This is a genomic window from uncultured Photobacterium sp., from assembly GCF_947039875.1.
Classification (GTDB): Bacteria; Pseudomonadota; Gammaproteobacteria; order Enterobacterales; family Vibrionaceae; genus Photobacterium.
Genome location: NZ_CAMRAN010000028.1, coordinates 1 through 53789, shown reverse-complemented (window position 1 = coordinate 53789; position 53789 = coordinate 1). Strand labels below are relative to the sequence as shown.

General features: G+C 41.0%; 45 protein-coding genes, 1 tRNA gene, 1 pseudogene and 1 riboswitch. Of the genes and pseudogenes, 29 read left to right on the top strand and 18 right to left on the bottom strand.

The genetic code is table 11. The features are described from left to right. The 4 genes from rpoD to Q0V26_RS11300 all read left to right on the top strand — a co-directional run. Positions 1 to 1418: RNA polymerase sigma factor RpoD (gene rpoD, locus Q0V26_RS11315; RefSeq protein WP_297481773.1), on the top strand; the 1418-nt coding region annotated here is incomplete at its 5' end. A gap of 182 nt (positions 1419 to 1600) precedes the next feature. After that, positions 1601 to 1676: transfer RNA gene (locus Q0V26_RS11310), tRNA-Ile, on the top strand. Between the two features lie 499 nt (positions 1677 to 2175). Then, on the top strand, positions 2176 to 3588 hold the full coding sequence (pykF, locus tag Q0V26_RS11305; RefSeq protein WP_297481772.1) for a pyruvate kinase PykF: 1413 nt from the start codon (positions 2176 to 2178) through the stop codon (positions 3586 to 3588). 380 nt (positions 3589 to 3968) lie between these two features. Further along, entirely contained in the window at positions 3969 to 4592 is a 624-nt protein-coding gene (locus Q0V26_RS11300) for an FCD domain-containing protein (protein WP_297481771.1), read from the top strand. Between the two features lie 73 nt (positions 4593 to 4665). Here Q0V26_RS11300 and ilvN read toward each other — a convergent pair whose 3' ends face one another. From ilvN to Q0V26_RS11285, 3 genes are all read right to left on the bottom strand, one after another. Then, positions 4666 to 5163 carry an acetolactate synthase small subunit gene (ilvN, locus tag Q0V26_RS11295; RefSeq protein WP_297481770.1) on the bottom strand — a complete coding sequence of 166 codons (498 nt, stop codon included), beginning with the start codon at positions 5161 to 5163 and terminating at the stop codon, positions 4666 to 4668. Continuing rightward, positions 5163 to 6881 carry an acetolactate synthase 3 large subunit gene (locus tag Q0V26_RS11290; protein ID WP_297481769.1) on the bottom strand — a complete coding sequence of 573 codons (1719 nt, stop codon included), beginning with the start codon at positions 6879 to 6881 and terminating at the stop codon, positions 5163 to 5165. Before Q0V26_RS11290 ends, ilvN begins: the two co-directional genes overlap by 1 nt. 330 nt (positions 6882 to 7211) lie before the next feature. Further along, complete coding sequence (locus Q0V26_RS11285) at positions 7212 to 9035, bottom strand: long-chain fatty acid--CoA ligase (RefSeq protein ID WP_297481768.1); 1824 nt, start codon at positions 9033 to 9035, stop codon at positions 7212 to 7214. Between the two features lie 715 nt (positions 9036 to 9750). On the opposite strand from Q0V26_RS11285, the gene leuA reads away from it, so the two are divergent. The 8 genes from leuA to thiQ all read left to right on the top strand — a co-directional run bounded on the left by leuA (position 9751) and on the right by thiQ (position 19000). Further along, positions 9751 to 11292, top strand: a complete 1542-nt coding sequence (gene leuA / locus Q0V26_RS11280; protein WP_297481767.1) for a 2-isopropylmalate synthase — start codon at positions 9751 to 9753, stop codon at positions 11290 to 11292. Positions 11293 to 11350: 58 nt separating this feature from the next. After that, entirely contained in the window at positions 11351 to 12439 is a 1089-nt protein-coding gene (leuB, locus tag Q0V26_RS11275) for a 3-isopropylmalate dehydrogenase (RefSeq protein ID WP_297481766.1), read from the top strand. Between the two features lie 26 nt (positions 12440 to 12465). Next, complete coding sequence (gene leuC / locus Q0V26_RS11270; RefSeq protein ID WP_297481776.1) at positions 12466 to 13893, top strand: 3-isopropylmalate dehydratase large subunit; 1428 nt, start codon at positions 12466 to 12468, stop codon at positions 13891 to 13893. A 13-nt stretch (positions 13894 to 13906) separates the two neighbouring features. Then, the gene (gene leuD / locus Q0V26_RS11265) at positions 13907 to 14509 is read left to right on the top strand and encodes a 3-isopropylmalate dehydratase small subunit (RefSeq protein ID WP_297481765.1); all 603 of its coding nucleotides are present in this window, start codon (positions 13907 to 13909) and stop codon (positions 14507 to 14509) included. A gap of 121 nt (positions 14510 to 14630) precedes the next feature. Beyond that, on the top strand, positions 14631 to 15413 hold the full coding sequence (locus Q0V26_RS11260; RefSeq protein WP_297481764.1) for a DUF547 domain-containing protein: 783 nt from the start codon (positions 14631 to 14633) through the stop codon (positions 15411 to 15413). A 28-nt stretch (positions 15414 to 15441) separates the two neighbouring features. Continuing rightward, positions 15442 to 15558: riboswitch (TPP riboswitch) on the top strand. A 108-nt stretch (positions 15559 to 15666) separates the two neighbouring features. Then, positions 15667 to 16665 (top strand): thiamine ABC transporter substrate binding subunit, encoded by a 999-nt coding sequence (thiB, locus tag Q0V26_RS11255; RefSeq protein WP_080158595.1) that lies wholly within the window; start codon positions 15667 to 15669, stop codon positions 16663 to 16665. Between the two features lie 12 nt (positions 16666 to 16677). Then, entirely contained in the window at positions 16678 to 18285 is a 1608-nt protein-coding gene (gene thiP / locus Q0V26_RS11250; RefSeq protein ID WP_297481763.1) for a thiamine/thiamine pyrophosphate ABC transporter permease ThiP, read from the top strand. Continuing rightward, positions 18278 to 19000, top strand: a complete 723-nt coding sequence (gene thiQ / locus Q0V26_RS11245) for a thiamine ABC transporter ATP-binding protein (protein WP_297481762.1) — start codon at positions 18278 to 18280, stop codon at positions 18998 to 19000. The genes thiP and thiQ overlap by 8 nt, the downstream gene beginning before the upstream one ends. A 78-nt stretch (positions 19001 to 19078) precedes the next feature. Here the strand turns inward: thiQ and Q0V26_RS11240 are convergent, their stop codons facing one another. Next, on the bottom strand, positions 19079 to 20455 hold the full coding sequence (locus Q0V26_RS11240) for a PhoH family protein (RefSeq protein WP_080158598.1): 1377 nt from the start codon (positions 20453 to 20455) through the stop codon (positions 19079 to 19081). Between the two features lie 341 nt (positions 20456 to 20796). Between Q0V26_RS11240 and rapA the strand changes: the two genes are divergently transcribed. The 3 genes from rapA (at position 20797) to Q0V26_RS11225 (ending at position 25596) form a co-directional block, all read left to right on the top strand. Further along, the gene (rapA, locus tag Q0V26_RS11235) at positions 20797 to 23718 is read left to right on the top strand and encodes an RNA polymerase-associated protein RapA (RefSeq protein ID WP_297481761.1); all 2922 of its coding nucleotides are present in this window, start codon (positions 20797 to 20799) and stop codon (positions 23716 to 23718) included. Positions 23719 to 23877: 159 nt separating this feature from the next. Continuing rightward, the gene (rluA, locus tag Q0V26_RS11230) at positions 23878 to 24576 is read left to right on the top strand and encodes a bifunctional tRNA pseudouridine(32) synthase/23S rRNA pseudouridine(746) synthase RluA (RefSeq protein ID WP_297481760.1); all 699 of its coding nucleotides are present in this window, start codon (positions 23878 to 23880) and stop codon (positions 24574 to 24576) included. Positions 24577 to 24642: 66 nt separating this feature from the next. Continuing rightward, a complete protein-coding gene (locus Q0V26_RS11225) occupies positions 24643 to 25596 on the top strand; it encodes a D-2-hydroxyacid dehydrogenase (protein ID WP_107276411.1) in 954 nt (317 codons plus the stop codon). Positions 25597 to 25683: 87 nt separating this feature from the next. Here the strand turns inward: Q0V26_RS11225 and djlA are convergent, their stop codons facing one another. After that, positions 25684 to 26538, bottom strand: a complete 855-nt coding sequence (gene djlA, locus Q0V26_RS11220; protein WP_297481759.1) for a co-chaperone DjlA — start codon at positions 26536 to 26538, stop codon at positions 25684 to 25686. A gap of 170 nt (positions 26539 to 26708) precedes the next feature. On the opposite strand from djlA, the gene lptD reads away from it, so the two are divergent. The 6 genes from lptD (at position 26709) to Q0V26_RS11190 (ending at position 33671) form a co-directional block, all read left to right on the top strand. Next, positions 26709 to 29108 carry an LPS assembly protein LptD gene (gene lptD, locus Q0V26_RS11215; protein WP_297481758.1) on the top strand — a complete coding sequence of 800 codons (2400 nt, stop codon included), beginning with the start codon at positions 26709 to 26711 and terminating at the stop codon, positions 29106 to 29108. Between the two features lie 47 nt (positions 29109 to 29155). After that, positions 29156 to 30463, top strand: a complete 1308-nt coding sequence (gene surA, locus Q0V26_RS11210) for a peptidylprolyl isomerase SurA (protein ID WP_297481757.1) — start codon at positions 29156 to 29158, stop codon at positions 30461 to 30463. Between the two features lie 10 nt (positions 30464 to 30473). Next, entirely contained in the window at positions 30474 to 31466 is a 993-nt protein-coding gene (pdxA, locus tag Q0V26_RS11205) for a 4-hydroxythreonine-4-phosphate dehydrogenase PdxA (protein ID WP_297481775.1), read from the top strand. Then, positions 31463 to 32284: a 16S rRNA (adenine(1518)-N(6)/adenine(1519)-N(6))-dimethyltransferase RsmA gene (gene rsmA / locus Q0V26_RS11200; protein WP_080158603.1), complete on the top strand. Its 822-nt coding sequence runs from the start codon at positions 31463 to 31465 to the stop codon at positions 32282 to 32284. The genes pdxA and rsmA overlap by 4 nt, the downstream gene beginning before the upstream one ends. 134 nt (positions 32285 to 32418) lie before the next feature. Beyond that, on the top strand, positions 32419 to 32802 hold the full coding sequence (gene apaG / locus Q0V26_RS11195; protein ID WP_080158604.1) for a Co2+/Mg2+ efflux protein ApaG: 384 nt from the start codon (positions 32419 to 32421) through the stop codon (positions 32800 to 32802). A 50-nt stretch (positions 32803 to 32852) separates the two neighbouring features. Next, positions 32853 to 33671, top strand: a complete 819-nt coding sequence (locus tag Q0V26_RS11190) for a symmetrical bis(5'-nucleosyl)-tetraphosphatase (RefSeq protein WP_297481756.1) — start codon at positions 32853 to 32855, stop codon at positions 33669 to 33671. A 65-nt stretch (positions 33672 to 33736) separates the two neighbouring features. Here Q0V26_RS11190 and folA read toward each other — a convergent pair whose 3' ends face one another. From folA to rplU, 7 genes are all read right to left on the bottom strand, one after another. Beyond that, positions 33737 to 34219 (bottom strand): type 3 dihydrofolate reductase, encoded by a 483-nt coding sequence (folA, locus tag Q0V26_RS11185; protein WP_297481755.1) that lies wholly within the window; start codon positions 34217 to 34219, stop codon positions 33737 to 33739. A gap of 51 nt (positions 34220 to 34270) precedes the next feature. Further along, positions 34271 to 34735 carry a threonine/serine exporter family protein gene (locus Q0V26_RS11180; RefSeq protein WP_080174949.1) on the bottom strand — a complete coding sequence of 155 codons (465 nt, stop codon included), beginning with the start codon at positions 34733 to 34735 and terminating at the stop codon, positions 34271 to 34273. Continuing rightward, positions 34732 to 35523 (bottom strand): threonine/serine exporter family protein, encoded by a 792-nt coding sequence (locus tag Q0V26_RS11175; RefSeq protein WP_080158628.1) that lies wholly within the window; start codon positions 35521 to 35523, stop codon positions 34732 to 34734. The genes Q0V26_RS11180 and Q0V26_RS11175 overlap by 4 nt, the downstream gene beginning before the upstream one ends. Positions 35524 to 35663: 140 nt before the next feature. Next, positions 35664 to 36836 carry an Obg family GTPase CgtA gene (cgtA, locus tag Q0V26_RS11170; RefSeq protein WP_297481754.1) on the bottom strand — a complete coding sequence of 391 codons (1173 nt, stop codon included), beginning with the start codon at positions 36834 to 36836 and terminating at the stop codon, positions 35664 to 35666. Positions 36837 to 36922: 86 nt separating this feature from the next. Further along, entirely contained in the window at positions 36923 to 37849 is a 927-nt protein-coding gene (locus Q0V26_RS11165) for a DMT family transporter (protein WP_297481753.1), read from the bottom strand. A 67-nt stretch (positions 37850 to 37916) separates the two neighbouring features. Then, the gene (gene rpmA, locus Q0V26_RS11160; protein WP_036796188.1) at positions 37917 to 38174 is read right to left on the bottom strand and encodes a 50S ribosomal protein L27; all 258 of its coding nucleotides are present in this window, start codon (positions 38172 to 38174) and stop codon (positions 37917 to 37919) included. An 18-nt stretch (positions 38175 to 38192) separates the two neighbouring features. Continuing rightward, positions 38193 to 38504, bottom strand: coding sequence for a 50S ribosomal protein L21 (rplU, locus tag Q0V26_RS11155; RefSeq protein WP_045028003.1), 312 nt, complete (start codon positions 38502 to 38504; stop codon positions 38193 to 38195). A 278-nt stretch (positions 38505 to 38782) separates the two neighbouring features. Here rplU and ispB point away from each other — a divergent pair, with 278 nt between their 5' ends. Together ispB and Q0V26_RS11145 are read left to right on the top strand one after the other, a co-directional pair. Further along, complete coding sequence (ispB, locus tag Q0V26_RS11150; protein ID WP_297481752.1) at positions 38783 to 39754, top strand: octaprenyl diphosphate synthase; 972 nt, start codon at positions 38783 to 38785, stop codon at positions 39752 to 39754. A 140-nt stretch (positions 39755 to 39894) separates the two neighbouring features. Then, positions 39895 to 40086 carry a hypothetical protein gene (locus tag Q0V26_RS11145; protein ID WP_297481751.1) on the top strand — a complete coding sequence of 64 codons (192 nt, stop codon included), beginning with the start codon at positions 39895 to 39897 and terminating at the stop codon, positions 40084 to 40086. A gap of 93 nt (positions 40087 to 40179) precedes the next feature. Here Q0V26_RS11145 and mdh read toward each other — a convergent pair whose 3' ends face one another. Further along, positions 40180 to 41118 carry a malate dehydrogenase gene (mdh, locus tag Q0V26_RS11140; protein ID WP_297481750.1) on the bottom strand — a complete coding sequence of 313 codons (939 nt, stop codon included), beginning with the start codon at positions 41116 to 41118 and terminating at the stop codon, positions 40180 to 40182. Positions 41119 to 41512: 394 nt separating this feature from the next. Between mdh and argR the strand changes: the two genes are divergently transcribed. Beyond that, the gene (argR, locus tag Q0V26_RS11135) at positions 41513 to 41983 is read left to right on the top strand and encodes a transcriptional regulator ArgR (protein WP_080158612.1); all 471 of its coding nucleotides are present in this window, start codon (positions 41513 to 41515) and stop codon (positions 41981 to 41983) included. Between the two features lie 108 nt (positions 41984 to 42091). Here argR and Q0V26_RS11130 read toward each other — a convergent pair whose 3' ends face one another. Then, complete coding sequence (locus tag Q0V26_RS11130; RefSeq protein ID WP_297481774.1) at positions 42092 to 42715, bottom strand: flavin prenyltransferase UbiX; 624 nt, start codon at positions 42713 to 42715, stop codon at positions 42092 to 42094. A gap of 8 nt (positions 42716 to 42723) precedes the next feature. After that, complete coding sequence (gene mpl, locus Q0V26_RS11125) at positions 42724 to 44079, bottom strand: UDP-N-acetylmuramate:L-alanyl-gamma-D-glutamyl-meso-diaminopimelate ligase (protein WP_297481749.1); 1356 nt, start codon at positions 44077 to 44079, stop codon at positions 42724 to 42726. 197 nt (positions 44080 to 44276) lie between these two features. Here mpl and fbp point away from each other — a divergent pair, with 197 nt between their 5' ends. From fbp to Q0V26_RS11110, 3 genes are all read left to right on the top strand, one after another. Beyond that, positions 44277 to 45290 (top strand): class 1 fructose-bisphosphatase, encoded by a 1014-nt coding sequence (fbp, locus tag Q0V26_RS11120; RefSeq protein ID WP_297481748.1) that lies wholly within the window; start codon positions 44277 to 44279, stop codon positions 45288 to 45290. A 161-nt stretch (positions 45291 to 45451) separates the two neighbouring features. Further along, positions 45452 to 45979, top strand: coding sequence for an inorganic diphosphatase (gene ppa / locus Q0V26_RS11115; protein ID WP_297481747.1), 528 nt, complete (start codon positions 45452 to 45454; stop codon positions 45977 to 45979). A gap of 11 nt (positions 45980 to 45990) precedes the next feature. Further along, positions 45991 to 46371 carry a rhodanese-like domain-containing protein gene (locus Q0V26_RS11110; protein WP_297481746.1) on the top strand — a complete coding sequence of 127 codons (381 nt, stop codon included), beginning with the start codon at positions 45991 to 45993 and terminating at the stop codon, positions 46369 to 46371. An 81-nt stretch (positions 46372 to 46452) separates the two neighbouring features. Here Q0V26_RS11110 and Q0V26_RS11105 read toward each other — a convergent pair whose 3' ends face one another. From Q0V26_RS11105 to Q0V26_RS11095, 3 genes are all read right to left on the bottom strand, one after another. Beyond that, a complete protein-coding gene (locus tag Q0V26_RS11105; RefSeq protein WP_297481745.1) occupies positions 46453 to 50217 on the bottom strand; it encodes a translocation/assembly module TamB domain-containing protein in 3765 nt (1254 codons plus the stop codon). Next, positions 50214 to 51938, bottom strand: a complete 1725-nt coding sequence (locus Q0V26_RS11100) for an autotransporter assembly complex family protein (RefSeq protein WP_297481744.1) — start codon at positions 51936 to 51938, stop codon at positions 50214 to 50216. The genes Q0V26_RS11105 and Q0V26_RS11100 overlap by 4 nt, the downstream gene beginning before the upstream one ends. A 452-nt stretch (positions 51939 to 52390) precedes the next feature. Beyond that, a complete protein-coding gene (locus Q0V26_RS11095) occupies positions 52391 to 52600 on the bottom strand; it encodes a DUF1107 family protein (RefSeq protein ID WP_297481743.1) in 210 nt (69 codons plus the stop codon). A 108-nt stretch (positions 52601 to 52708) separates the two neighbouring features. Here Q0V26_RS11095 and Q0V26_RS11090 point away from each other — a divergent pair. Both Q0V26_RS11090 and Q0V26_RS17895 read left to right on the top strand, forming a co-directional pair. After that, a pseudogene (locus tag Q0V26_RS11090) lies at positions 52709 to 52813 on the top strand (YtfJ family protein); the annotation flags it as partial. Positions 52814 to 52927: 114 nt separating this feature from the next. Beyond that, the gene (locus tag Q0V26_RS17895) at positions 52928 to 53371 is read left to right on the top strand and encodes a DUF2806 domain-containing protein (protein ID WP_363316469.1); all 444 of its coding nucleotides are present in this window, start codon (positions 52928 to 52930) and stop codon (positions 53369 to 53371) included. Positions 53372 to 53789 lie beyond the last annotated feature (418 nt).

The following is a 53789-nucleotide window of genomic DNA, read 5'->3' as shown; positions in this document are numbered from 1 at the left end:
AGTTTGACAAAGTTGAAGCCGATGAACTTCGTCTAACTGATATCATTTCAGGCTTTGTTGATCCAAACGAAGAAGCTACTGCAGCACCAACAGCAACACACATTGGCTCAGAGCTAAGCGAAACCGATCTTGAAGATGAAGATAAAGATCTTGAAGACGATGACGACGATGACAACGATAGTGAAGACGAAGAAGAAGACGATGGCAGCATCGACCCAGAATTGGCACGTGAAAAGTTCTTAGAGCTTCGCCAATCCTATGAAAAAATGGCCTTAGCTATTAATACTAATGGTCGTCAACACGCAACAACTGAAGTTGCCGTTGAAGAGTTGTCAGAAATCTTCAAGCAATTCCGTCTAATTCCAAAGCAATTTGATCGTCTAGTTAGCTCACTACGTGACTCAATGGATAAAGTTCGCACTAACGAGCGTCTTATCATGCGTATGTGTGTTGATAACAGCAAAATGCCAAAGAAAACATTCATTAGCTTATTTGCAGGCAATGAATCAAACAGCGATTGGATTGATACCGCACTAAACTCAGGCAAACCATATGCTGAACGTTTAAAGAACTATGAAGAAGATCTTCGTCGTTCAACGTTAAAGCTGCGCATTCTTGAGCAAGAAACGGGTCTATCTATTGAGCGAATCAAAGACATCAGCCGTCGCATGTCAATCGGTGAAGCAAAAGCGCGCCGTGCGAAAAAAGAGATGGTTGAAGCAAACTTACGTCTTGTAATCTCTATCGCTAAAAAATACACCAACCGTGGTCTACAATTCTTGGATCTGATCCAAGAAGGTAACATCGGCCTAATGAAAGCGGTTGATAAATTTGAATACCGTCGTGGTTACAAATTCTCAACGTACGCAACATGGTGGATCCGTCAGGCAATCACTCGCTCAATCGCTGACCAGGCACGTACTATTCGTATTCCTGTGCATATGATTGAAACCATTAATAAATTGAATCGTATCTCACGCCAGATGCTTCAAGAAATGGGTCGTGAGCCATTACCAGAGGAATTGGCTGAACGCATGCAAATGCCGGAAGACAAAATCCGCAAAGTACTGAAAATTGCTAAAGAACCAATCTCAATGGAAACCCCTATCGGTGATGATGAAGATTCACACCTAGGCGATTTTATTGAAGATACAACACTTCAACTTCCAATGGATGCTGCAACTGCAACTAACTTACGCGCGGCAACTAACGACGTACTTGCTGGGCTAACGCCACGTGAAGCAAAAGTACTTCGTATGCGTTTTGGTATCGATATGAATACCGACCACACGCTAGAAGAAGTGGGTAAGCAATTTGATGTTACTCGTGAGCGTATTCGTCAGATTGAAGCGAAAGCATTACGTAAATTACGTCATCCAAGCCGTTCAGACGTACTTCGTAGTTTCCTTGATGAATAAGTAAACTCGATAACATTATCGAAAAAAAAGCGAGCCTCGAGCTCGCTTTTTTATTATCGGTCATAGCAATATTGAATTGTGAATAAGTCCATAAAACACATCTAACTGTTGAAAAAACAAACGATTTTATAGCATTAATCACTAGACAAGTACGATCCCATCCCCTATAATTTTCCGCATATGGCCCCTTAGCTCAGTGGTTAGAGCAGGCGACTCATAATCGCTTGGTCCCCAGTTCAAGTCTGGGAGGGGCCACCAAATTCGAAAAAGCTGAAGTATTTTAACTTCAGCTTTTTTCGTTCTAGCCCCATAAATATTTTCTTCCTCTTCCAATGTAACCACACCACTAAAAAAATCATAAAACACACTGACACTTGATAAATAGCAAAGCTTTATTTTTATTTTCCCACATAATCATCATTTTTATCTCACGCGTGATATTGACAATGAACAGCTATATCTCAGGGTGCCAAATGGTGGAATATCTGCTATAATCCTGCGCTTGAATATTAGGGCTGCAATCAATGTTATAGAGGCATTTATCTACTTGTTTAATAATAACAATATATTTAATGCCACTTAAGATCACCTAGAGATGAGCTTTACAAAAGCGCACTAACGCTTTTTTAAAGTAATATTTAAAGCGTTTTTTATTTATTCATTACTCATTATCGGCACCTAGCAGCATGTTGATGCTCTGATCATGATTAATGTTAATTTTCCCTTGGGTTAAAAGTTCGTCCGGAGAGTATCCTCAATGAAAAAGACCAAGATCGTATGTACGATTGGACCAAAAACTGAATCTGTAGAAATGCTTACTAAACTAGCGAACGCTGGTATGAACGTAATGCGTCTTAACTTCTCACACGGTGACTTCGAAGAGCACGGTCAGCGTATCACTAACCTACGTGAAGTTATGGCTAACACAGGCAAAGAACTAGCAATCTTGCTAGATACTAAAGGTCCTGAGATTCGTACAATCAAACTAGAAGGTGGTAATGACTTCACTCTAGTAGCTGGTCAAGATTTCACTTTCACAACAGATACATCTGTAGTCGGTAATCAAGACCGTGTGGCTGTGACTTACCCTGGTTTTGCTAAAGATCTAGTAAAAGGCAACATTATCCTTGTAGACGACGGTCTAATTGAAATGGAAGTGTTGGAAACAACAGAAACTGAAGTTAAGTGTAAAGTACTTAACAGCGGTGACCTAGGCGAAAACAAAGGTGTTAACCTTCCTGGCGTTTCTGTAAAGCTTCCAGCTCTTGCTGAAAAAGATAAAGCTGATCTTAAATTTGGTTGTGAGCAAGGCGTTGATTTCGTTGCTGCATCTTTCATCCGTAAAGCTGAAGACGTACTAGAAATCCGTGCTCTACTAGAAGCAAACGGCGGCGCTGATATTCAAATCATCTCTAAGATCGAAAACCAAGAAGGTGTTGATAACTTTGACGCTATTCTTGAAGCATCTGACGGTATCATGGTTGCTCGTGGTGACCTTGGTGTTGAGATTCCAGTTGAAGAAGTTATCTTTGCTCAAAAGATGATGATCGAGAAGTGTAACCGCGCTCGTAAAGTCGTTATCACTGCAACACAAATGCTTGATTCAATGATCAAGAATCCACGTCCAACACGCGCAGAAGCGGGTGACGTTGCTAACGCAATCATGGATGGTACTGATGCAGTAATGCTTTCTGGTGAATCAGCTAAGGGTAAATACCCAATCGAAGCTGTGACTATCATGGCGCAAATCTGTGCACGTACAGATAAAGTACTTAAAGCTGAGCTAGGTTCACGTCTAGATAGCCCACGCCTACGTATCACTGAAGCGGTATGTAAAGGCGCAGTTGACACAGCAGAGAAACTAAACGCTCCGCTAATCATCGTTGCAACTGAAGCAGGTAAATCTGCTCGTTCAATCCGTAAGTACTTCCCAACAGCACGTATCCTTGCTGTAACAACAAATACTAAGACAGCTGCTCAACTATGTCTTTCTAAAGGTGTTACACCTGTTATTGTTGATGCAATCGACAGTACTGATGCATTCTACCTACGCGGTAAAGAGTTAGCTCTTGAAACTGGCCTAGGTACTAAAGGCGATATCGTTGTTATGGTTTCTGGCGCACTAGTTGCTTCAGGTACAACCAACACTGCATCTGTTCACGTACTATAATTGTTCGTAAATAGACACTAAAAAAGGGAGCTTCGGCTCCCTTTTTATTTGTTTGCCATTCTCTACATGTGACACGCACCTCCCCCCGCATCAGTCATGACATCATTACTATTTATAAATTAATAGGCATAAAACAGCATTCATATATTTATATTATATAACCAATATCTCATAACAGTAACATTCCAGCCATCAATTCATTTTAATCATTGTTTATCACTCTCTTTAATGTTTAAGCAATAAACAAAGCCAGTTATACTCCTAATCAATGGACACTTATACATTCATAACGGCTAACAAAAGTTGTGTTTGGGTAGTGTCGAATAAATATAACAACAAAGAGGGAAACAGTGTCCAGTCCTACGCAAACGAATAAAATCATGGAGGTCATACGACAAGACATTTTACTTGGTAAATTGACGCCAGGACAAAAACTTGTTGTTGCCGATTTGAAAGAACATTATCAAATCGGTGCATCACCTATTCGTGAAGCCTTAGTCCAATTATCGTGGAAAAAGTATGTTAAATTTGCACCACAAAAAGGTTGCTGGGTAGCGCCTGTCTCTGTGGAAGAACTAACAGATCTTTTTAATGCTCACCAATTAATTTCACATGAATTATTAAAAAAAGCAATTTTACAAGGCGATGAAGCTTGGGAACTCAATATTCTCACCAGTTACCATAAATTAAGCCGCCTCAACCCAACCTCCGATAATGCTGATCTCTCGGAATGGGAGCAACGGCATGGTGATTTTCATATTGCTATTTTATCGGGCAGTAATTCACCAGTATTACTTGATCTTTACCTTGATATTTATGAGCAACTTAAACGTTATCGTCATATTTGGCTAAGTCAATCTCGTGATAGCGAAAATCGTTATCATGATGGTGGAGAACATGAAGCGCTAATGAAAGCAGTCTTAAATCGTGATGTTGAACTGGCACGAACGATCATGAATGACCACTCAAAAAATGCAGTTAGTTCAGTGAGTCCATATCTCTAGTTTTACTGTAACAATTAAACAGCAAAAACCCATGCCACATTTATGTCATGGGTTCTTTGTTCATATTCTAAGATTATGCTTTTAAAGCACGTTCACCACGAGCCAATCCGACAATACCGCTACGGGCCACCTCAATAATCTCTGTTGCTTCACCCACTGCAGCTAAAAACGCATCTAATTTTTCGCCAGTTCCCACCAATTGGATCGTATAAATCTGACTGGTTACATCAACAATTAAACCTCTAAAAATATCAGCGGTACGTTTCACCTCTGCTCGCGCAAAACCACTGGCTTTGACTTTTACCAACATCAATTCCCGTTCAATATGATCTGACGCCGTGACATTACTGACCTTTAAAATATCGATGAGTTTATGCAATTGTTTTTCAATTTGCTCATACGCGGCTTCGTCTTCAACATGAGTGGTAATATTTAACCGTGACAAGGTAGGATCATCCGTTGGAGCAACGGTTAATGACTCGATGTTGTAGCCACGTTGAGAAAATAACCCTACTACCCGCGATAAAGCCCCTGGCTGATTCTCAAGCAAGACTGAAATAATTCTACGCATTATGTACGCTCCGTTTTACTTAACCACATATCACTCATTGCACCACCACGGATCAACATCGGATATACATGCTCAGTTTCATCAACACTAATATCGATAAAGACCAATTTATCTTTCAATGCCAATGCTTGCTCCAATTGCTGATCTAGCTGTTTAGGATCAGAAATACGCACCCCTACATGCCCATAAGCTTCAGCGATAGCGGCAAAATCAGGCACAGAATCCATGTAAGATTGGGAATGACGGCCTTGATAAATCATATCTTGCCATTGTTTCACCATGCCAAGAAAACGGTTATTAAGGTTAATGATTTTTACCGGAATATCGTATTGCAATGCTGTTGAAAGCTCTTGAATATTCATTTGAATACTGCCATCGCCAGTAACACACACCACATCAGCATTCGGTAATGCAAATTTAACCCCCATTGCAGCAGGCAGGCCAAATCCCATGGTGCCAAGACCGCCAGAATTAATCCAACGCCGAGGTTTATCAAACGGATAATACAAAGCAGCAAACATTTGATGCTGACCGACATCAGAAGTGACATAAGCATTACCGTCAGTAAGACGATACAAGGATTCAATCACTTGTTGCGGCTTAATTCGGTCCGTTGTGGTGTCATAACGTAGGCATTGACGTTGACGCCATGTCGATATTTGTTGCCACCATGGCTGTAATGCTGCTTGATTATCAATATCGTCTTGCTCATTAACCAATTTCAGCATACATGTCAGCACAGTATCAGCTGAGCCTACAATAGGGATATCAACCGCCACCGTTTTTGATATCGATGACGGATCAATATCAATGTGCATAATGGTTGCATTAGGGCAGTATTTTTCAAGATTATTGGTGGTGCGATCATCAAACCTCACTCCAATTCCAAAGATAAGATCTGCATTATGCATTGTCATATTGGCTTCATAGGTACCATGCATACCTAGCATCCCCAAACATTGCTCATGCGTTCCCGGAAAAGCACCAAGTCCCATTAATGTATTAACCACAGGAATATGTAAGCTTTCCGCTAATGCTATTAATTGTTCGCTGCAATTAGACATAACCGCGCCACCGCCAACATACAGTACAGGTTGCTTGGCGGCTAATAAGGCTTTGACCCCCCGCTTAATCTGACCTTTATGACCTTGAGTAGTGGGATTGTAAGAACGCAGTGCTATCGATTCTGGATACTGATAGGGATAGTTTTCTGCTGGATTAAGCATATCTTTAGGAATATCAACCACAACAGGTCCAGGGCGACCACTAGCAGCGATATAAAATGCTTTTTTAATAATAGTGGGGATATCTTCCGGTTTTGTTACCAAAAAGCTGTGCTTTACGACGGGGCGTGAGATACCAACCATATCGCACTCTTGAAAGGCATCATTACCAATCAGGTTACTCATTACTTGGCCTGATAATACAACCAGTGGGATTGAATCCATATAGGCAGTAGCAATACCCGTAATCGCATTTGTTGCACCAGGGCCTGATGTAACAAGAACAACACCAACATCACCCGTTGCTCTAGCGTAACCATCCGCCATATGCACAGCGGCTTGCTCATGACGCACAAGCACATGCTCAATATCGCTTTTTTCATGTAAAGCGTCATAAATATCAAGAACCGAACCTCCGGGATAACCGAAGATATGCTTAACGCCTTGATCGATCATTGAACGAACGACCATCTCTGCGCCAGACAACATTTCCATATTTTGTCTCCAGATCGTGAAACATAGTTAGGGCTTATTTTTAGCCTAATAAAAAACATGAATACTCATGCTATGTTTATCATGGTTATAATAATAACCACGAATAACTGTAACAACCTTAACGCTTTTGCAGCATTCATTGCTAGGGCAAAAGACAAGTTTACGGTTTATATCTATCAGATCTAAAATTGTTAATGTTTTATATAGATATTAGTAAACTCAGCACTACCAACGACCACTATTCGATGCGAATTCAGAATATCCATCTTTGCTCAACTAAAAAAAAAGAAGCCTTGAAGGCTTCTTTCTTAAATCTAAACAAAAAATAGATTAGTCGTCTTTTTGTTGCGCTTTTTTATGGCTTTCTTCGTACATATGTTCAATCTCTTTATGGTAACGATCTTGAATCACTTTACGACGTAATTTTTGCGTTGGTGTTAATTCACCTTTATCCATTGAGAATGATTTAGGTAATAAGGTGAATTTTTTCACTTGCTCAAAACGTGCTAGATCTTTCTGTAACTCAATCACACGTTTCTCAATTAATTCAACAATTTGGCTGTGTTTAACCAATTCCATGCGATCTTGATATTTAATATTGAGTTCACGCGCATGTTCTTCTAGTGTTTCAAAACAAGGTACGATCAATGCTGATACGAATTTACGGGTGTCAGCAATAACCGCAATTTGTTCAATTAGATGATCTTTACCAATCGCACCTTCAATCACTTGTGGTGCAATATACTTACCGCCCGATGTTTTCATTAACTCTTTGATACGATCAGTAATAAACAAATTACCTTGCTCATCGATATAACCCGCATCACCCGTTTTAAGAAATCCATCATCAGTAAAGTTGTTCGCTGTCTCTTCTGGCATATTGTAATAGCCACGCATAACCATCGGACCGCGTACTAAAATTTCATTATCTTTACCAATTTTAACTTCAGCACCTGGCATTGGCATACCAATTGAATCAGGGTTATAACAGCGATCATCCCAACAAGATACCGTCGCAGTGGTTTCTGTCATGCCATAGCCTAACTTTACGTTAATCCCCATAGCATGGAAAAAACGACCAATGCCCGCATCTAATTTAGCGCCGCCACATGGCATACACTTAATGTTGCCACCCAATACAGCACGTAATTTAGACAGCACCATTTTATCGGCTAAGTTATGGCTTTTCTGTAATAACCATGAAGGTTCACGACACTCTTGACGAGCCAACGACATCCTTGCACCCATATTTACTGCCCAAGTAAAAATCATCTTTCGATGAAAAGGGGCACGAGCGACTTTTTCATGAACACCTGAATATATTTTTTCATAAACACGAGGCACAGCAGACATGTAATTAGGCTTTACTGTCACTAACGCTTCTTTGAGCTTATTGGTATCTGACAGATAACAATTAATTACGCCACGGTGTAAGACATAAAATGTCCAAGCACGTTCAAAGACATGTGATAACGGTAAGAAACATAATGATGTATCGCCTTCATCTAATGCTAAACGTTCATCATGAGCAATAATTTGTGAAGCAATATTAGCATAATCAAGCATTACCCCTTTAGGTGTACCTGTGGTACCCGAGGTATAGATCAGCGTTAATAAATCATCCATAGCCAAGTTATCTAAACGGGCATCAAGCTCTGACTGATACTCTGAAGAGGCTGTTTTTAAAAAATCAACGTAATGACAAACCAATGGATGTTGAGGTAATTCAACATCATCTGTTAGCGCAACAATACGTTCTAAATTCGGACACTGATCAGCAATAGCAACAGCAGCATTTAACTGAGCTTGTTCGCCAACAAATAATACTTTCACATTAGCATCATTAATAATATATGCCGACTGCTGAGGTGTATTAGTTGGATAAATAGGCACCGTAACACAGCGATTATATAGCGAAGCAAAGTCAGCAATAGTCCAACGTGGCATATTATTGGCAAAAATACCGACTTTATCTTGTACTGCTAAACCTTGATTTAGTAGTGCTAATGCCAATTGTTGAATTTTTTCACCAAAATTATTCCAGCTAATATCTTGCCACTCACCATTAACTTGATGACGTAAAGCAGGACTGTCGCCTAAGCGCGCAATTTGCTGACGAATACGGTGAACAATATGGAAATCATGTTGTGCCATAAGTACTCTATTCTTTTAGCTTACACTTGTAAGCTGATTTGAGATACGCAGTCTACAATTCAGCCTTTAAAAAGCCAACTATAATGCGTATTAAATTATAGCTTCTGACGATCTAGATCACTCTATACCTGCTTACTTATTGTCTTCAATAACTTTTTAAATAAAAAATAAAAGTGTAAGGATCTATAAATAACATGGCCTCATAACATAAAGAATCTATATAGTAGTATGAATATTAAAGATCACCAACAACACCCGAATCACTAACATTCATTTCAAATAACGTGCAATATAGAATTAAATTTATCATCTAAAATAGTATCACTAATACTTGGATAGGTATTCGAAACATCATTCAGTCATCATAAAATAAATATGTACTGCAGAACCACCACGGTTGTTTTTTTAATTCGCTTCCTTCAACCTTTACTTAAAGTACAAAAAAATACAACTTTTGATTGACCTATAGCCCGTCTATTTGATATTCATTTGTTAACAAAATTTATTGAAGTCTTTAATAAAATGAAAACGTGCTTCTACCTCCTCTTAGCTATCCTTCTCATCGTGACATAATCACGCGGGTTGCTATCGAGTGGGAAACACCACTAAAGATTTCAAAACCCGCGCAAGCAAGCGCGGGTTTTTTCATATTTTGACCAGCGCAAGTGAATGCGAAACTCAGCCTTATACAGGCCTATACTTAAAGGATGTCACTATGAAAGATCGGGTCATTATTTTTGATACAACGTTACGTGATGGCGAACAGGCTTTATCTGCCAGTCTAACCGTGAAAGAAAAATTGCAAATAGCTTATGCGCTTGAACGCTTAGGGGTCGATGTGATTGAAGCGGGTTTCCCAGTGTCATCTCCCGGAGACTTTCAATCTGTACAAACCATTGCTAAGCACATTAAAAACAGCCGTATTTGTGCCTTGTCGCGTGCAGTTGAGAAAGACATTGATGTTGCCGCTGAATCATTAAAAGTCGCTGAAGCATTTCGTATTCACACCTTTATTTCAACCTCTACCGTTCATGTACAAGATAAATTGCGTCGTAGCTACGACGATGTCATTGCAATGGGTATTGCAGCAGTAAAACGGGCTCGAAAATATACCGATGATGTCGAGTTTTCCTGTGAAGATGCCGGACGAACCCCGATTGATAATTTATGCCGTATGGTAGAAGCTGCAATTGATGCGGGAGCAACGACCATTAATATTCCCGATACTGTGGGCTACACTCTACCAAGTGAATTTGGTGGCATTATCACCCAACTATTTAATCGAGTACCCAATATAGATAAAGCCATTATTTCCGTTCATTGCCACGATGATCTTGGCATGTCAGTCGCAAACTCCATGGCAGCTATTCAAGCGGGCGCCCGCCAAGTAGAAGGCACCATTAACGGTTTAGGTGAACGCGCGGGTAATTGTGCCCTTGAAGAGATAGCGATGATCATTAAAACCCGTCAATCACTATTAGGGGTGCATACCAGCCTCAAGCATGATGAAATCCATCGCACCAGTAAAATGGTTAGTCAGTTATGTAATATGCCGATTCAAGCCAATAAAGCTATCGTAGGCAGTAATGCTTTTAGTCACTCTTCAGGCATTCATCAAGACGGCATGCTGAAAAATAAAAATACCTACGAAATCATGACCCCAAATTCGATTGGTCTTAAAAACCAAGCATTGAACCTTACCAGTCGTTCTGGTCGTGCCGCGGTTAAGAGTCATATGGATACTCTTGGCTATACCGAGCATGAATATGACCTTGATAAACTGTATACCGATTTTCTTAGCCTAGCCGATAGAAAAGGCCAAGTGTTTGATTATGATCTTGAAGCCTTAATGCATTTTTCTAATCTGCGCGATGAAGATGACTTTTTCAAAATAAACTATTTAAGCGTCCAATCTGGCAGTGTGATGGCAACCACTAGCATAAAACTTCAATGTGGCGATCAGGAAAAGTGTGAAGCCGCAGTTGGTAATGGCCCTGTCGATGCACTGTATCAATGTATCTATCGCCTAACAGGGTACGAAATTGTACTTGATAAGTTTGATCTTACTGCTAAAGGCGAAGGTGAAGATGGTTTAGGGCAGGCGGATATTATTGCCAATTACAAAGGCCGCAAGTACCACGGCACAGGCCTTGCGACAGATATTGTAGAAGCATCAGGTCAAGCGCTGATTCATGTTATCAATAGTATTTATCGTGCCGATCAAATCGCAACTATCAAACAGCAACATAGCCACTAACGTTATTCATTAACAACAAATTCAATCTATTTTTAGTACATTATGGAGAGCACCCACCATGGCAGGTTCATATAATATAGCAGTACTACCCGGTGACGGTATTGGCCCAGAAGTGATGCAACAAGCACACAAAGTCTTAGCGGCAGTCCAACAAAAATTTGATATTACCCTTCATTGTCATCAGTTCGATGTTGGTGGTATTGCGATTGATAATCACGGTTGCCCCCTACCGTCCATCACTCTAAAAGGTTGTGAAGCTGCTGATGCGGTATTGTTTGGCTCTGTCGGTGGCCCTAAATGGGAACACCTCGCTCCCAATGATCAACCGGAGCGTGGCGCACTTTTACCACTTCGTAAGCACTTCGAATTATTTTGTAATTTACGCCCAGCACAAATCCACCGTGGTCTAGAACACTTTTCTCCACTGCGAGCAGATATCTCTGAGCGTGGGTTTGATATTGCCGTTGTACGTGAACTCACTGGTGGCATTTACTTTGGCGAGCCTAAAGGTCGATCAGGTGAAGGCGCACAAGAAAAAGCCTTTGATACTGAAATTTATCATCGCTATGAAATTGAACGCATTGCTAAAATAGCCTTTGAATCTGCGCGCTTACGCCGTAAAAAAGTCTGTTCAATTGATAAAGCCAATGTACTACAAAGCTCAATTTTATGGCGTCAAGTGGTTGAAGAAGTTGCGGTTGATTACCCCGATGTCAGCTTAACTCACATGTACATTGATAACGCCACTATGCAACTTATCAAAGATCCATCACAATTTGATGTGATGTTATGTTCCAATATTTTTGGCGATATTATTTCCGATGAATGCGCCATGATCACCGGTTCAATGGGCATGTTGCCATCTGCAAGTTTAAACCAACAAAAATTTGGTCTATATGAACCAGCTGGCGGTTCAGCACCTGATATCGCAGGTAAAAATATTGCCAACCCCATAGCCCAAATCCTATCCGCAGCCTTAATGTTGCGTTACAGCCTTGGTGAAGAAAATGCGGCTCGTGCAATAGAAAAAGCGGTGGCACAAGCACTAGAAGCGGGGCAACTAACGGCAGATTTAGCCAGTAATAACACCGCCCTTACCACCAGCGAAATGGGTGACAAAATCGCCGCCTATATTCAACATGCATAAGGAACAGCATGATGTCGAATACAATAATGTCACCCTCAAGCCAAGCCAGAACACTTTATCAAAAAGTCTATGATGCTCATGTGGTAGTAGCAGCGGCTGGCGAAAACCCAATCTTATATATTGATCGTCATTTAGTGCATGAAGTGACCTCACCACAGGCATTTGATGGGCTGCGCGAACAAGGTCGCCAAGTTCGCCAAGTAAATAAAACCTTTGCCACCATGGATCATAACGTTTCAACTCAAACCAAAGACATTAACGCCAGTGGTGAAATGGCACGAATCCAAATGGAAACCCTAGCAAAAAACTGTGCTGATTTTGGGGTTACCTTGTATGACTTAAACCATAAATATCAGGGTATTGTCCATGTAATGGGACCAGAGTTAGGTATTACTTTACCCGGAATGACTATTGTTTGTGGCGATTCACATACCGCGACTCACGGTGCATTTGGCGCACTGGCTTTCGGTATTGGCACCTCGGAAGTTGAGCATGTGTTAGCGACCCAAACTCTTAAACAATCTCGCGCTAAAACCATGAAAATTGAAGTTACAGGAAAAGTAGCAGAGGGTATTACCGCGAAAGATATCGTACTAGCGATTATCGGTAAAACTACCGCTGCTGGCGGAACAGGTTATGTGGTTGAATTTTGTGGCGAAGCTATCACGGATCTGTCGATGGAAGGTCGTATGACAGTGTGTAATATGGCGATAGAGTTAGGTGCAAAAGCAGGCTTAATTGCCCCTGACCAAACTACTTTTGATTATATTAAAGGCCGTAAATTTTCACCTCAAGGTGCTGATTTAGACGCCGCTATCACTTATTGGCAAACCCTCACCAGTGATGACAACGCAGAGTTTGATGCAGTTGTCACCTTAAATGCTACCGAGATCAAACCACAAGTGACATGGGGCACGAATCCCGGTCAAGTGATTGCTGTTGATGAGCAGATCCCTGCACCTGAAAGTTTCAGTGATTTAGTTGAGCAAACATCCGCTAAAAAAGCCTTGGCTTACATGGGACTAGAACCTCATAAATCATTATCTGATTATGCTATCGATAAAGTTTTTATCGGTTCTTGTACCAATTCACGTATCGAAGATATGCGCGCCGCAGCTGCTATTGCTAAAGGCCGTAAAGTGGCCGCTAATGTCCAAGCCTTAGTCGTGCCGGGTTCTGAACAAGTAAAAACTCAAGCAGAGCAAGAAGGCCTAGATAAGATCTTTATTGAAGCGGGGTTTGAATGGCGTTTACCTGGGTGCTCAATGTGCCTTGCAATGAACAACGATCGCTTAGGCCCTCAAGAGCGATGCGCATCCACCAGTAACCGTAATTTTGAAGGACGTCAGGGACGAGATGGTCGTACCCACTTAGTCAGCCCAGCCATGGCGGCGGCGGCGGCATGTGCAGGACACTTTGTCGATATTCGTCAACTTGAACCAGTATCGGCATAATAAGGACATAACTATGACAGGCTTTACTCAACATACAGGGTTAGTGGTACCGTTAAATACCGCCAATATTGATACCGATGCCATTATTCCAAAACAGTTTCTTCAAAAAGTAACCCGTACTGGATTTGGACAACATTTATTTCATGATTGGCGTTTTTTAGACGATGGCGGTCAACAACCTAATCCCGATTTTATAATGAATGCCCCTCGTTACCAAGGTGCAACCATTTTACTGGCTCGCGAAAACTTTGGCTGTGGATCATCGCGTGAACATGCACCATGGGCGTTAGCCGATTACGGCATTAAAGTAATGATCGCCCCTAGTTTTGCTGATATTTTTTATGGCAATTCAATCAATAACCAAATGATCCCTGTTCGTCTTACAACGCCACAGATTGATGCGTTATTTGATTATGTAGCAACCACTGAAGGGGCAAAAATCACCGTAGATCTAGCGGCTATGACAGTAACAGCGAACGATAACCAATATTCATTTGAAATTGACGAATTTCGACGTCACTGTCTATTAAACGGATTAGATAACATAGGCTTAACCCTGCAATACCAAGCGAAAATTGCTGAATATGAAGCTAATATTCCTACTTATCTCGCTTAAATTAACTAATCTTAATACTAATGCCTGTTAATCTCAGGCATTAGTATCGCCCTACTCGGCTGTAATAAATCAGATATCATTACGGTCTTCTGTTGATATCTCTTTTTATAACAGGTTCAGTATGCGTATTGTGTTTAGCTTATTGTTGATTTTCGCTTCTTGGTCTCTATGTGCCGCCCCGAAAGCGGATCTATTACCTTATTGGCAAGATCAGGTGGCCAGCAATCAACGCGATATCAATCATCACCCATGGCAACAATTATTAACTAAATACTTAGTTGTTAGCCCACAACAAACACTGTTTCGTTACAGCGCAGTGACTCCCGCCGATAAACAGCAATTACAGAATTATATTAATCAGTTAGCTAAACTTGATCCGCGCCAATATAATCGTAATGTTCAGTTTGCTTATTGGGTTAATCTTTATAATGCACTCACCGTCCAATTGATCCTTGATAATTATCCGATCACATCAATTACTAAACTCGGTGGTTTTTTCAGTTTTGGCCCTTGGGATCAACCCATTGTGACCATCACAAATAAAACCTTAAGTTTAAATGACATTGAACATCGTATATTACGTCCGATTTGGCGCGATCCTCGCATTCATTATGCGGTTAATTGTGCCAGCTTAGGTTGTCCTGACTTACTGCCTCAAGTATTTGATAGTCATCACCTTGATCGACAACTCAACAATGCTGCCAGCCGTTTTATTAATAGTAATAAAGGGGTACGTACCAACTTAAAACAAACAACTTTATCGTCAATTTATGATTGGTATAGCGTTGATTTTGGTAATCAACAGGCCTTATTGCAGCATATAAACCATTATCGAGTGCATAAAAAAATCAATGGCGATAACATTAAATTTGATTACAACTGGCAGTTAAATCAGAAGCTATAACTTAGTACAAGTTACAGGTACAATGCTCGTGTTCTCATTGGGGAGCCATTAGGCTGAGATTGTTGTTATTATCTTGATTGATATAGCAGAACCCATTGAACCTGAACCAGGTAATGCTGGCGTAGGAATTGAGAAACGCATGGGTATTTTACCCCTGTCTAGCTGCTATTACAGCATGCTGCTACTACCTCTCAAGCCTGTGCCGCTCTCTCTTTTTATTTTGTTCGCAGGATGCTGACATCAGGAGCGCATAGTGAAAATCAGTTACACACTTTTACCGCTAATATCGATAGCGTTACTCTCAAATAACGTCTTGGCGGCCGATAATACCCTTAATGTTTATACCTACAGCTCGTTTTCATCCGAGTGGGGGCCTGGACCTATTATCAAAAAAGCCTTTGAAGCCCAATGCGATGGTTGCAAAGTTAACTTTGTCTCTTTAGAAGATGGCGTATCAATTCTTAATCGAGTTCGTTTAGAAGGCAGCCGTAGCCAAGCGGATATTCTATTGGGGCTTGATAACAACCTGATGACTGAAGCTAAACAAACGGGATTACTGGCAAAACAACATGTTGATCTAAGTAAATTAACCTTACCTAAAGGTTGGCATGACGATACCTTTATTCCTTTTGATTATGGCTATTTTGCGTTTGTTTATGACAGCACCAAATTACCCCATCCACCCACCAGTTTAAAAGCGCTGGTTAACGATCAAAACATCAGTATCATCTACCAAGATCCGCGCACCTCAACCCCAGGTCAAGGGCTGATGTTATGGATAAAATCAGTGTACGGCGATAAAGCGACTGCCGCATGGCAACAACTTGCTAAACACACAGTAACGGTAACAAAAGGCTGGTCAGAAGCTTACAGCATGTTCCTTGATGGTGAAGCTGATATGGTATTGTCTTACACCACCTCACCGGCTTATCACATTATGGAAGAGCATAAAAATCAGTATAAAGCGGCCAACTTTAAAGAAGGTCATTACATGCAGGTTGAAGTTGCCGCCAAAATGAAAAATAGCCCACATCCTAAACTAGCAGATCAATTTATGCAGTTCATTGTCAGTGATGGGTTTCAATCTCAAATTGCGACCCACAACTGGATGTATCCTGTTACTAAACAACCACTGCCCGCCGCATTTAATCAATTAAGCGTGCCAGATAAAGCATTAGAATTTAGTGCTGATGAAGTGGCTCACAAGCGTAAAGAATGGATTCGAGAATGGCAGCAAGCGCTGACCCAATAATGGCATACCGTTGTGAATAAACGTGTAACTCAACTTCTGCCCGGACTATTAAGTGTCGGGCTTATTTTATTACTGGTGATCGCCGCGATCACCAGCCTTATACTTCATGCTGGGCAATGGCAACTGAGTAGCTTATGGCATGATCCTTATCTACGTCATGTGACGCGATTTAGTTTTTACCAAGCCTTGCTGTCTACTTTACTCAGTATTGTGCCTGCAATTGCGATTGCTTACGCACTATCACGACGCAATTTTATAGGTAAACAACTGTTATTACGTTTGTTTGCGATGACGCTAGTGATGCCTGTATTAGTGGCGGTGTTTGGCTTATTAGCGATCTACGGCAAAAGCGGTATCATTAGCCATGGGTTAAGCTGGCTCGGATTACCCCGACTAAACATTTATGGTTTAAGTGGCATTTTACTGGCACATGTGTTTCTCAACTTACCATTAGCGGTACGCTTTTTACTCCAAAGTCTAGAATCAATTCCCTATGAACAACATCAATTAGCCGCCCATTTAGATCTTCGTGGCTGGTATAAATTCAAACTTGTCGCTTGGCCTCGGTTACGTCAACAATTGCCCCATGTGGCGGGGCTTATTTTCATGCTGTGTTTTACCAGTTTTGCGGTGATCATGTCACTAGGGGGCGGTCCTAAATCAACCACCATTGAACTGGCAATTTACCAAGCGATTCGCTATGACTTCGATCTTGCTACTGGTGCTATTTTAGCGCTGTGGCAAATGTTACTTTGTGGAGGATTAGTGTTACTTAGCCATCGCTTTGCCAAACCACTAGCAACCTTTAGTGCCTCTGTGGGTAAAAATGTGGTTAATTATCAAGATAATTGGCGTGCAAAATGGTGGGATTGGAGTTGGATCGTGGCTGCAATATTGCTGGTTATCCCACCAATTATTGCAGTTTTTATTGCTGGATTAAACCGTCAACTGCCGCAGTTATTACAACAACCGGCACTGTGGCATGCAGTCGCTAATTCACTTGAAATTGCGGTCATGGCATGTAGCTTAGCGTTTGTTTTTGGCATGATGATCTTACTCGCGAGTCGACAATTACGCTTAAATAAACAACGTTTGAGTGCCGATAGTATTGAAATGATCGGCACCATTATTTTAGTTACTCCAGGGCTAGTATTAAGTACCGGTATTTTCTTATTACTGCGTCAATATACCGATGCCTATGGCGCTGCTTTTTGGGTTGTAGTAGGGGTTAATGCTTTAATGGCACTGCCTTATGTGATCAAAACCCTTAGCCAACCCATGCTGCATATTGCTCAACAATACAATACGTTATGTCATAGTTTAGGCATGCGTGGTTGGTCTCGATTACGACTTGTAGAGTGGCGAGCACTGCGTAAACCGATTGCACAGTCATTGGCTATCAGCTTAGTATTGTCACTGGGTGATCTTGGGGCAATTGCTTTATTTGGTAGCCAAGATTTTCAAACGCTACCACTGTATTTATTCCAATTAATGGGTAGCTATCGCATGGATGGTGCTGCTGTGGCGGCATTATTATTGTTATTACTCAGCTTAGGTTTATTCAGCGCGATTGAATATTGTTTCCAGCCTCGGCGTACCAAAGGCAAACACCATGCTTGATATAAACCAATTATGTTATACCTATCAACCTCAACGCCAACATGAACATCCTATGCTGTTAAGCTTTAACTTTAGCCTTCAACAAGGTGATATTGCGGCGTTAATCGGTCCAAGTGGTGCAGGGAAAAGTACCTTATTGGCGCTTATTGCGGGGTTTTTACAGCCACAACATGGTGATATAACCATCCACCAGCAATCAATTATTACGCTTGACCCTGCTCAACGACCATTATCAATGCTGTTTCAAGAGCATAATTTATTTCCGCATTTAACGGTCTATGAAAACATTGCTCTTGGCGTTGATCCTCGTCTTAAATTGAGTACCCAGCAACGCCAACAGGTACATGATGCAGCAGAAAAAGTGGGATTAACAGCGTATTTACCCCGCCTACCCGAGCAACTATCTGGCGGACAGCGTCAGCGGGTGGCATTAGCGCGCTGTTTAATTCGACAACGGCCTTTATTATTGCTTGATGAACCGTTTTCGGCACTTGATCCTACGTTGCGTAACGACATGCTACAGCTGGTACAGCAACTGACTCAGCAGCAAGCCATCACCGTATTAATGATCACTCATAGCCCTGATGATGCTAAAAAAATCGCCAATAAATGCATCTTTATTGATAACGGAGAAGTGAAAGCATTTGGGGAGACTGATGCGCTATTAAACCACTCCCAACAACCAGACTTACGTCATTACTTAGGCTTAGCGTAATAACGGCCATAAACAAAGCCGAGCTCAGTATGTTATCCCTAGAGCTCGGTTTATATTATTAAAACAACAACGATGAACTTAAAGATTTTCTTCCGCAAATTCAGCTAAACGACTTCGCACCACACCATTAATATAAATATTGGCGCTACCCTCAAAATGTTTAAACCGTTCAACAATGTAAGTTAATCCTGATGTTACTGGTGATAGATAATTGGAATCAATTTGCGCCAAGTTACCCGAGCACACCAACTTAGTCCCCTCACCACAACGGGTAATAATGGTTTTTATCTGTGATGCAGTTAAATTTTGACACTCATCAAGCAGCACAAAGGCATTTTGAATTGAACGTCCACGCATAAAGTTAATCGATTTAAATTGAATATTGGCTTTATCAAAAATATATTTCATTGAACCATCAGTGCAGACATCATGCTTATGTAATGCTTCCATGGTGTCGGTAACCGCCGCTAACCACGGTAACATTTTTTCTTCTTCAGTACCGGGTAAAAAGCCAATAGATTCAGCAATTTCAGGTGTATTACGCGTAACAATTATCTTGTCATACATGCCTTTTTCTATCACCTGCTCTAACGCTGCTGCCATCGCTAAAATGGTTTTACCACAACCAGCAGGACCAGTTAATATCACTAAATCAATACTGGGATCGAGCATAGCGTCCAATGCCATACCTTGATAAATGTTTTTAGGATGAACCCCCCATGCTTGGCGATGCATTAAGCGTTCGTAACTGATGTCTTTAATCGTAACCTCTTCACCATCAATCGCTTTGATTCGCGCGGCAAATTCTTCACTGTCATCCAGTAAATATTGATTCATGTACGGATTATCAAATAACGATCGAGGCAAAATATGTAAGGTTGAACTACCGCGATTTTCAGAATGGCATTCAGCGACATTACTCCAAAAATTACCTTGATAACGGTGAAAACCTTTACTGAGTAAGGCGATATCATCAATCAATTGATCGGAGCGATAATCATCAACATTCAGCACCCCAGCCCCTTTGGCTCGTAAGCGCATATTGATATCTTTCGTCACTAATACTACGCTTCTAGGGGTATGTTTTTGTTGTAGAAAAAGAACACTATTAAGAATACGGTTATCACCTGCTTTATCACTAAAAGCATGCACCGTTTGTTTGACTTCATAATCAGCAAAAATAGCAATAGTGCCGTTATGTGGAATCTGATCATTAAAAGGAATTCCCGCTGAAATTTGCTCAGGGGTCGCATCGTGAAAGATATTTTCTAGCGCGCGAATAGCAACCCGCGCATCACGTGAAACATCACGCTTACTGTCTTTAATACGATCTAATTCTTCCAGAACCGTCATCGGGATCACGACATCGTGTTCCTGGAAAGAAAAGATAGCGAGAGGTTCATGAAGCAGAATATTTGTATCAAGTACAAACAGTTTCCGTTCGGCATTGTCCATAAGCACCTCCTTGGTAAGGCGAACAACAATAAACTTGGCTATCACTCTTTTAGCTTACGTCAAAATTAACGTTTGTGTTAATTACAGCATTTATAACGATCAATAGGCATAACAATTAAAGCATCTATTGATTAAACTAGAATGGCATTAAGACTCACGCTTCTTTTGCACACTTTCACCGTGACCTTAATCACATCATGCAGTAACATAACTCCCCCATTTTTGAGTTATGCGTATGCCATATTATTCATCTATGCATTTAGTTTTATTATAGACGATAAATAGACAACGCGAATTATAATATTTCCTTTATATCAAATAATTAGAAGGTTTCTAGCACTATGCCATTTGCTTTGGGTCAACGTTGGATCAGTGATACAGAAAGTGATTTAGGTTTGGGAACAGTCGTCGCGATTGAGCCTCGCACTGTTAGCTTGATGTTTCCAGCATCAGATGAAAACCGTTTATACGCTCGACATGATGCACCAGTTACCCGTGTAATGTTTAATGTTGGCGATGTGATTGAAAGCCACGAAGGCTGGTCGCTCAAAGTTGAATCGATCGAAGAAGATAAAGGAATTATCACTTATATCGGTACCCGTATAGATACCGAAGAAAGCGATGTCGCGTTACGTGAAATATTTTTAAGCCATCAAATTCGTTTTAATAAACCGCAAGATAAATTATTTGCAGGTCAAATTGATCGTATGGATCGATTTGCATTACGTTACCGCGCGCTAAAAAATCAATATGAACAACTAAAAAGTCCATTGCGTGGTTTATGTGGCATGCGTGCAGGTTTAATTCCGCACCAGCTTTATATCGCTCATGAAGTCGGTCGTCGTTATGCACCACGCGTACTTTTAGCCGATGAAGTAGGTTTAGGTAAAACCATTGAAGCGGGCATGATCATTCACCAACAAGTGCTATCTGGTCGTGCTGAACGTATTCTAATTTTAGTGCCAGAAACACTGCAACATCAATGGTTAGTGGAAATGATGCGCCGCTTTAATCTGCACTTTTCTATTTTTGATGAAGAGCGTTGTGTTGAGTCTTTAGCAGATGCAGCTAACCCATTTGATACCGCACAATACGTACTGTGTTCACTTGATTTTCTACGTAAAAGCCGCCGTCGCTTTGAGCAAGCATTAGATGCTGATTGGGATCTACTCATTGTCGATGAAGCGCACCACCTTGAATGGAGTGAAGAGCGTCCAAGCCGTCAATACCAAGTGGTTGAAGCTATTGCTGAAAAAACACCGGGCGTATTACTGCTAACGGCAACCCCTGAACAATTAGGCCGTGAAAGTCACTTTGCCCGCCTACGCTTATTAGACCCTGATCGTTTTTACGATTACGAAGCCTTCGTCGAAGAAGAACGTCAATATGAGCCGGTTGCTGACGCCGTATCAAAATTACTTGCAGGTGAAAAACTTGATAGCAACGCTAAGCAAACTCTAGTCGACTTACTTGCAGGCCAAAACGTTGAGCCAATGATCACTGCGATTGAAAATGCAACCACAGCAGATGATGCTGAGGCGCTAGAAGCACGCCACGAGTTGATCCGTAACCTAATGGATCGTCACGGTACTGGCCGCGTATTATTCCGTAATACTCGTTCAGCAATCAAAGGTTTCCCTAAGCGTCACCTTAATATGTACCCATTACCAATGCCAAATCAGTACAGCACCGCGATGCGTGTAGCTGGCATGATGGCAGGTAAACTAAGCATTAACGAAAAAGCGATTAAACTGCTTTATCCTGAAGATATCTATCAAGAGTTTGAAGGTGAATCAGCGACATGGTGGAACTTTGACCCTCGCATTAACTGGTTGCTAGATATGCTAAAAGCCAACCGTAATGAGAAAGTATTGGTGATCTGTTCTCGTGCTCAAACCGCATTAACGTTAGAGCAAGCCCTACGTGAGCGTGAGGGTATTCGTGCGACCGTGTTCCACGAAGGTATGTCGATCATTGAACGTGATAAAGCGGCGGCGTATTTTGCGCAAGAAGAGAGTGGTGCTCAGGTATTAATCTGTTCAGAGATTGGTTCAGAAGGTCGTAACTTCCAATTTGCTAATCAATTAGTGATGTTCGATTTACCAAGTAACCCTGACTTGTTAGAGCAACGTATTGGTCGTTTAGATCGTATCGGTCAGCAACGTGAAATTGAAATCCACGTACCGCACCTTGAAGGCACCTCACAAGCCTTATTAGCACGTTGGTTTAACGAGGGCTTAAACGCGTTTGAAGAAACCTGCCCAACGGGTCGTCCTGTTTATGAAGCGGTATGTGAAGATTTAATCACACTACTTGCTAGTGATAAGCAAGACAGTGACGCACTGGAAGCGGTGATCACTCAAAGTGCGGCACTACATAACGAACTTAAAGGTAAACTTGAACAAGGCCGTGACCGCTTACTTGAAATCCACTCCAATGGTGGCGAAGCCGCACAACAGTTAGTGGAACAAATTAGCAGCAAAGATGGCGATACCAACTTGGTCTCTTTTGCACTAGGCTTATTTGATACCATTGGTCTTAACCAAGACGACAAGGGTGAAAACGCAATTGTAGTAACACCGTCAGAGCACATGATGGTTGCAAGCTACCCTGGCTTACCTTACGACGGTTGTACCATCACATTTGATCGTAATACTGCGCTATCACGCGAAGATCTGCACTTTATCAGCTGGGAACACCCAATGATTCAAGGTGGTATTGAATTGCTATTGAGTGAAGGTGTCGGAACAACGGCAGTTTCATTACTGAAAAACAAAGCACTGCCTGTCGGTACTTTGTTATTAGAACTGATTTACGTGGTTGATGCGCAAGCACCAAAACAATCGGGTATTGGTCGTTTCTTACCTAAAACACCTATTCGCATTCTACTTGATAGCAAAGGTAATAATCTGTCTGCCAATGTTGAGTTTGAAAGCTTTAACCGTCAGTTAAGCCCAATTAACCGTCATTTAGGCAGCAAGTTAGTCAACTCAGTACAAAAAGAAATCCATACTCTTATTGCTCATGCTGAACGTGAAATTGACAAAGAGTTAGTTACCGTACGTAGCCAAGCACAAGCCGAGATGGAAGCAACATTACGTGCTGAGCATCAACGTTTACTGGCACTAAAAGCAGTTAACCCTAACATTCGTGATGACGAGTTAGAATTGATTGAATCTCAAATTTTGGATTTAACAGACTACATTGCTAAAGCTCAAATTCAACTGGATTCACTGCGTTTAATTGTTGTTAGCCATAACTAATTTACTGACATTATCGGTATGAAAATTTAACCGTCGCGAGTATGTTTACTGCATCTTATCGGCGGTTTTTTTATAGCTAACATACTATAGACATACCAATTGTAAGGCATTCATATTAGTATGCTGACCAATTTTTCACTCTCAATTTGCGAGCGCATCATGAAACCATTGCCAGTGCTAAACTATAATCCCCCCACGGATCCTTGGCTGGATACTCTTTTTATTGATAGCGATATTATAGCGATCAATAAACCAGCGGGTCTGTTATCAAATCCAGGTCGTCAACCTGAGCATCATGACAGTGTATTTGCGCGCGTATTAGCTCAATATCCTCAATCACAAATTGTACATCGGTTAGATATGGGTACCTCTGGCTTGATTGTATTGGCATTAAATAAAGCTGCTGAACGCCACTTCAAAGCACAATTTCGTGAGCGTGAAACCAAAAAAGTGTATTACGCACGAGTCTGGGGACAAATGGAGCATGATACAGGTACGGTTGATTTGCCACTAATTTGTGATTGGCCTAACCGCCCTCGTCAAAAAGTATGTTTTGATGACGGAAAGCCGTCAGTGACCCACTATGAAGTATTAAATCGCGATGAAAATAGCACTCTAGTTCGCTTATTACCGATTACAGGTCGCTCACATCAGCTACGCGTACATATGCAAGCGCTAGGGCACCCTATTTTAGGTGATAAATTCTATGCCAATGACGAAGCGATTGCGGCATCACCACGACTATTATTGCATGCAGCAGAACTGACCTTTACCCATCCAGGGACTGATGAGCCAATGCACCTGTTTGCGCCGTGTGAATTTTACCCACAAGCACTAACGCAAACAATTTACCCGTAAACGGTAGGCATCTTTTACAATGAATGCTAGCGTACAGCTTGCATTCATTGTTTATTGAGATGACCCATGGAAACTATCGTTTTTCTTGATCATGGCACTATTCCGGCACACATTAGTCTTCCTCGCCCTGATTTTTGTCACCAATGGCATCAATACGACGCAACAACTGCATCACAAGTGGTTGAACGCCTACAACATGCCACGATAGCAATCACCAATAAAGTTGTACTAAATAGTCAGGTACTGGCTCAATTACCTCTCCTCAAATTTATCGCCATTGCTGCAACAGGGACTAACAACGTTGATCTCGATTATTGTCGCACTCACAATATCAAGGTCGCTAACATTCAAGGTTATGCTACTCGCTCAGTGCCAGAACATGTTATAGCGATGATTTTTGCCCTTAAACGCAATCTTGCGGGCTATCAACAAGACATCGCTAACGGTGAATGGCAACGTCAGCAGCAATTTTGTTTTTTCACCCACCCAATTACTGATGTTGCAGGATCAACTTTGGGTATTATTGGTAACGGAGGCTTAGGTCAGGCTGTCGCCACACTGGCACGCGCTATTGGTATTGAGGTGTTATTTGCCGAACATGCAGGGGCAACTCAATGCCGTGATGGCTATCACCCCTTTGAGCAAGTGCTGCGCGAAGCTGATATCATTAGCTTACACTGCCCACTGACACCAACCACCCATAATATGATTGCCGAATCACAATTGGCTCTGATGAAATCAAGCGCAATAATAATTAATACTAGCCGCGGCGGTTTAATTAACGAACAAGCATTAGTTGATGCACTCCTCTCTCACCAAATAGCAGGAGCAGGAATCGATGTTTTTACAACTGAGCCAGCATTGCCGTCAAATCCATTAATTGTTCATAGTCAGTTGTCCAATCTGATTCTAACGCCACATGTAGCATGGGGATCTGATTCCGCCATTCAAACATTGGTTAATCAATTGATAGACAATATTAATAGCTTCCATCAAGGTACCCATAAAAATCAGCTCTAATCTCGATTTTTAGCCACAAAAAAGCGAGCATGGCGCTCGCTTCTTTTTATTGCTAATTGCGGTTCAACTGTCGATGCCGTTAACTGACTATTTAAAGCCTTTTTCTTTACGGATCAGATCATAAGCTGCTTGCAGTTCTTGGGTCTTTTGCTTAGCAATTTCCATCATTTCTGGTGGTAAACCTTTTGCCGCTAATTTATCAGGGTGGTGTTCATTCATTTGTTTACGGTAAGCACGTTTCACTTCTTGTGCTGACGCGTCTTCATTAACACCTAGCACTTTAAAAGCATCCGCTAATTGATCACGAGTCGGCGGCGCTTGAAAACCACCCCCTTGTTGTTGGTATTGCTGATGAAAGCCACCTTGTTGAAAACGAAACGCTGCTTCTTGCATCTGTAAGCGTTGTTCTAACTGAGCTTCAGAGAAACCAAGGTAACGTGCAATAACATGCAAGAGTTGACGTTCTTTTGAGTGTAATTGTCCATCCGCAAACGCCGCTTGAATTTGAAGCTCTAAGAAAAACTGTAATAAGTCAGCACGACCGGCGCTATTACGAACGCGATTAAGGGTTTCTTCCAGAGGGAAGTTATCTTCTTTACCTTCACGAAATGCATTTTGCGCTTGGCGGCGAGATTCACCCTGTAGCCCCATTCGATCCATGATCGTACTAGCAACACGAATTTCATTTTCAGTAACACGGCCTTTGGCCTTCGCCATGTGTCCCATGGTGGCAAAGCAAGCATTAAAGAACTCAGCTTGGCGCTCTGCATTAGTGGCATTTTTACCACCAAAACCGCCAAAACCACCGTTTCTTTGGCGGGCATACGCTTTATCAAATTGATGACCGATAAATAAGCCAATTAGAAGACCTATATATTTAGGGCCAAGCAATATTCCCAGTAGAGCACCGAAAATTTTTCCCCATATACCCGTTCTCTGCATTCTATACTCTCTGGTAGTTCGTTAATTTTTTCACTGTTTACCCAACAGCATGCGCTGAAAAGATGCCGTCGCGTTAAATTTGCATTATGATAGCTGTCATTTGTCGGGAATGCTTGTAAAAAGCGCAACAATTCGCCTTGCACCAAATTGATACAGGAATGTTGAATTAGATGTCACTTACCTCTCACAGTTTACTAGCCACAATGATTAGCTTAGCCCTATATGGCCCAGCAATGGCAGCTGACATTACCCCTACAAGCGGTGATAGTCACAGCCCAAAAAACATTGCAGATCCTGCTAATAATGCAATTAATGGTAACAAAAATCCAATTGCGATGGTACGTGGTGTCTGCATCCCGGAAAAAGATCGCAAACAAGATACCAATAACGAACCGATCCATATCAGTGCAGACCATGCTGAAGCACAACAAAATACAGCCGCTGTATACTCTGGTGATGTAGTAGTAAAACAAGGCACGCGGACGATTGTTGCTGATAAAGCTACCTTGCAACAACCCGCCAACATTGTAACGGCAGACGGCAATGTTTTCTATCAAGATGGTGGCATGGACATTGATGCCAAAAGTTTAACTAGCGATCTTGATACTAAAGATGCTCAAATGAATGATGCGGTCTATAAAATGACCTGTCAGGCAGGCCGCGGTGATGCTAAATTAATTGAGCGTCGCAATGTTGACGGCACTCAGTTTTACAAAATGACCGATGGTACTTATACCACCTGTCCTGATAACGATAAAAGCTGGCGCTTTGCGGCGGGTAGTCTAGATCGTGATGGTGACTCACCATTTGCGGATCTATATAATGCCCGCTTTGAAGTCCTTGATGTGCCTGTATTTTATCTTCCGTGGTTACGTGTTCCTGTCACTGAACAACGTCTTACTGGTTTCCTATATCCGTCAATTAGCTACGGTTCAAAAAACGGTATGGAGCTAGAAACCCCTTTTTACTGGAACATAGCTCCCAATTACGACTTAACCCTTACCCCTAAGTATATGAACCACAGAGGATTACAGTTAACCTCTGAGTTCCGTTATCTGTCTGATTTTGGTCAAGGTAAAGTCATTGGGGAATATTTAGGCCACGATAAAAAATACCGCGATTATGATAAACGTTGGGGTTTCCAATGGACACATAGCGGTATTATCGATAAAAACTGGTTGCTGAATATCGATTACAGCAAAGTCAGTGATGCAAAATATTTTGATGACGTCGACTCAATTATTGGTCAGCGTGAAGATAATAACCTATTGCAAACTGCATCGTTGGCGTACCGTAATGATAATTGGGACACTAACTTAATGGTACGTGACTTCCAACCACTGACTGAAAGTGGCCAAGGCTCGCAATACCGTTTAATGCCTCAACTATCAAGTACCTACTATAAATCTGATCTTCCTTATGGGTTAGATTTTAGTTTGCCAATGAGTATCAGTAAATTTGATACCGATGATAGATCCAAACCAACAGCTGATCGAGTCACAGTAGAACCAACATTAACCTTGCCGTATGCGACCCCTTGGTGGTCTGTTACTACGCAAGCTAAATTAATGTATGCCCATTACAATCAACAATTTGATGTTCAGGCAAACCCCGATCTCAACACGCTCGATAAAACAGCAGACCGCACGGTGCCCGAATTTAGAGTCAACAGTAGCTTGTACTTTGAACGTGACACCTCGATCATGGGTGAGCATTACACTCAAAGTTTAGAGCCACAACTGCAATATTTATATGTGAAAGATGTTGATCAAAGTGGCATCTATAATCCCGTTAATTATAGCGGTGGCGGCTATGACTCAACCCGCTTACAACAAGACTATTACGGCCTATTTAGCGACAGAACTTATAGTGGTCATGATTATATTGCGCCTGCTAACCAATTTACCGTTGGTGCTACCACTCGTTATTATGATGCAAACTTTAAGGAACGTTTTACCCTTTCATTGGGTCAAATTTTCTATATTGATAAACCCGTCGCTGATGGCACTGATGCAAAAAGCTATTCTGCAACCGCATTAGAGACTGAATTCAACCTTGATGATAATTTATTCTTCAAGAGCGCAATGCAATATGATTCAAGTGAAAATGAAGTTCAGCAAGGTAGTACCGCGGTTGAATACCGTAATGGCCGTGTATTTGTGCAACCAAGTTATCGCTATGTTTCTAGTAGTTACTTAACCAAATATGTTGATAATCCAAATGTTGAAGTCAATGGCAAACGCGATGGTATTTCACAATTAGGTTTATCGGCAGGTTTCCCTATTAACGACAATATTGATATTACTGCGGATTATTTCCAAGATATGAACGTCAATAAAATGTTAGAAAGTCGCGTAGGTTTAGTTTACCGCTCAGCATGTTGGATGGTAGGTTTAAGCTATAATCGCTATGCAAAAGATCCATTGAACCAAGATTTTACCGAATACGACAGCAATGTTAGTTTCTCGTTTAGTCTACTTGGTCTTCAAGGTGCACGACCATTTGGTCAAACATCAGATGATGGCGGCAATATTCTGGGTTATGCAGACCCATTTACACTTAAAAATTAATGATCGTGGCGGTAATTAATATCGCCACTCAACATGACGGACTATAAATGAAAAAGTGGAAGTATTCAGCGCTAAGCGTAATGCTTATGGGTATGACAGCAACAGTGATGGCAGCCCCTCAACCGCAAGAATTAAATCAAATTGTCACCACAGTTAATGATGGCGTGATTTTACAAAGTGACGTCAATGCAATGTTGAAAACCGTCCATCTTAATGCTGCGGCAGAAGGCCAACAACTGCCTCCGAACAATATTTTACGTCAGCAGGTGATGGATAAATTGATCATGGAGAATTTGCAGATTCAGCAAGCCAAGCAGCTGGGTTTACGCATTGATGATAACCAGTTAGATCAAGCCGTTGCCGATGTCGCTAAACAGCGCAATATGACGGTGACTCAACTGCGTCAAGATTTAGCAAGCGCAGGCATTAGCTATCCAATGTTCCGCGAGCAATTACGTAACGACATGCTAGCGTCTGAAGCACGCACCATTATTGTTCGTAAACGAGTTAACATTCTTCCTCAAGAAGTCGATAATCTCGCGGCACAGTTAGCAAAGCAAACTCAACAAAATGTACAATACAACATTAGCCAAATTCAGATTGCCGTTAATGACGATGCAGATAAAGCCACCCGTGAAAAAGCCAAGCAAGAAGCGGATAAAATTTATGCTGAAATCAAACAAGGCGCTAATTTTGCTGAATTAGCTTACCGCTACTCAAAAGGCCCTAAAGCCCTAAAAGGTGGTGAATGGGGTTGGATGAGCAAAGAAGAAATGCCAACAATTTTTGCTGACCAAATTAAAACTAGCAGTAAAGATAGTGTGATCGGTCCTTTCCGTAGTGGTATTGGTTACCATATTTTAAAAATTAATGACGTTAAAGGCATGCCAACAGTTTCAGTGGTTGAAGTAAAAGCCCGTCATATTTTAATCAAGACCTCTGTTATTCTTAGCGACGCTGCAGCTAAACGTGAACTAGAAACAATTCGTCAAAAAATCATTAGTGGTAAAGAAACCTTTGCAGCTGCAGCTAAACAATACAGTGTAGATCCAGGCTCTGCGGCTAACGGTGGTCAGTTAGGTTGGCAGGTACCATCAATTTATGCGCCTGCATTTGAAAAAGAAGTTAAAACATTACCTGTCGATCAAATTAGCCAACCATTTAAATCACAGTTTGGCTGGCATATTGTTGAAGTAGAAGGCCGTCGTAATGTCGATCGTACTGAAGCTGCATTAAAAAATCGCGCAGCTCAAATCCTATTTAACCGAAAGTTTAATGAAGAAGCACAAACATGGTTACAAGACCTTCGTGCTGGCGCATATATCGAACAAATAAATAAGGTAAATAATGGCTAATAACAAGCATATGACTAACACACAACGGATTGTCATCACCCCAGGTGAACCGGCCGGGATTGGCCCTGATTTAGTCATTGCCTTGTGTCAACAATCTTGGCCGCACCAACTTGTCATTTGTGCTGATGCGCAGGTTATGGTAGAACGTGCGGCTCAATTAGGTTTACCTTTAACCATTTTGCCTTATCAGCCTGAGTTAGCAGCACAACCGCATCAAGCGGGAACCATGACTGTTATACAGATTAATAGTACCACTGAGGTTGTCTGCGGACAGCTTAACGAGCAAAATGGTCTCTATGTATTAGCAACACTAGAGCGTGCAGCTGCAGGCTGTATGAGTGGTGAATTTGCTGCGGTTATAACCGGCCCTGTTCATAAAGGGGTTATTAACCGCGCTGGGGTTTCTTTTAGTGGCCACACTGAGTTTTTTGCACAGCAGTCAGATACCGCGCAAGTTGTTATGATGCTTGCAACAGAAGGATTACGGGTTGCTTTAGTGACAACCCATATTCCGTTAAACTGTGTCGCAAAAGCCATTACAGAACCTCGGCTAAAGCAAGTTATTCGTATCTTGCATGCTGATCTAGTGACTAAATTTGGTATTGCTTCTCCCAAAATTTATGTTTGTGGGCTCAATCCTCATGCCGGTGAAGATGGCTGTTTGGGCATGGAAGAAATTGATACCATTGCTCCAACATTAGAACAACTACGTCAACAAGAAGGCATGGATCTTATCGGACCGTTACCGGCTGATACCATCTTTCAAGAAAAATATTTAGCTGATGCCGATACGGTGTTAGCCATGTATCACGATCAAGGGTTACCGGTGCTGAAATATAAAGGCTTCGGTAAGTCAGTCAACATTACGTTGGGACTTCCCTTTATCAGAACTTCAGTAGATCATGGTACCGCACTGGAACTCGCAGGTACTGGGCAAGCAGACATAGGTAGCCTTCGGACAGCGCTATCCCACGCCCTCGAATTGGTAGAAAAACAAGCATGAGCAGCGATCAAGTCCACTTAGGTCACCGCGCGCGTAAGCGCTTTGGCCAAAACTTTTTAAAAGACCCATATATTATTGATGGCATTGTGTCAGCGATTAACCCTTTACCAGGCCAAAATCTGGTAGAAATTGGCCCCGGCCTTGGTGCGATCACTGAATATGTTGGTAAATTAGTTGATAAATTTACGGTTATCGAACTTGACCGAGATCTGGCTGAGCGTTTACGTAATCACCCAGATCTAGCGTCAAAACTTACCATCCACGAAGGCGATGCAATGCGTTTCGACTTTACGCAACTTATTAAAGAAAATAATAAGTTACGTATCTTCGGTAACTTGCCTTACAACATCTCAACCCCGTTGATGTTCCACATTTTTGAATTTCATAAAGACGTACTAGATATGCACTTTATGCTTCAAAAAGAAGTGGTTAATCGTCTTGCTGCAGGTCCTGGTAGTAAAGCTTATGGCCGTCTAACGGTAATGGCGCAATACTACTGTAAAGTGATGCCAGTACTAGAAGTACCGCCAGAATCTTTTGTACCTGCACCGAAAGTAGATTCAGCAGTAGTACGTTTAACGCCGTATGAAGTGCTACCATTCCCATGTACTAACCTTAAATGGCTAGATCGTGTGTGTCGTGAAGGCTTCAACCAACGTCGTAAAACAATCCGTAACTGTTACAAAGGCTTGTTGACACCAGAACAACTAGAAGCGCTTGGTATTAACCCAGGCCACCGCCCAGAAAACATTACGGTAGAACAATTTGTTGCTATGGCTAATTGGCTTGACGTTAATTTCCAAAAAGAAGAGCAATAATGGTATAGCGCATTAACAACTGCGCCTATAACATAATAACCCTGTGTAACGTATCACGTGTTATGCGGGGTTTTCTTTATTTATCAGCCAACAATACTAAAATGAGAATAAATCATCAGCAAAGGATATTGCCTGTGAGTATCTCATCTCCTCCAACGATCAAATGCCATGTTGTCAGTCATTATCTAGCAGAACAATCGCAACCTGATCAGCAACGTTATGTATTTTCATACACTATCACCATTAAAAATCTAGGCCGCGGTAGCGCTCACTTACTAACACGCTATTGGTTAATTACTGATGCTAATGGCAAAAAATTGGTTATTGAAGGTGAAGGCGTCGTCGGACAACAACCGCATATCAACGCTGCTGATGAATTCACTTATACCAGCGGCACTATCATTGAAACCCCTGTCGGTGTTATGCAAGGTCAATACACCATGGAAGATGAAGCAGGTAATCGCTTTAAAGTTGAAGTGACACCATTTCGACTAGCAATGCCGAACATTCTTCATTAACCTAATGCGATTAATTTCATGTTAATTAACGCATTGATAATGGGAGCACCATGGCGACTTATCTTGTCGGTGATATTCAAGGCTGTTTACCCGACTTAAAAAAATTACTGGCCCAAGCAAATTTCGATCCTCATCATGATCATTTATGGCTTGCTGGCGATCTGGTTGCTCGCGGCCCAGAATCGTTAGAAACATTACGCTTTGTAAAAGCATTGGGCGATCATGCTACGGTCATTTTAGGCAATCATGATCTGCATTTATTAGCGGTATCTCATCAACTGGCGCGCGCTAAAAAAAGCGATAATATCCATCAAATTTTTACCGCTGAAGATGGCCCTAAACTCCTTAATTGGTTACGCCACCAGCCATTATTAGCGGAACATCCTCATTACCCATTGGTTATGGTACATGCGGGTATTACGCCACAATGGACGCTTGAACAGGCACGTCAACATGCACGAGAAGTCGAGGCTCTGCTTCAGTCTGATGATTACTTGTGGTTATTAAAAAACATGTATGGTGATGGCCCTGATTGGTGGCAAGACGATCTTTCTCAAATAGAACGGTTACGGTTTACGATCAACAGTTTTACGCGAATGCGATTTTGCGATCCTCAAGGACGATTGGATATGCACTGTAAAGTACAACCCAATGATCCAAGTGCTGGTAACTTGATCCCTTGGTTTGATGTTAAGCGCACACAACCATTAGCAAAGACGATTATCTTTGGTCATTGGGCTGCCTTAATGGGTCATCAAGATGAACACTGTATTGGATTAGATACTGGCTGTGTATGGGGCAATAGCTTAACTATGCTGCGTTGGGAAGATGGGCAGCGATTCGTTACTGAGTGCCCGCTTTACGCATGATCGCGACACATAAAAATGCCGACAGTTATTGTCGGCATTCTTGATATTAACGTCTGCAACTTCGGTTATGATCGCTCTAAGATCACGAACTCCATCGCATAAGCATTTTTTTCATCAGCATCATAATGCTGACTTTCAACGCGATGCCAATGTTCGCCCCATTCAGGAAATTGGGTATCGCCGTCAAGATCTGCATCAATAAAGGTTAAATATAATCTATCCGCTATCGGTAAACACGCTTGATAAATACTGCCGCCACCAATGATCATTAGCTCAGGTGCATCACCTGCGGCTAATTTTGCAGCCGCCATATCACTAACGACAGTGATCCCTTCAGCATTAAAATCAGGATTACGACTGATCACGATATTTAACCGCCCTGGTAACGGACGTCCAATTGATTCAAAGGTTTTACGTCCCATCACTATCGGTTTACCTAGCGTGCAATGCTTAAACCATGCAAAATCAGCGGGTAAATGCCATGGCATGCTATTGTCTTTACCAATGATCCGTTGGTGAGCCATTGCAGCGATCATGCTGATCTTCATTTTTGCATCTCCATTTACGTTGCCAGTATTCGTCTTGTCATTCTGTCGTAGTTATACCACAGGACGGCGACGATAAAATAATAACCCAGGCATCGCCAATCCAATCGCTAACGCTGCAACAATAAATACTGCTTTCAATACGTTATCAATCATGACCCCCCATAAGGCTAATGAAAAGCCTCGATGGTTGATTTCAACGATAGCAATCATGGCTTTAAAGGCAAATACCCCCGGCACCATAGGGATCAACGCTGCAACAGTAAACACTTTAGGATGGGCTAAAAAACGGTGTGACCAATGGACACCAATCATACCAACAGTGGTTGCAGCGATAAGAGTTGACCACTCGATTGAAAGCCCCCAATGCATTAATAGAAACCGTGTCCCATGACCAATTGCACCACCAATAGCGCAATATTTTAACGCTTTTTGAGGCACATTAAACACCAATGCAAATCCCAATGCAGGGATCATCGCCAGTAACATATCATTCAGTAATGCCACCATTAATGTCATAGTAACCACCCCCACACACCCAATACATTCATTGCAGCGATAATGCCCATACAAGTCGATAAGGTTAATAAACTTGCCATGGTCCAACGGGCTAACCCCATACTTGGAAAGCCTTTTACCATATCAGCCACAGCATTAATTAATGGAAAACCAGGCACTAACATCAGTACCGATGAGGCCATCGCTAAAAAAGGTTGAGCACCAATATTGTACACTTCACCAAGCCCTGAAATGAGTGTGGTTACAAACGCTGTCACCCCAAAATTGAGCAGCGGATTAAAGTGGTAACTGGCAATCTGTTGACGCACATACATTCCCACAGAAGAGGCACAAAAAGTCAGTAAAAATACGGGCCAATCTCCTCCTGCTAAACGACTAAATGCAGCACAGGATAGACCAATCATAACCACCACTAACCAACGATTATAACGCTGAGTTTTGAGGTTTTCTAAGCGATGTTGAACGTCATTATCATCCAATAATCCTCGCTCAACAAGAATACAAATTCGTTGAATATCGGTCACTATTTGCATGTTGATACCGCCGTCTTGGCAACGTCGAGTAGTGGTAATACAACAACCTAAATGGCGAGTACTGATCACCATCGAACTGGCCGATAATGACACCTCAACATGCTCGACACCAAGCGCTAACCCCAACCGACGGGTAACATCCATAATTACGGTACTCTCAGCGCCATGCTGTAATAACCGCTGTCCCGCCTCTATTGCCAACCGAGTCACTTTCCGTTGCTGGGTTTCGCTCAATGGTAGCAAGACCCTCTCCATGTTGATATCCATTTACAATCCATTATAAAAATCATTTCAGAATAACTAGCATACCTAACCCACTACCACGCGTGTTGATTAAGCACAAAAAAAGCCACACCTCAACGGTATGGCTTCTTATGCATGTCGCCGATAATGGCTTATGGCTTATAGATGATTTCTACATCGTAATCATCTTCATTCCAGTCATCCCAATCATCATCGTCGTCTTCATCCTGAACTTTCTTAATTTGTTCAGCGTGGTAATCATCCCACTTAAAGTCGACTTTATCTTCTTTCTGCTCTTCAATTTCATACTTAACACGAGGTAGAGCCTCGATAGCAGCCATCAGATCATAAGTCAGCTCTTTAGTACCAATGCGGTTTAACGCTGAGATACTATAGTGTTTGCCTTCCCATGCTAATGCTTCAAGTACTTCAGTGATCTTTTCTTGTGCTTGTTCTTCATCAAGAAGATCTGCTTTGTTAAATACGATCCAACGAGGCTTATTACCAAGTTTATCGCTGTATTGCTCAAGCTCATTGATGATAGTAAAGGCATTCTCTACTGGATCAGAACCATCGGCAGGAAGCAGATCAACCATGTGTAATAACACACGACAACGCTCAAGGTGCTTCAAGAAACGAATACCCAAGCCAGCACCATCAGCAGCACCTTCGATTAGACCTGGAATATCGGCAACAACAAAACTACGCTCTGCATCAACACGTACCACGCCCAAGCTTGGAACAAGGGTAGTAAACGGGTAATCAGCTACTTTCGGCTTAGCTGACGATACAGCACGAATAAAGGTAGATTTACCTGCATTAGGTAAACCTAACATGCCCACATCAGCTAAAAGTAGTAATTCAAGGCGTAAATGACGAATTTCACCTTTACTGCCCATACTCTTTTGACGAGGCGCACGGTTTACAGATGATTTAAAGCGCGTGTTACCTAGGCCGTGGAAACCGCCTTTAGCTACCATCACTTTCATACCGTGTTCAGTAAGATCGGCAATCACTTCGCCCGTATCTTCATCGATAGCACGTGTACCTACAGGTACTGTTAATACTTGGTCTGCACCGCGCTTACCGGTACAGTTACCGCCACGGCCATTTTCACCACGCTCAGCAGCATGGAAACGCTCAAAACGGTAATCAATTAGTGTATTGAAGTTTTCATCAGCGTACAGGTAAACATCACCACCGTCGCCGCCATCGCCGCCATCAGGGCCGCCACGAGGAATGTACTTTTCAGTACGAAAACTTACTACGCCATTACCGCCATCACCGGCATCGGCTCGAATAACCGCTTCATCTATAAACTTCATTTTTTTCTCCGCACTGTGGCGTTTAACATACTGCGATGAGGGCATTTAGCACATATCACGCGTAGTAATTATTTCATGGACCTTGACTATTTGCTTGGGCTAATAAACTTATAGCCTATAGCACAACAAACAGCGCCACCTACCACAATTATAGCACCGAGATAACCCCATATGTTCAAAGAGGCTGTCGTAACATATTGTGGCCAAGCCAAACTCGCAAGATCGACAAATAATATCGTAAACAAAGGAGCCAGTGTGATCACTGCACTCACTTGTGATGCTTGCCAGCGTGACATTGCTTCTGCAAATGCACCATAGCCAACAAGCGTATTAATACAACAGAATAACAACATCCCTAATTGGCGGTTATCCATTGCGAAAATTTGTTGTGGTTGCGCCATTGGAGTCAGTATTACAGCACAGATAACATAAATCATCAGTAATATTTGTGCTGATGAAAATTGCTGTAATAGCCACTTCTGAGCCAGGCCATAAACGACCCACACTAACGCAGCAATAACAGCAAGGCTTACACCTACAGTATAGCCAGAAAAGCTGGTAAACAGCTCAATAAGCCGTTCATTAAAGAATAGAATCAAACCACCAATCAGAGCAATTACACCTACAATTTGATGGCGACCTAGTTTTTCTTTAAACACCCATGCACTGGACACTAATAGCATCACCGGCGCTAATTGGATAATTACTTGTACTACGGGAGGGTTCAGATATTTTAATGAACTATTATAAAGTACAAAATTACCTGCGAGACCAAGACTGGCAATGACAAGCACCACACAGCTCATTCGTCCAAGATTTGATATTGTTGGTAATTGCTTACGCCACGCTAAAAAAAGGCCTAAGCCAAACGCTGCAGTAATAAAGCGATACCAAACAATGGTAAAAGGATCCATCACTTCTACGGCTTGTTTCATTGCAATGGGTAACGCACCCCAAAAAACGGCAGTGGTCATTGCAAGAAAAAAGCCCATCATCGGGCCACGATCAATCATAAACCTTCCAGATATAAAAAGCCCCGCCAAAAAGGCAGGGCTTTAATATTCGTGTCGATTCTGAAAATTATTCAGCGTCGATAGATACGAATTTACGGTTTTTAGGACCTTTAACTTCAAACTTCACTTTACCGTCAGATAGAGCGAATAGAGTGTGGTCTTTACCTAGGCCAACGTTTGTGCCAGCGTGGAACTTAGTACCACGTTGACGAACGATGATGTTGCCTGCTAATACAGACTCGCCACCAAAACGCTTAACACCTAGGCGTTTGCTTTCTGAATCACGGCCGTTATTAGTAGAACCGCCAGCTTTTTTATGTGCCATCTTTAAATTCTCCTGTTATTAAGCGCTGATGCCAGTAATTTTGACTTCAGTGAACCACTGACGGTGGCCCATTTGCTTACGAGAGTGCTTACGACGACGGAACTTAACGATTTTAATTTTATCGCCACGACCGTGAGTAACAACTTCAGCAGTTACTTTACCGCCAGTTACAAAAGGTGCGCCTACAGATACTTCTTCGCCATTAGCTACTAAAAGTACTGAGTCAAATTCAATGCTAGCGCCAGTTTCAGCATCTAGTTTTTCTAAGCGTAAGGTTTGGCCTTCGCTTACACGGTGTTGTTTACCACCACTTTGGAAAACAGCGTACATGTCTTACTCCGCTTCTCCGCATAGGCCATTTGCCACGTCTAAAATGGGCAATGGGTATGCGCTTAATCTTGTCATCAATAGGGCGCGAATGTTACGCGAAAAGAGACTTTGTGGCAAGCCATTCTCGAAAGAAAATTGGTGAAAAGCTACCCAACACCAAAACTGTTTGAAATAGCTGTATTTGAGGTTATGACGATATGGTTATTTTAGTGTAAGATTCACGTATCAATTCGAAATATTTTCCGCCCTACGCGGCTAACAATCTTGCTGGACGTATAATGGATTTTAAAGCTATCCAAGCGCTCACCGCCAACGATATGGCGGAAGTCGACGCGAAGATACAGGCGCAACTGAACTCAGATGTCGCCCTAATTAATCAACTCGGATTCTACATTGTAAACAGTGGTGGAAAACGTATTCGCCCTATGCTGGCTGTATTAACAGCACGCGCGCTTAACTACGAGGGTGACAAACACACCACAGCTGCTGCTTTTGTTGAATTTATTCACACTGCCACATTACTTCATGATGATGTGGTTGATGAATCAGATATGCGTCGTGGTAAAGAAACCGCCAACGCAGCTTTCGGAAATGCGGCCAGTGTATTAGTGGGTGATTACATATATACGCGCTCATTTCAAATGATGACAAGCCTAAGATCATTAAGGATCCTTGACATCATGAGTGAAGCAACCAATGTGATCGCTGAAGGTGAAGTGCTACAGTTAATGAACTGTAATGATCCTGACACCACTGAAACAAGCTACATGCAAGTGATCTACTCAAAAACTGCACGTTTATTTGAAGCATCAACTCAAATTGCAGCAATTATTGCTGGTGCATCAGCGGAAGTTGAATTTGCACTGCAAGAGTATGGCCGTTATCTAGGCACGGCTTTCCAATTAATTGATGATGTGCTTGACTATGTTGCCGATGGTAAAGAAATGGGTAAGAACGTTGGCGATGATCTTGCTGAGGGTAAGCCGACATTACCATTACTGCATGCTATGCGTCATGGTGATCAAGCGCAATTGGCAATGATTAGAGACGCTATTGTGCATGCTAATGGTATGGATAAGCTTGATGCCATTCTCTCTTGTATGCGTCAGCACGGCTCGTTGGAGTACACCCAGCAACGTGCAGAACAAGAAGCCCAGAAAGCCATTGCAGCACTAGCCCCTATTGCTGAGTCAGATTATAAACAAGCACTGATTACACTTGCTCATATAGCTGTACAACGTAAAAAATAATCTATTCCCCCCGATTTTATCCAAACCTGTCTTTTTAAGGCAGGTTTTTACCTCGCGTTCAATACCAAGGTCACGATCAATCATGATCTATACTATAGCTATCACACCAATTTTATGAACTGTAGACCAAGAAGGCGATCATGGATATTAATCATTTAACAACGGGTATGTGGGTAGAATCTCATCACGGGGTAGGAAAAGTGATCGGTATAGATCATCAATATCATTCGGCGATCATTGAACACGGTCAAGATCACCAATTACAGTCGATTGACGTTGTCGATCTTATCGAACAACCTCAACTTCATAATGGCTGTGAACGCTATTATTAGCATTCGTACTCTTTAGAACATAAAAAAGCGGCTTTAATTTTAATTAAGCCGCTTTTTTTATACTTACTTTTTTAAACTTAGTAGAACCGCAACTTATTTAGCTGCAAACTCTTCACCAAGCGCGATATCTGCACGTAATGTTTCAAGCATACTTTCTAAAGCGTTTTGTTCAAACGCACTTAAATTGCCGTAATCCATCACTTCCTCAATACCCTCTTTACCCAATAACACAGGTTGAGCGAAGAAACGAGTATGCTGACCATCACCTTCAACGTAAGCGCATTCAACAACACCTTGTTCACCTTGTAGCGCACGCACCATAGCCAAACCAAAGCGACATGCCGCTTGACCCATAGATAACGTTGCAGAACCACCACCGGCTTTCGCTGTTACAACTTCCGTACCTGCATTTTGAATACGTGGCGTTAACGCTTTAACTTCATCTTCAGTAAAACTCACACCTTCAACTTGTGATAACAACGGTAAAATTGTCACACCCGAGTGGCCACCAATGACGGGAACACGAATATCACACGGAGAAACACCTCTAAGCTCTGCAACAAATGTTTCAGAACGAATCACATCTAACGTTGTAATACCAAATAGCTTACGCTTATCGTATACACCCGCTTTTTTAAGTACATCAGCAGCAATGGCTACCGTGGTATTTACTGGGTTTGTAATAATACCAACACAGGCTGTTGGGCATACTACTGCAATTTTTTCAGCCAATGATTTAACAATACCAGCATTAACATTGAATAAATCGGCACGATCCATTCCAGGTTTACGCGCTACACCCGCAGAAATAAGCACAACATCAGCACCTTCTAGTGCCGGCGTTGGATCGTCCCCACAATACCCTTTAATTGCTACTGGGGTTGGAATATGACTTAAATCAGCCGCAACACCAGGAGTTACTGGAGCTATATCATATAAGGCAAGATCTGAACCTGCAGGTAAACGGTTTTTCAATAGCAATGCTAGTGCTTGACCAATACCACCAGCCGCACCAATTACAGCAACTTTCATATTCGTTCTCCTTTACGATAGAAGTATATTTATTGACGTAGGTACAATCTGATCCAGTTAATAATCGTAATAACTGAATAACAACCTATGGACGTTATATTAAGCATAAAAAAAATACAATCATCTCCGACTCGCTTTGCGAAGTAACGCAGAATCCCATAAAAATGCACTCAAACACTTTTATCAGACAAATAAATTATAAATTTAATCATGGCTCAGCTTTCATAGTTTTCTGCTAATTAGTTATGATAAAACAATGACAAAAGTCACAATAAAAATTTTCATATACACTAAAAATACGATTTCACATATTTATTTTGATGCACTTTGTTTGCCTCTGAGTCACAGGTTATGCAAAAATGGCTTACCTCGTCCCTGTAGATAATATTTACTTATGCGAAATTCAGATAAACAAGAACGTTTAGTTAAAGCGTTTAAATTAATTTTAAAAGAAGAAAAGTTCAGCTCTCAAGGTGAGATTGTTGATGCATTGAAAGCACAGGGTTTTGATAATATTAACCAATCAAAAGTCTCTCGCATGCTAACAAAATTTGGGGCCGTGCGTACTCGAAATGCCAAAATGGAAATGGTGTATTGCTTACCAATTGAACTTGGCGTACCAACAATTACGAGCCCATTAAAAGAGTTAGTAATGGAAGTTGGTTTTAACAGCGCGTTAGTTGTGATCCACACCGGCCCTGGCGCAGCACAAGTCATTGCGCGTCTATTAGATTCTTTAGGTAGAGCAGAAGGGATCCTTGGTGTTGTTGCAGGTGATGATACTATTTTTATCACGCCGACCAATAATATCACCACCGATGAACTTTATGAGTCAGTGTGTGAGCTGTTTGATTACAGCAACTGATTGACGGACGATTAGGGTCTATCTAACTTTATATGGCATCAGCATAATTGCTCAAGAAATATAGACCCTTCGTTTTATCGTGTTTAACTCATATTAATCACTACATGATCATGGTTGACGTTGATCGTATCCCCAACGCGGCACCAAACCCTGCTCAATGTTTAAATGATCTAATATCCGCGCCACCATAAAATCAACTAAATCATCAATGCTTTGTGGTTGATGATAAAACCCCGGAGCCGCAGGCATAATCGTCACCCCCAATTGCGATAACTTGAGCATATTTTCCAAATGAATACTTGAGAATGGTGTTTCTCTGATCACTAGCAATAACTGACCACGTTCCTTAATAACCACATCCGCAGCCCGTTCAAGCAAGTTATTTGACATACCATAAGCCACAGATGCCAACGTTGATGCAGAGCAGGGACAAATCACCATTTGCTTTGGCGCCGCCGATCCTGATGCAACCGGCGAAAACCAATCTTCTTTACCACATACAACCAACTTTTCAGCTGAACACTGTAAATACGCCACTAACTGTTGCTGTGCCGTATCAGGAGCGGCTGATAATTTAAGTCCATGCTCAGTAGCTAAAACCACTCGTGCCGCAGATGAAATCAACAGATAAACCCGATAATCTGCAGCTAACAAGCATTCAAGTAAACGCAAACCATAAGGTGCACCAGACGCGCCCGTCCATGCTAATGTTATCTGTTTATTTGTCATTATCTCTCACTTTATTTTGCAGTTAATGCCGCTAATAGTTTGTCATGAATACCACTAAAACCACCATTACTCATCACTAAAATCGTATCACCTGATTGAGCTGATTCAACAATATTCGCCACCAGCGTATCAATGTTATCGCTAAAAAATACAGGTTGAGGACATTGATCAGCAATCTCTTGTACTGACCATGGAATGTTATCAGGCTGAAATAAAAACACTTCATCCGCAGCATGTAATGCAGGCGCTAAATCGTGTTTATGGACCCCTAATTTCATCGTATTTGAACGCGGTTCAAATACAGCAAGAATACGAGATTGAGGTAATTTAGCTCTTAATCCACCTAATGTTAATTCAATCGCCGTTGGATGATGAGCAAAATCATCATAAACCGTAATACCATTTACCTCACCTTTATACTCTAATCGACGCTTAGTATTGATAAATTTAGCTAATGCATCACACGCTAAATTCGCGGTAACTCCAACGTGTCGAGCCGCAGCAATAGCCATTAAGGCGTTATTGACATTATGGTCGCCGACTAATGGCCAATCGACAGTGCCGACTAATTGATCATCAAGATAAACATCAAACACACTACCATCAGCTAACTTTTTATCTGCACGCCAATGACCATCATCACCGATATATTCCAGCTCACTCCAGCAGCCCATTGCTAATGTCTCATCAATATTTTTCACGCCATGCGGCGCTAAAATACGTCCATTACCAGGTACTGTACGTACTAAATGATGGAATTGGCGTTGAATGGCTTTTAAGTCATCAAAAATATCAGCGTGATCAAACTCAAGGTTATTCATGATCAATGTGCGAGGATGATAATGAACAAACTTCGAACGTTTATCAAAAAAAGCACTGTCATATTCATCAGCTTCAACAACGAAGAACATACTTTCGCCAAGACGAGCAGAAACACCAAAGTTTCCAAGCACTCCCCCAACAAGAAAACCGGGTTGATAGCCACAATCATCTAAGATCCACGCTAACATACTCGCGGTTGTGGTTTTACCATGGGTGCCAGCCACAGCCATAACCCAGCGATCATGCAATAAATAATCCTGTAGCCATTGTGGACCAGAGGTATAACGTAAATTATTATTAAGCACATATTCAACACATGGATTACCACGGCTCATGGCGTTACCAATGACCACTAAATCAGGCGCTGGCTTTAATTGTTCTGGATCATATCCTTGAATTATTTCAATACCTTGAGACTCCAGCATCGTACTCATCGGCGGATATACATTGGCATCAGAACCGGTCACTTTATGGCCCAGCTTAGTTGCCAATGTGGCAGCGCCTCCCATAAATGTTCCACAAATACCTAAAATATGAATATGCATAACAGCTGTTTCCATCCTTAAATTTTATTAATGTCACGCTTTGACGTTACTTCGTTACCATAAAAAAGATCTTTATATACAATTCTTTATGTAACAAAAAAATACTGTGAGGTATTAACCCTCATTACACGTTGAGATCCAACAAGTATACAACTGAACCTACATCTTCCTATGACAACATAATGCAAGGATTGTTTATGACCGATATTAGAACGCTTGGTGAGTTTATTGTCGAGAAGCAGAATGATTTTCCTCATGCCAGTGGCGAACTATCATCATTACTAGGCTCAATAAAACTAGCGGCTAAAATCGTAAATCGCGAAATCAATAAAGCCGGATTAGCCGATATAACGGGAGCCGTAGGCACAGAAAACATTCAAGGTGAAGAACAACAAAAACTTGACCTTTATGCTAATGATAAATTCAAATCAGCATTAGAAGCTCGCGATCAAGTGTGTGGTATTGCCAGTGAAGAAGAAGATCAAGCTGTCAGTTTTAACCGACAAGTCAACCAAGATGCCAAATATGTAGTGTTAATGGATCCTCTTGATGGCTCATCTAACATTGATGTTAATGTTTCCGTCGGTACTATTTTTTCAATTTATCGTCGTATATCACCCGTTGGCTCACCCGCAACAGACGCTGATTTTCTGCAACCTGGTCATCGCCAAGTTGCAGCTGGCTATGTCATTTATGGTTCATCAACTATGCTAGTTTACACCACGGGTAATGGCGTGCATGGTTTTACTTATGATCCCTCACTAGGTGTATTTTGCCTCTCTCATGAAAATATGCAAATTCCTGTTGATGGTAATATCTACTCCATCAACGAAGGCAATTATATTCGCTTTCCATTAGGAGTGAAAAAATACATAAAATATTGCCAAGAATATGCACCACAAGATAACCGTCCTTATACATCACGCTACATTGGGTCGTTAGTCGCTGATTTTCATCGTAATCTATTAAAAGGAGGGATCTACCTTTATCCAAGTACTGCCAGTTACCCAAATGGAAAGTTACGGTTATTGTATGAATGTAATCCGATGGCGTTATTAATTGAGCAAGCAGGAGGACGGGCAACTGATGGCCAACAGCGTATTTTAGATCTCGAGCCAACCGAGTTACATCAACGAGTCCCTTTTTTCGTTGGCTCAACCAATATGGTTAATAAAGTAGAGGCTTTCCTTCACGAAGTTGATGAACAATAACTATTGATATTCAAGGTGGTATTAGCCACCTTGATATTAACCATCATCGCTTCCAGCTGTCGTATCCCTTCAACGACGATATTCTGACTACAGTTGTTTTTACTATAAATCATGATAACCTCAATATATGCAACATTTAATTAACAACAAAGAGGCCAATCATGAGTTTAAATAAAGTAACAGCAGGCCAAGATATTCCTCACGATATTAACGTGATTATTGAAATTCCTGCCAATACCGATCCGATTAAGTACGAAATTGATAAAACCAGTGGTGCTATTTTTGTTGATAGATTTACATCAACACCAATGTTTTACCCATGCAACTATGGCTATATTAACCATACTCTTTCTCTTGATGGCGATCCGGTTGATGTATTAGTACCAACCCCTTATCCATTACTGGCAGGAGCCGTAATTCGCTGTCGCCCTATAGGGGTATTAAAAATGACCGATGAATCAGGTGAAGATGCCAAAATTGTCGCGGTGCCTCATAGCAAACTCAGTGCTGAATACGATCACATTCAAGACATTGATGATCTTCCTCGCTTATTGAAAGCACAAATCGTACACTTTTTTGAACATTACAAAGAATTAGAAGCCAACAAGTGGGTCAAAATTAATGGTTGGGAAAATGTAGTGGCAGCAAAAGAAGAAATCATCACCTCATTTAAGCGTGCACAAAAATAGCGATCAACGCCATGAAGCACACACTACAATATACGTTATTGATGGCTGCACTTAATCTTACGGTGATGGTTCCAATAACTTATGCTCAGAATGTTTCTGTTCAACAGTTTTGGCAACTACAGCAACAGCAACCACACGTCATTATCGACGTTAGAACACCAAACGAGTTCTCACAAGGCCATCTCACTTCGGCAATTAATATCCCTTACCAAAATATTGTAACCATAGTAACGGCCTATAAAGATAAAGATCAACCGATCTTACTGTACTGTAAATCAGGTCAACGAGCAGAAATAGCAGCAACAACGTTACAAGAACTAGGATACACCGCAGTATATAATGGTCGAAATTATCAAGAACTCAATGCAGCACAACCATATCCAATACCATAATGGCATGATAGAAAAAGCCCGATTATCACTAATCGGGCTTATTATTATCAAGGTTCAGACGCTAAAGCATCAATATTGTGATTAATTAAATTCAAATTGGTAAAGTAAATCTACGGTTTGATCAAGACCAGAAACCGCTTCAACATACAGATTCCGCAATAATCGGTAACGTAAAGTAAATTCATCCACTTGGTTGAAAATACCTACCCCATACTTCACTTGTAACCCAGGAGCAATATAACCACTGATCGTCACTTGCGAATCATCACCCGCACCAGAAGTTGATAAGCTAAGATCTTTAACACCCACAGCCTCACCTACATCACCAACTAATTGACCACTTTGTGCCAAGCCAATACCAATCAATGCCGTTGTCATTGCACTATTATCGCCCGAGCTTTCAGAATCAAGATTCTTACCTGTTAGAATATACGATAAAGCATTTTGTTGAGGCATAGCCGGATCAGAGAAGATATTAACTTCTGGTTTATCAGCAGGACCTGTAACACGTACACCAGCAATTACATCATCTTCAATATTATCAGGATCTCTAATCGCTTCGATAGAAAGGTAAGGTTGTTCTGCTGGACCATTAAACAAAATTTGTCCTTTACGAATCGATAACTCTTGTCCTAATGCGCGGTAGTATGATCCTTTGGCAATATTGACCTCACCATAAATCATCGGCCCTTTACCTGCTTGGCGAACGTTTAAATCACCTAGCAAGCCCGCTTTTAAACCAAAAGCAGACAATTTAACATCATCACCAATATGCACAAAAATATTGGTCTTAATATCAAATGGTACTTCTGATTTTTCTTTTAACGGCTGCATATCATCTTTTAAGATCACTTGATCTTTTGATACTCTTACCGCAGATTTAGGTAACTGATTAACCGTAATTCGTCCCCACGGAATACCGATTTTTCCGGTAATTTCAGCCATCGTTGGTGATGCTTCAATAGTTAAATCCGGTGATACCTTCAATGCAACCATTGGCGGTACACTTACTTCTAACTCTTTACCATTAACATTCAGCTTCGTTTTCCAAGCCTTCATATCCTGCCAATCACCAGTGCCTCGTAATAATAATTGTCCATCTGGCGTGTAAATATTACCGATTAGATTGGCGTTATAGCCATTAAATGCCAGTTTAATATCCGCATTTTTAATATCTAACGGTACTTTACGTCCCGTTGCTTCAAGCTTAGATATTTGTAATAAGCCATTAACTGCTGGATGTAAAATAGGCCCTGTTACCGTTAAGTTGGTATCAACTTGACCATCAAACTTATGATAATCTTTGATTATCGGTTCAAGGAATCCTAGAGTAAAACGATCAAGCTTAACATTGGCATTAATTTGTTTATCGCCTTGTAGATTGGTGATCTTTACGCGGCCACTTAAATCACCATTGTTCTTAATCGCAACTAACCAATTCGCATTTAATACATCATGTTGCATTTCTGCATTAACGGTCACTTTATCCCAACCTAATGTTAGCGGTTGTACATCATTACTTATCTGTTGGCGTATACTACCGGCCGGCATAATGATATTCGCTTTTAGATAGGGTGCGGTTTTAGGAGACCATTTAGCATCAACATTCGCACCTAGCTCACCCTTCACTTGTAATTCTGGCGGTAAGAACGGTTTTAACAAATCAAAGTTGATTTTACGAATAGCTAACTGCGCTTGGCCTGATGTTCCAGCACTCAAATCGTTAGTTAAACAAATACCGGCTTGTCCTTGTTGCCAACAATGCGCACCAACAGTTGCCATTGCCGTTTTAAGATCATAACGAATCAAGGTTGGATGATTAAGTACCCAGTTACCAACGGGCGTACTAATATCACCTTTAACTAAAGTCCCTTTCCAACCTGTTTTCTTATTAAAGTCGCCATTGAGCAATAAATTAGCACCAACAGGTTCACCTTTCGCATTAACACTTAAACTATGTTGTTGCTCTGTACCTTTAAATAGAATCTTAAGATCATCAAGTGTTGTTGTGCCATATTTACCCTTCTCAGCAGTCAAACTAACATTCGCTTTCATCGTCGGTAAAGGCGTCACATTACCTTTAAGATCAAACGAAGCTAAACTTGCTAACTGTTGCCAACCTAAGCCATTACCTTGTAAATCAAGCTTAATATCTGGCGTCGCCATACTGCCAGATAGCATCACATCACCATTAACAGCACCATGAAGGCCTTTTAATGATTTAGATAAATTGGGTGCAGCAATATTAGCAACCATGTTCCAGGTTTTATTAAGCTCACCTTTTACCATCATCCCGTTAGGACCATGTTTTAATGTCAATCCAGGAGTATTAACCCGCAATAAATTCCCTTTGCCATTAATATCAGAGGCATCTAACTTACCAACAAGCGTTAAAGCCTGCTTCATGATGGTACCGTTAACCGCTAACTGTGGCAGTTTTACAAACCAACCACCTTGCTTAGTTAAGCCACCAGAAGTATCGAGATTACCACTAACATTGCCTTGCGCTGCAGGCCATTGTAAACCCGGTTGAATGTCAGAAAATGCTAGCTGTCCACTCCAGCTGACTAAATCTTTCCAGTTCGCTTTTGCATTACCCGTAATAACACCACCTAAGGTATTAATTTTTAATGATGAAAGATCAACCTTATTCAGATCACCTTTACCATTAAGGGCAAACTTCACCGCAGGCATCGGTTTACCATCAACGCTACTTTTAGCCTTAAATGTAAAGCCGCTTAAGCTGCCTTTCGCATCAATATTAGTATTATTAACAGTAAACTCAGCTGGCTTATCGATTGGCCACTGTAAATGTCGGCTAGAGATTGCCACATCAAATGGAAAATCAGCTTTTAACGGCGATAATAGACCTTTAACAATGGCGTCTAATTTACCTTTAAGCTGCGCATCAACAACTAGCTTTTGTAATGAACCACTCGCTTTTAACGTTAGTGTTTGACCACTGACAGGCTTCATTGCGATATTAGCATCCGCATTTAACGTTAAAGGATAATCACCAGCCAACGTTACTTGTGCCTGCGCTTTTAAATTCGCTTGTGGTGCCTCAAACTGCAGTTTTTTAAGGTTAATTTCACTCCCTTTTCCAGACGCGATCACTTCAAGTAAAGATACTTTTTGTGGTGTTTCACCTTCTAATTCGAAATGTTTAACTGTAAAACGTTCAATATCAAACGACATTGGTAATACAACATCAGGCAATGTGATAACGGTAGCATCAGACTTAGCCTTAGCCTTAACATTTACTTTGGGCTTTGATTTCGATTTTACAGGCTTTTCCACAGGAGCAAGTGCTAACTTAATATTATCCCAATCCGTTGCCTTTAAGGTAACATGACTGCCAACAACCATCGCGGCGGTAGAGAAATGTTGCCAATTCACTTTATTCGCCAAGATATCAAGATCAATATTATCTAAGGTAACCTTATCAACTCTAATTGGAATCGGAAGACTGATTTCAGTTACTGGTTTTGATGGTTGCTCAGGCTCAGTGGTTGGCGGTAATGTTGGCATTGAAAACTTAACGCCATTAACCCCTACATTTGAAATACAAATTTCAGGCGTCAATAAACAGCGATCATCCAAGGTTAGATTCAACTGTTTAACCGCTAAATTCATATTGCTATCTTGATAGCGGACATTATCAACTTGAAAGCCGCGTAACAGAGAACCTGAAGTATTACCTATAGATAATGCAGGTAACGCTTTTTGCGCTCCCCAACTGGCAAATTTTAACCCAGCAGGAGTATATAAGATCACTGCAACGGCGATCACTAAAAACAATAAAATGGCTAAAATAGCCAGGGATATGCGCTTCACCCAGATCATAATTCAGGCCCTAAAGAAAAGTGAAGTTGAAACTTATCCTTGTCGGGCTTATCAAGCCCCCAAGCAAAGTCGATACGAACCGGCCCCACCGGAGATGCCCAACGAACACCGAAACCAGTACCTCGCATCCAATCTGGTTTGTTGTCATTCCATGTCGAACCATAATCATAAAATAATGCACCCCACCAATCGTCATATAAACGGTATTGGTATTCAATACTGCTGGTCGCCATATATTGACCACCGACCATACGGCCTAAATCGTTACGTGGTGAAATAGACTCATAACCATAGCCTCGAATACTATTATCACCACCAATAAAGTAGCGTAATGATGGTGGAATATCACGAATGTTATCTGCCAATACAGCTCCCCCCGCAATACGGAAAAGGCCTCGTTGGTTTTCACTTAAGGTGCGAATCCATGCCGATTTTGCTTCTAAACGAATTAAGCTCGTATCTGAACCTAACGATTTATCTGCAAATTCAACCGAAAAATTATACTTACTACCAGATGTTGGGAATACGCCACCAGTAAAGTAACTTTTACTATAAGAAAGTCCAGGTAAGAAGACATTGAAGGTGCCATTCTCATCCCCACCCTGCTTATACTTTTCATTAAGCCAATGTAGTGAAACAGTACGTTCCCACCCAGAATTTAGTTTCCAATGTCGTTCAACACCTAAACCTAATTGTGTACTGATTGTATCGTGACTATCAACATAACGAATACCACCAATAATTTGATAGTAGTTATTCAAAACATCATCTAATGGAATTTTATAGGCAGCTTCAAGCTTAGGCTGTTCTTTCGATATCTCCGATTTAAGGTAAAAACTATGGCCGTTGCTGGTGATCCATGGCTTTTTCCAATTAAATTTTAGGCGAGGTCCAGTATCAGTTGAAAAACCAATACCCGTTTCTATTTGATTTCTAGCTTGAGGAGTTAAAGCGACCTCAATAGGAATTTTATCATCCTTACGTTTAGTAACATCGCCACCGACATAAATAGATGAAAACCAACCAACGTTAGATAAGCGTTCATTATATAAACCTAATTTAGACGCTAAATAAGGCTCATTTTCAGTATAAGGGATCATTGAGCGAAGGCGTTTATCTTTGATTTGACTCCCGGTAAAGTTTGTATCACCAAAGGTGTAACGTCGTCCAGAATCAAAGTCTATAGTAATAACCGCTTCATTACGGGTAGGAATAACACCTAATTCGCTTCTCTTGAGCTCAGCATCAAAATAGCCACGGCGCACAGCCAAACTTTGTAATGCTGACTTTAAGGCTTCATATTTACCTTGATTAAGTGCCATTCCAACACCCAAACCACTATCTTTTAATAATGAAATAAAAGCCGGATCATCTTTCGCATCCCCAGTAATAATGATATTACTCTGACTAATATGAGTACGAGGGCCAGCATCAACAGTGACAGTTATATCCGTCTTTTTGCCACTCCCTTCAACCTGATAGTCATACGTCGGCTGGTAATAGCCTAACGCTTGCAATGCTTGACTAATTTCAGATTTAACCTGCTCTTGAAAGCGTAAGGTATCACTATAATCATTTTTAGAAATAGCCGATAAATAGGCATCGACATTATCTTCAAGGCTACTATTTAATCCCTTAACTTTAAGAGATGCCGCCATGGCCGGACTTGATAACACTAAGGCAAAAGATGCAACACCCAGCCATTGATAAACTTTATTCATTCAAATTATGCTTCTTGGAAAAATTAGATTCATTCACGCGGTCTATTTTGGCAAATGGTGTAGATCTATGCCAACAATAGCTACAAACATTATTGACAATAAATCACTTAATTCATATATGTGTCATTAATAACGCATCCTATTAGTTTTATTTCTTTAACGTCAAACGACTTTTATAATGAGAATAAAACACCTTACATCACTAAAGTGTTACATAGCAACTCAATAGTTAGAGAGTAATTTTTTTCATTTTTAGCTAAGAATTACAGCCTAATAATGCTCTAAATATTATCAACAAGCATTGCAAAATGAAAATAGCAATTATCTTACTATCAAATTTTCATTTGCCCTTTATTAATATACGTCTAATAAATAACAATTAGTAATAAGGTATAATAGAACCAATATCTCAACACGTAAAACATCATGATTTATTACTACAGCAGTATAATTTAAACAATATTCACAGAAAATATCTTAATTTCTTGATTCACCTCAGAGATAACACTCAATACTTTAAGGCCAGCAGATTGAAGAGGGACCAATCGAACATTTTTAAATTCAAAACCGCCAATTCCAATAATAAAAAGCCGTCCTCGAAAGAAATTTTTGACATGTTTTGCAATTTTAATAGGGCGATATACTTGAAATACTCTTAGCATAAATCCTCACATAATAATTAGTCAAACGCAGTGATTTTTATTAACGATTAAACATGCAAGCAATCTGCCATATAAAATATACATAAATAATTAACAATAAAAAATAGAATTGTACTTAATAATGGCAGCATTAATTATCAATCTTGGCGCAGCATACAGCTAACAGGAAAAGTTCGTATCATAATGACAATCGTAGGAAGAAGTTCTGCAAAAAGAACAATCAAGGCTTAGTCAATGCGAGCAGTGCAATAATGAAACGGCAACAAAGCCAGATCTTGATTGGTTAGTACGTTTTATTACAATGGCTAAACAAGTTTACAGTTCATCATGCAAAATTTATGGGCTCAAATTCTCAAAAAAGAGTTAATACACTCAGGAACTATATCGTTAAGAGCTCTTACTATTTTAATCTCGATGACTCATGAAGAAGCATTGTTATTTCAATATATTATGAGCGTTAGTTGTCAGATTAATAATACTAAAGATAGAAAGATCGTTACAAATATAAAGACAACAGAGAAAGTAATGTGTTTTTGGGTAAAGGATAATAACTATCCTATTGAATATCATCAGTACTCTCTACCATATTCAAGTATCGTTATTTTAATGGACTTAGGACTAATATTAAAAACAGAATTTGAATCAAGTAAAATAAATCATATACAAAACATACAATTATATTTTAAAAATATTAGCTATAGTTTGAATTGCTATAATAAGAGCGCATCTATTACCGTATATCTCCTACCGGAGAAGAACTTGCTACATTAATAGACTATAGCAGTAATACTAAATACCAAAACTATCTATTAAACATCCTCACAAAAATATTTACAATTACAGCAGAGCAATAAAGTATTATTTGATGGTTTAAATAAATAATAGAATCATGGCATTATAATCAATCAACACGTCGTAATAATCTCAAGATAAAAATCATCAAAACAACCACATAAAATGACTATTTTCTTCAATAATGTGAAGTTGATAGGACTTGCTGCGTCCCCCCGGCGTAGCTGGCACTAATCTTCCCAATAGAAAGTTAACCAACTAAACTACCACTCCGCAGTATCTATTCTGCATCATTTTACTTTTATACAAACGAAAAAAAACCTGAATCTTTCGATTCAGGTTTCTTAAATAAATGGCGGAGTGGACGGGACTCGAACCCGCGACCCCCGGCGTGACA

Bases quoted from the DNA above. Each gene is read 5' to 3' on its own strand.
- Q0V26_RS11105 (WP_297481745.1), bottom strand. From the start codon at position 50,217: ATGATCTGGGTGAAGCGCATATCCCTGGCTATTTTAGCCATTTTATTG.
- mdh (WP_297481750.1), bottom strand. From the start codon at position 41,118: ATGAAAGTTGCTGTAATTGGTGCGGCTGGTGGTATTGGTCAAGCACTA.
- leuB (WP_297481766.1), top strand. From the start codon at position 11,351: ATGGCAGGTTCATATAATATAGCAGTACTACCCGGTGACGGTATTGGC.
- rapA (WP_297481761.1), top strand. From the start codon at position 20,797: ATGCCATTTGCTTTGGGTCAACGTTGGATCAGTGATACAGAAAGTGAT.
- pdxA (WP_297481775.1), top strand. From the start codon at position 30,474: ATGACTAACACACAACGGATTGTCATCACCCCAGGTGAACCGGCCGGG.
- leuD (WP_297481765.1), top strand. From the start codon at position 13,907: ATGACAGGCTTTACTCAACATACAGGGTTAGTGGTACCGTTAAATACC.
- ilvN (WP_297481770.1), bottom strand. From the start codon at position 5,163: ATGCGTAGAATTATTTCAGTCTTGCTTGAGAATCAGCCAGGGGCTTTA.
- lptD (WP_297481758.1), top strand. From the start codon at position 26,709: ATGTCACTTACCTCTCACAGTTTACTAGCCACAATGATTAGCTTAGCC.
- Q0V26_RS11300 (WP_297481771.1), top strand. From the start codon at position 3,969: ATGGAGGTCATACGACAAGACATTTTACTTGGTAAATTGACGCCAGGA.
- leuA (WP_297481767.1), top strand. From the start codon at position 9,751: ATGAAAGATCGGGTCATTATTTTTGATACAACGTTACGTGATGGCGAA.
- rplU (WP_045028003.1), bottom strand. From the start codon at position 38,504: ATGTACGCTGTTTTCCAAAGTGGTGGTAAACAACACCGTGTAAGCGAA.
- cgtA (WP_297481754.1), bottom strand. From the start codon at position 36,836: ATGAAGTTTATAGATGAAGCGGTTATTCGAGCCGATGCCGGTGATGGC.
- Q0V26_RS11110 (WP_297481746.1), top strand. From the start codon at position 45,991: ATGAAGCACACACTACAATATACGTTATTGATGGCTGCACTTAATCTT.
- Q0V26_RS11225 (WP_107276411.1), top strand. From the start codon at position 24,643: ATGGAAACTATCGTTTTTCTTGATCATGGCACTATTCCGGCACACATT.
- fbp (WP_297481748.1), top strand. From the start codon at position 44,277: ATGACCGATATTAGAACGCTTGGTGAGTTTATTGTCGAGAAGCAGAAT.
- argR (WP_080158612.1), top strand. From the start codon at position 41,513: ATGCGAAATTCAGATAAACAAGAACGTTTAGTTAAAGCGTTTAAATTA.
- Q0V26_RS11290 (WP_297481769.1), bottom strand. From the start codon at position 6,881: ATGGAAATGTTGTCTGGCGCAGAGATGGTCGTTCGTTCAATGATCGAT.
- rluA (WP_297481760.1), top strand. From the start codon at position 23,878: ATGAAACCATTGCCAGTGCTAAACTATAATCCCCCCACGGATCCTTGG.
- Q0V26_RS11180 (WP_080174949.1), bottom strand. From the start codon at position 34,735: ATGACATTAATGGTGGCATTACTGAATGATATGTTACTGGCGATGATC.
- Q0V26_RS11095 (WP_297481743.1), bottom strand. From the start codon at position 52,600: ATGCTAAGAGTATTTCAAGTATATCGCCCTATTAAAATTGCAAAACAT.
- Q0V26_RS11190 (WP_297481756.1), top strand. From the start codon at position 32,853: ATGGCGACTTATCTTGTCGGTGATATTCAAGGCTGTTTACCCGACTTA.
- Q0V26_RS11100 (WP_297481744.1), bottom strand. From the start codon at position 51,938: ATGAATAAAGTTTATCAATGGCTGGGTGTTGCATCTTTTGCCTTAGTG.
- Q0V26_RS17895 (WP_363316469.1), top strand. From the start codon at position 52,928: ATGCAAAATTTATGGGCTCAAATTCTCAAAAAAGAGTTAATACACTCA.
- mpl (WP_297481749.1), bottom strand. From the start codon at position 44,079: ATGCATATTCATATTTTAGGTATTTGTGGAACATTTATGGGAGGCGCT.
- Q0V26_RS11285 (WP_297481768.1), bottom strand. From the start codon at position 9,035: ATGGCACAACATGATTTCCATATTGTTCACCGTATTCGTCAGCAAATT.
- djlA (WP_297481759.1), bottom strand. From the start codon at position 26,538: ATGCAGAGAACGGGTATATGGGGAAAAATTTTCGGTGCTCTACTGGGA.
- ispB (WP_297481752.1), top strand. From the start codon at position 38,783: ATGGATTTTAAAGCTATCCAAGCGCTCACCGCCAACGATATGGCGGAA.
- thiQ (WP_297481762.1), top strand. From the start codon at position 18,278: ATGCTTGATATAAACCAATTATGTTATACCTATCAACCTCAACGCCAA.
- Q0V26_RS11240 (WP_080158598.1), bottom strand. From the start codon at position 20,455: ATGGACAATGCCGAACGGAAACTGTTTGTACTTGATACAAATATTCTG.
- pykF (WP_297481772.1), top strand. From the start codon at position 2,176: ATGAAAAAGACCAAGATCGTATGTACGATTGGACCAAAAACTGAATCT.
- Q0V26_RS11165 (WP_297481753.1), bottom strand. From the start codon at position 37,849: ATGATTGATCGTGGCCCGATGATGGGCTTTTTTCTTGCAATGACCACT.
- folA (WP_297481755.1), bottom strand. From the start codon at position 34,219: ATGAAGATCAGCATGATCGCTGCAATGGCTCACCAACGGATCATTGGT.
- surA (WP_297481757.1), top strand. From the start codon at position 29,156: ATGAAAAAGTGGAAGTATTCAGCGCTAAGCGTAATGCTTATGGGTATG.
- Q0V26_RS11175 (WP_080158628.1), bottom strand. From the start codon at position 35,523: ATGGAGAGGGTCTTGCTACCATTGAGCGAAACCCAGCAACGGAAAGTG.
- ppa (WP_297481747.1), top strand. From the start codon at position 45,452: ATGAGTTTAAATAAAGTAACAGCAGGCCAAGATATTCCTCACGATATT.
- Q0V26_RS11145 (WP_297481751.1), top strand. From the start codon at position 39,895: ATGGATATTAATCATTTAACAACGGGTATGTGGGTAGAATCTCATCAC.
- Q0V26_RS11260 (WP_297481764.1), top strand. From the start codon at position 14,631: ATGCGTATTGTGTTTAGCTTATTGTTGATTTTCGCTTCTTGGTCTCTA.
- rsmA (WP_080158603.1), top strand. From the start codon at position 31,463: ATGAGCAGCGATCAAGTCCACTTAGGTCACCGCGCGCGTAAGCGCTTT.
- rpmA (WP_036796188.1), bottom strand. From the start codon at position 38,174: ATGGCACATAAAAAAGCTGGCGGTTCTACTAATAACGGCCGTGATTCA.
- leuC (WP_297481776.1), top strand. From the start codon at position 12,466: ATGTCACCCTCAAGCCAAGCCAGAACACTTTATCAAAAAGTCTATGAT.